Origin of the sequence: Bacteroides clarus, assembly GCF_015555825.1 — a bacterium.
Taxonomy (GTDB): domain Bacteria; phylum Bacteroidota; class Bacteroidia; order Bacteroidales; family Bacteroidaceae; genus Bacteroides; species Bacteroides clarus.
This window is the reverse complement of record NZ_JADNLF010000018.1, coordinates 1-43,260: the sequence shown is the minus strand read 5'-3', so window position 1 is coordinate 43,260 and position 43,260 is coordinate 1. Positions and strand designations below refer to the sequence as shown.

Annotated in this window: 40 protein-coding genes and 1 tRNA gene; 19 read left to right on the top strand and 22 right to left on the bottom strand. The window is 50.2% G+C overall.

The features are described 5' to 3' along the window. The 4 genes from I2F54_RS15650 to pgl form a co-directional block, all read left to right on the top strand. A partial coding sequence (locus tag I2F54_RS15650) for an N-acetylmuramoyl-L-alanine amidase (protein ID WP_195501793.1) occupies positions 1-375 on the top strand: 375 nt, incomplete at its 5' end. Between the two features lie 129 nt (positions 376-504). Beyond that, positions 505-1,980, top strand: coding sequence for a decarboxylating NADP(+)-dependent phosphogluconate dehydrogenase (gnd, locus tag I2F54_RS15645; protein WP_009120338.1), 1,476 nt, complete (start codon positions 505-507; stop codon positions 1,978-1,980). A 56-nt stretch (positions 1,981-2,036) separates the two neighbouring features. After that, positions 2,037-3,533 carry a glucose-6-phosphate dehydrogenase gene (gene zwf, locus I2F54_RS15640; protein WP_195501791.1) on the top strand — a complete coding sequence of 499 codons (1,497 nt, stop codon included), beginning with the start codon at positions 2,037-2,039 and terminating at the stop codon, positions 3,531-3,533. Next, positions 3,530-4,234 (top strand): 6-phosphogluconolactonase, encoded by a 705-nt coding sequence (pgl, locus tag I2F54_RS15635; protein WP_009120340.1) that lies wholly within the window; start codon positions 3,530-3,532, stop codon positions 4,232-4,234. The genes zwf and pgl overlap by 4 nt, the downstream gene beginning before the upstream one ends. Positions 4,235-4,238: 4 nt before the next feature. Here the strand turns inward: pgl and I2F54_RS15630 are convergent, their stop codons facing one another. Together I2F54_RS15630 and pdxH are read right to left on the bottom strand one after the other, a co-directional pair. Next, positions 4,239-5,285 (bottom strand): DUF2776 family protein, encoded by a 1,047-nt coding sequence (locus I2F54_RS15630; protein ID WP_195501789.1) that lies wholly within the window; start codon positions 5,283-5,285, stop codon positions 4,239-4,241. Between the two features lie 97 nt (positions 5,286-5,382). Further along, positions 5,383-6,036 carry a pyridoxamine 5'-phosphate oxidase gene (pdxH, locus tag I2F54_RS15625; protein ID WP_009120342.1) on the bottom strand — a complete coding sequence of 218 codons (654 nt, stop codon included), beginning with the start codon at positions 6,034-6,036 and terminating at the stop codon, positions 5,383-5,385. A gap of 175 nt (positions 6,037-6,211) precedes the next feature. Here pdxH and I2F54_RS15620 point away from each other — a divergent pair, with 175 nt between their 5' ends. From I2F54_RS15620 to I2F54_RS15600, 5 genes are all read left to right on the top strand, one after another. Then, a complete protein-coding gene (locus I2F54_RS15620) occupies positions 6,212-6,622 on the top strand; it encodes a Fur family transcriptional regulator (RefSeq protein WP_195501786.1) in 411 nt (136 codons plus the stop codon). A gap of 7 nt (positions 6,623-6,629) precedes the next feature. Beyond that, the gene (locus tag I2F54_RS15615; RefSeq protein ID WP_022219317.1) at positions 6,630-7,196 is read left to right on the top strand and encodes a 6-pyruvoyl trahydropterin synthase family protein; all 567 of its coding nucleotides are present in this window, start codon (positions 6,630-6,632) and stop codon (positions 7,194-7,196) included. Positions 7,197-7,579: 383 nt separating this feature from the next. Further along, complete coding sequence (locus I2F54_RS15610; protein WP_195501784.1) at positions 7,580-8,485, top strand: alkaline phosphatase; 906 nt, start codon at positions 7,580-7,582, stop codon at positions 8,483-8,485. A gap of 46 nt (positions 8,486-8,531) precedes the next feature. Continuing rightward, positions 8,532-9,440 carry a hypothetical protein gene (locus tag I2F54_RS15605; RefSeq protein ID WP_143270061.1) on the top strand — a complete coding sequence of 303 codons (909 nt, stop codon included), beginning with the start codon at positions 8,532-8,534 and terminating at the stop codon, positions 9,438-9,440. Between the two features lie 62 nt (positions 9,441-9,502). Continuing rightward, the gene (locus I2F54_RS15600) at positions 9,503-9,784 is read left to right on the top strand and encodes a hypothetical protein (RefSeq protein ID WP_087413556.1); all 282 of its coding nucleotides are present in this window, start codon (positions 9,503-9,505) and stop codon (positions 9,782-9,784) included. 125 nt (positions 9,785-9,909) lie between these two features. Here I2F54_RS15600 and I2F54_RS15595 read toward each other — a convergent pair whose 3' ends face one another. The 8 genes from I2F54_RS15595 to I2F54_RS15560 all read right to left on the bottom strand — a co-directional run bounded on the left by I2F54_RS15595 (position 9,910) and on the right by I2F54_RS15560 (position 17,783). Then, positions 9,910-10,368 carry a phage tail protein gene (locus I2F54_RS15595; protein ID WP_195501782.1) on the bottom strand — a complete coding sequence of 153 codons (459 nt, stop codon included), beginning with the start codon at positions 10,366-10,368 and terminating at the stop codon, positions 9,910-9,912. 23 nt (positions 10,369-10,391) lie between these two features. Then, positions 10,392-10,574, bottom strand: a complete 183-nt coding sequence (locus I2F54_RS15590; protein ID WP_195501780.1) for a hypothetical protein — start codon at positions 10,572-10,574, stop codon at positions 10,392-10,394. A 485-nt stretch (positions 10,575-11,059) separates the two neighbouring features. Then, positions 11,060-11,761: a LytR/AlgR family response regulator transcription factor gene (locus I2F54_RS15585; RefSeq protein WP_087413718.1), complete on the bottom strand. Its 702-nt coding sequence runs from the start codon at positions 11,759-11,761 to the stop codon at positions 11,060-11,062. 4 nt (positions 11,762-11,765) lie between these two features. Further along, on the bottom strand, positions 11,766-12,830 hold the full coding sequence (locus I2F54_RS15580) for a sensor histidine kinase (RefSeq protein WP_087427023.1): 1,065 nt from the start codon (positions 12,828-12,830) through the stop codon (positions 11,766-11,768). Positions 12,831-13,041: 211 nt separating this feature from the next. Then, complete coding sequence (locus I2F54_RS15575) at positions 13,042-14,262, bottom strand: ABC transporter permease (protein ID WP_009120414.1); 1,221 nt, start codon at positions 14,260-14,262, stop codon at positions 13,042-13,044. Positions 14,263-14,295: 33 nt separating this feature from the next. After that, positions 14,296-15,042: an ABC transporter ATP-binding protein gene (locus I2F54_RS15570; protein WP_087413716.1), complete on the bottom strand. Its 747-nt coding sequence runs from the start codon at positions 15,040-15,042 to the stop codon at positions 14,296-14,298. 20 nt (positions 15,043-15,062) lie between these two features. Beyond that, positions 15,063-16,292, bottom strand: a complete 1,230-nt coding sequence (locus I2F54_RS15565) for an efflux RND transporter periplasmic adaptor subunit (RefSeq protein WP_009120416.1) — start codon at positions 16,290-16,292, stop codon at positions 15,063-15,065. An 87-nt stretch (positions 16,293-16,379) separates the two neighbouring features. After that, positions 16,380-17,783: a TolC family protein gene (locus I2F54_RS15560; RefSeq protein WP_195501778.1), complete on the bottom strand. Its 1,404-nt coding sequence runs from the start codon at positions 17,781-17,783 to the stop codon at positions 16,380-16,382. A 188-nt stretch (positions 17,784-17,971) separates the two neighbouring features. On the opposite strand from I2F54_RS15560, the gene I2F54_RS15555 reads away from it, so the two are divergent. From I2F54_RS15555 to I2F54_RS15545, 3 genes are all read left to right on the top strand, one after another. Then, positions 17,972-18,199: a DUF4492 domain-containing protein gene (locus I2F54_RS15555; protein ID WP_009120418.1), complete on the top strand. Its 228-nt coding sequence runs from the start codon at positions 17,972-17,974 to the stop codon at positions 18,197-18,199. Between the two features lie 126 nt (positions 18,200-18,325). Further along, entirely contained in the window at positions 18,326-19,891 is a 1,566-nt protein-coding gene (locus I2F54_RS15550) for a cytochrome ubiquinol oxidase subunit I (RefSeq protein ID WP_087413713.1), read from the top strand. A gap of 36 nt (positions 19,892-19,927) precedes the next feature. Next, positions 19,928-21,079: a cytochrome d ubiquinol oxidase subunit II gene (locus tag I2F54_RS15545; RefSeq protein ID WP_009120420.1), complete on the top strand. Its 1,152-nt coding sequence runs from the start codon at positions 19,928-19,930 to the stop codon at positions 21,077-21,079. Between the two features lie 141 nt (positions 21,080-21,220). Here the strand turns inward: I2F54_RS15545 and I2F54_RS15540 are convergent, their stop codons facing one another. The 10 genes from I2F54_RS15540 to I2F54_RS15495 all read right to left on the bottom strand — a co-directional run bounded on the left by I2F54_RS15540 (position 21,221) and on the right by I2F54_RS15495 (position 30,932). Next, positions 21,221-21,676, bottom strand: coding sequence for a hypothetical protein (locus I2F54_RS15540; RefSeq protein ID WP_009120421.1), 456 nt, complete (start codon positions 21,674-21,676; stop codon positions 21,221-21,223). A gap of 127 nt (positions 21,677-21,803) precedes the next feature. Continuing rightward, entirely contained in the window at positions 21,804-22,052 is a 249-nt protein-coding gene (locus tag I2F54_RS15535) for a helix-turn-helix domain-containing protein (RefSeq protein ID WP_087413719.1), read from the bottom strand. A gap of 242 nt (positions 22,053-22,294) precedes the next feature. Continuing rightward, positions 22,295-23,011, bottom strand: a complete 717-nt coding sequence (gene mtgA, locus I2F54_RS15530) for a monofunctional biosynthetic peptidoglycan transglycosylase (protein ID WP_022219331.1) — start codon at positions 23,009-23,011, stop codon at positions 22,295-22,297. A gap of 21 nt (positions 23,012-23,032) precedes the next feature. Further along, complete coding sequence (locus tag I2F54_RS15525) at positions 23,033-23,707, bottom strand: OmpA family protein (RefSeq protein ID WP_009120424.1); 675 nt, start codon at positions 23,705-23,707, stop codon at positions 23,033-23,035. Between the two features lie 95 nt (positions 23,708-23,802). Beyond that, positions 23,803-25,131 carry an MATE family efflux transporter gene (locus I2F54_RS15520; RefSeq protein ID WP_009120425.1) on the bottom strand — a complete coding sequence of 443 codons (1,329 nt, stop codon included), beginning with the start codon at positions 25,129-25,131 and terminating at the stop codon, positions 23,803-23,805. Positions 25,132-25,175: 44 nt separating this feature from the next. Then, complete coding sequence (nagA, locus tag I2F54_RS15515; protein ID WP_022219333.1) at positions 25,176-26,342, bottom strand: N-acetylglucosamine-6-phosphate deacetylase; 1,167 nt, start codon at positions 26,340-26,342, stop codon at positions 25,176-25,178. 68 nt (positions 26,343-26,410) lie between these two features. Further along, a complete protein-coding gene (locus I2F54_RS15510) occupies positions 26,411-27,742 on the bottom strand; it encodes an ABC transporter substrate-binding protein (RefSeq protein WP_195501776.1) in 1,332 nt (443 codons plus the stop codon). Between the two features lie 196 nt (positions 27,743-27,938). Continuing rightward, positions 27,939-28,730, bottom strand: coding sequence for an ABC transporter permease (locus tag I2F54_RS15505; protein WP_009120428.1), 792 nt, complete (start codon positions 28,728-28,730; stop codon positions 27,939-27,941). Then, positions 28,727-29,527 (bottom strand): ABC transporter permease, encoded by an 801-nt coding sequence (locus I2F54_RS15500; protein ID WP_009120429.1) that lies wholly within the window; start codon positions 29,525-29,527, stop codon positions 28,727-28,729. The genes I2F54_RS15505 and I2F54_RS15500 overlap by 4 nt, the downstream gene beginning before the upstream one ends. A gap of 7 nt (positions 29,528-29,534) precedes the next feature. Beyond that, a complete protein-coding gene (locus I2F54_RS15495) occupies positions 29,535-30,932 on the bottom strand; it encodes a polyamine ABC transporter ATP-binding protein (RefSeq protein WP_009120430.1) in 1,398 nt (465 codons plus the stop codon). A gap of 192 nt (positions 30,933-31,124) precedes the next feature. On the opposite strand from I2F54_RS15495, the gene I2F54_RS15490 reads away from it, so the two are divergent. From I2F54_RS15490 to I2F54_RS15480, 3 genes are all read left to right on the top strand, one after another. Beyond that, positions 31,125-31,886 (top strand): SDR family oxidoreductase, encoded by a 762-nt coding sequence (locus I2F54_RS15490; protein ID WP_195501774.1) that lies wholly within the window; start codon positions 31,125-31,127, stop codon positions 31,884-31,886. Positions 31,887-32,232: 346 nt separating this feature from the next. Next, on the top strand, positions 32,233-33,060 hold the full coding sequence (locus I2F54_RS15485) for a carboxymuconolactone decarboxylase family protein (RefSeq protein ID WP_009120434.1): 828 nt from the start codon (positions 32,233-32,235) through the stop codon (positions 33,058-33,060). Positions 33,061-33,179: 119 nt separating this feature from the next. After that, entirely contained in the window at positions 33,180-33,752 is a 573-nt protein-coding gene (locus I2F54_RS15480; RefSeq protein ID WP_039950146.1) for a flavodoxin, read from the top strand. Positions 33,753-33,907: 155 nt separating this feature from the next. Here the strand turns inward: I2F54_RS15480 and I2F54_RS15475 are convergent. Continuing rightward, positions 33,908-33,983, bottom strand: a tRNA-Lys gene (locus tag I2F54_RS15475). Between the two features lie 164 nt (positions 33,984-34,147). Here I2F54_RS15475 and ettA point away from each other — a divergent pair. The 4 genes from ettA (at position 34,148) to I2F54_RS15455 (ending at position 42,834) form a co-directional block, all read left to right on the top strand. Beyond that, complete coding sequence (gene ettA, locus I2F54_RS15470; protein WP_009120438.1) at positions 34,148-35,845, top strand: energy-dependent translational throttle protein EttA; 1,698 nt, start codon at positions 34,148-34,150, stop codon at positions 35,843-35,845. A 224-nt stretch (positions 35,846-36,069) separates the two neighbouring features. Beyond that, on the top strand, positions 36,070-38,784 hold the full coding sequence (locus I2F54_RS15465) for a TonB-dependent receptor (protein ID WP_009120439.1): 2,715 nt from the start codon (positions 36,070-36,072) through the stop codon (positions 38,782-38,784). 24 nt (positions 38,785-38,808) lie between these two features. Then, a complete protein-coding gene (locus I2F54_RS15460; protein WP_195501772.1) occupies positions 38,809-41,460 on the top strand; it encodes a choice-of-anchor J domain-containing protein in 2,652 nt (883 codons plus the stop codon). Positions 41,461-41,544: 84 nt separating this feature from the next. Then, on the top strand, positions 41,545-42,834 hold the full coding sequence (locus tag I2F54_RS15455; protein ID WP_009120441.1) for a DNA/RNA non-specific endonuclease: 1,290 nt from the start codon (positions 41,545-41,547) through the stop codon (positions 42,832-42,834). 78 nt (positions 42,835-42,912) lie between these two features. Here I2F54_RS15455 and I2F54_RS15450 read toward each other — a convergent pair. Further along, on the bottom strand, positions 42,913-43,260 hold a 348-nt coding region (locus I2F54_RS15450; protein ID WP_195501770.1), incomplete at its 5' end, for an N-acetylmuramoyl-L-alanine amidase.

Here is a 43,260-nt window from a genome sequence, read left to right as displayed (position 1 = left end):
GGCTTCTCCGGCGCAGGTTATCATTTTTACATCCGTAAGAACGGTGATATAAAGACGCTCCGGCCTTTGGAACGTCCCGGCGCGCATGCCAGAGGCTACAATGCCCACAGCGTCGGCATCTGCTACGAGGGCGGGCTGAACGAGCGGGGACGGCCTGCCGATACCCGTACCGATTTTCAGAAACACTCCCTGAGAGCGCTCGTCCTGTTACTGTTGAAAGACTATCCCGGCAGCCGCCTTTGCGGGCACCGCGACCTCAGTCCCGACCTGAACGGCAACGGCGAGATAGAGCCCGAAGAATGGATAAAGGAGTGTCCCTGTTTCGACGCCGCTTCACTGCTTGACGAACCGCCCGTAAATCCGGGATATTTGTAATTGATTTTCCTTGAAACGAGCGGTTAATCAAAAGTTAAACAAAATATGGAATAATTTCAAACTTGACATGAACAAATAGCGGGCACATATTGTTTCAACTATAAAGATAAATTTTACAAGTATCAATATATGGAGAATTTAAATAAAACTGACATTGGACTAATAGGGCTGGCCGTAATGGGTGAAAATCTGGCGTTGAATATGGCGGATAAAGGCTGGCAGGTATCGGTTTACAACCGTACGGTTCCGGGGATTGAAGAAGGTGTGGTAGACCGTTTTATCAACGGCCGCGCACGTGGTAAGAGCATTCGCGGCTATACGGATATAGCCCGTTTTGTGGAGTCGGTGGCCGCGCCGCGTAAAATAATGATGATGGTTCGTGCAGGCAGTGCCGTGGACGAACTGATGGAACAACTGTTTCCGTTGCTCTCGCCGGGTGATATACTGATAGACGGCGGCAACTCCAACTACGAAGATACCAACCGCCGTGTGGCGTTGGCCGAAGAAAAAGGATTCCGTTTTGTGGGCGCAGGCGTGTCCGGCGGTGAAGAGGGTGCGCTGAACGGCGCTTCCATCATGCCGGGTGGTTCGGTGACCGCTTGGGACGAGGTGAAACCGATTCTGCAAAGCATCGCCGCCAAAGCGTCCGACGGCACGCCGTGCTGCCAGTGGGTGGGCCCGGCGGGTTCGGGACACTTTGTTAAGATGATTCACAACGGCATCGAATACGGCGACATGCAGCTCATCTCGGAAGCCTACTGGGTGATGAAGAACCTGCTGCAACTGAATAACGAGGAAATGTCTTCCGTCTTTTCGACTTGGAACGAGGGCAAGTTGCGCAGCTATCTCATTGAGATTACGGCCAACATCCTGCGGCACAAGGATAAGTCGGGCGGCTATCTGATAGATAAAATTCTGGATACCGCCGGACAGAAAGGTACCGGCAAGTGGTCGGTAATCAACGCGATGGAGCTGGGCATGCCGCTGGGACTGATTGCCACGGCGGTATTTGAACGCAGCCTGTCGGCGCAGAAAAGCCTGAGGGAATCGGCCGCCAAGCATTTTGTGTGCCAGCGCACGGACGTGGTGTACAACAAGCCCGAAATGGTGAAAGACATCTATTCGGCGCTGTACGCGTCCAAGCTGGTGTCCTATGCACAGGGCTTCGCCGTACTGCAACGCGCCTCGGACGCTTTCGGGTGGAACCTCGACCTGGCTTCCATAGCCCGTATGTGGCGTGGCGGCTGCATCATCCGCAGCATCTTCCTGAACGACATCGCCGCCGCTTTCGAGCAGGCAGGGAAACCGCAGCATCTTCTGCTCGCTCCCTATTTCAGCAACGAGATGAAGCAACTGCTTTCCGGCTGGAAACATCTGGTGGCGCAGGCCATGAAAGAGGAACTTCCGGTTCCCGCCTTCTCGTCGGCATTGAACTATTTCTACTCGCTCGTGTCGGCCAAGCTGCCGGCCAACATGATTCAGGCGCAGCGCGACTATTTCGGAGCGCACACCTTTGAGCGTGTGGACGAACTGCGAGGACAATTCTTCCACGAAAACTGGACGGGACACGGCGGAGATACGAAGTCGGGAACCTACAACGTGTAGCCCCCTCTCGGAGAAAGATTACTGAAATGCCCCCCAAAAAAAACAAACATAAAGCTATGAGTAAATTTGTGATGATAATTTTCGGCGCTTCCGGCGACCTGACGAAGCGAAAGCTGATGCCGGCACTGTATGCGCTGTACAAGGATAACCGCTTACCGGAAGATTTCGCTGTTTTAGGTATCGGACGTACCGAATATCAGGATGATACCTACCGTACCTATATACGGACGGAGATGGAGCGTTTTGTAACCCCGGAAGAGCATGCGGACAACCGCATGGCCGACTTCTGCGACCGTCTGCACTACCTCTCGCTCAATCCCGCCGAAGCCGCCGATTACGGCAGACTGGCCGCCCGCCTGCAGGAGCTGACGGGCGAGCAGGAGCCGGACGGCATGTTGTACTACCTGGCCACTCCGCCGTCGCTGTACGGCGTGATTCCTCTGCACCTGAAGGCTGCGGGACTGAACCGTCCCCATACGCGCATCATCGTGGAGAAGCCTTTCGGCTATGATTTGGACTCGGCGCGCGAGCTGAACCGTATCTATGCCTCGGTGTTCGAGGAGCACCAGATTTACCGTATCGACCACTTCCTGGGCAAGGAAACCGCGCAGAACATTCTGGCGTTCCGCTTCGCCAACGGTATTTTCGAGCCGCTTTGGAACCGTAACTACATCGACTACGTAGAGATAACGGCTGTGGAGAATCTGGGCATCGAGCAGCGCGGCGGCTTCTACGAGGGAGCCGGAGCATTGCGCGATATGGTGCAGAACCACCTTATTCAACTGGTGGCGCTCACTGCCATGGAACCGCCCGCGGTGTTCAATGCCGATAACTTCCGCAACGAGGTGGTGAAAGTGTACGAATCGCTCTCTCCGCTCACCGAGGAAGACCTGAACGAGCATATCGTGCGCGGGCAATATACCGCATCCGCCACCAAGCCCGGCTATCGCGAGGAGAAGAATGTGGCTCCCGACTCACGTACGGAAACGTACATCGCCATGAAGATTGGTATCGACAACTGGCGTTGGAGCGGCGTGCCTTTCTATATCCGTACCGGGAAGCAGATGCCGACGAAAGTGACCGAAATCGTGGTGCACTTCCGTGAGACGCCCCACCAGATGTTCCGTTGCGAGGGCGGCCACTGCCCGCGTGCCAACAAACTGATTCTGCGCCTGCAACCCAACGAAGGCATCGTGCTGAAATTCGGCATGAAGGTTCCGGGACCGGGTTTCGACGTGAAGCAGGTGATGATGGACTTCAGCTATTCCGACCTGGGCGGACTGCCCACCGGCGACGCGTATGCCCGCCTGATAGAGGACTGCATACAGGGCGACCAGACACTCTTTACGCGCAGCGATGCCGTGGACGCGTCATGGCGTTTCTTCGACCCCGTACTGAAATTCTGGCAGGAGCATCCCGAGGCGCCGCTGTACGGTTATCCCGTAGGAACCTGGGGTCCTCTGGAAAGTGAAGCGATGATGCGCGAGCACGGAGCCGAATGGACGAACCCGTGCAAGAATTTGACGAATACCGATGAATATTGCGAATTATGAAAAGTTATATATATCCTGCCGCGACTTCGACCTCACGGGCTCTTATCCGGTACATAATAGACATGATGAACCGGGAGCCGGAGCGAATCTTCCACATTGCTTTCAGTGGGGGAACGACGCCTTCCCTTATGTTTGACATTTGGGCGCATGAGTTCAAGAAAGAAACTCCGTGGATGCGGATGCGCATCTTCTGGGTGGACGAGCGTTGCGTACCCGTCAAAGACTCGGACAGCAACTACGGCACCATGCTGCGGCTGCTGCTGAGAGAAGTGGGTATGCCGGATGAGTTTGTGTTTCCCATCGACGGCGCTTGCCGCCATCCGGAGAAAGAGGCAAAGCGTTACTCAGACCTGGTGTTCGGTACGGTTCCTCTGCGGCGGGGCTTCCCGGCGTTCGACCTGGTACTGCTGGGAGCCGGAGATGACGGGCATACGTCGTCCATCTTCCCCGGACAGGAGTATCTGCTGTCTTCTTTCCATCCGTACGAGGCGAGTGTGAATCCGTATAACGGGCAGCCGCGCATCGCCATGACGGGGTGTCTGCTGTTCAACGCGAGGAAGATTGTATTCCTGATTACGGGCAAGAACAAGACGGACGTGGTGTACGACATCATGAAATCGGGCGATACGGGGCCGGCGGCCTACGTGGCGCATCACGCCGAGAGTGTGGACATCTTTACCGACGTAGAGATTGCGGGATAAGCGGTTACCCTTTTGAGGTACCGCTTTCCAGTATGCTGACTATGGAGAATAGCGTGAAACAAATGCCGCCCAAGCCTGCCAGTACGCGCGCGGGTACGAAGTAAGCCTCGTGCATGCCCGCCATCTCGAAGAGGAAAGCGGAGAGGAACAGGCAGGCCAAGGCGGTGAATACCGGTATCAGCGGGATGCGGTTGGCCAGCTTGAAGGTGTTGCGCCAGATGGCCGCAAGCAGTATGACTTTGCTCGAGATGCTGTAACAAACCAGTCCTAAACCTATCATGATATAACCGATGGATGATTTGGCGGGATTGTGTTCGGTCGTTACCAGCAAGCCCCAGAGGATGCCGAGAGTGCCCATCGCGAGTACCACGGCAGGCCACCATTTGCGTTCGGGGTGCGAGTAGCTGTTGCGTATCTGGCGTACGATGGTCGCCACCAACGCCACGAGACTGGTGCAGATGCAGGAGATGCCTGCCATGACGTGTCCGGCAATGTAGTAGGCGTTGTGAACGTCGCTCTTGGCAAGCAGCCAGATAGTCCATATCCAGGCGGTGAGTGCCAGCAGCGCTGCAACGGCGATGAGAATGTTGCCCTGTATGGCGCTGAAGGCCTGCGGGGGTGTGTCATGACCCGTAGCGCCGGAGTTGGCGGGGATAAGAGTGAAGCGGGTGGACGAAGTGGCGGTGGTGGCCACGCAAGCGGTGATGAAGGCTACGCCGCAGATGACGTGTCCGGCTACGAAATGTCCGGCGGTAGGGGCTTCGCTGAAGTATTCCCAGCCGTAGATGAACGTGAGCAGGGCGGCCAGATAGCCAAGAACGGGCAGGGCGTATTTGGCGACCGTGTTATACGTGTGGATTATCTGCCGGATAATGGTTGCCGCCGTCGCGAACAAGGCGATGCATATCATTCCCAATGACATCACTACCGGGCCGGCAACGTACCTGGCCGGGTCTGTTCCCATGCCGAGCACGAAAGCTCCGTAACCAAAACAAAACAAGGCCATCAACAGTGGGATGGCGCGAAAGAGAACACTGATTCCATAATTCATAACTATCTTCTTTTAAGTTTTCCCCTCTAACAGCAGCGTTATGAGTTTGTTTTTCATTTTAAGGTTTATTTGTAGGATATAAGAGCCGGATGCCCGGTCAGGGGGCAAGACGGAGTATTGTCCATGCGGGAACGGGAGCCGCCTCGCGGAGTGTGTATCGGAAGCGGTCGTGCAGTCTGCTTTCACGTCCCTGCCAGAACTCGAAGCGGGTGGGGGTGACGGCAAAGCCGCCCCAGTTGTCGGGACGCTGCACGGTTTGTCCGGCCAGTTTGGCGGCTTCTTTTACAAAGGCGCGGATGATTTCCATCCGGCTGCCGATAACGCGGCTTTGCGGGGATATTCTTGCGCCGATCCGGCTTTTGTAGGGACGGGTGGAGAAGTAGGCGTCCGATTCACGGGGAGCGCATCTCTCCGCTATACCCTCGATGTGCACCTGTCTCTCCAACTTATGCCAGACGAAAGAGAGGGAGATGTGCGGATTGGCCGCGAGCTGCCTTCCCTTGCGGCTTTCGTAGTTGGTGAAGAAGATGAATCGGCCGTTTTCCACGCCTTTCAGCAGGACGGTGCGGGTAGAGGGGCGGCCGTCGGGCGAGACGGTGGCCGCAATCATGGCCGTAGGTTCGTCCTCGCCGCAATGCAGGGCATCGTCGAGCCAGCGGGCGAATTGCTCGAAAGGGTTCTCCGAGATGGTGTTACGGGTGAGCTTGCCTTTCTTATATTCTTTTCGTATGTCCGAGAGTTGGGAGTCCATATAATTACCGTTTATCAGTATAACAATGAAAAGACGAAAGGGTTGAAACGAATGGGGAGAACTTGCCTGATTCTTTATATTTCCTTTGAATTTGAAATTTTATATGCTTTTTATTGCGAAAAATTTGCAATTGCAAAATATTCGCAATATATTTGTCGCAAAATAAGATGGATAAATGGAAGGAACAGATAAAATAAGAGAAGCCGGACTGAAACTGACTCCCCAGCGCAAAGCCGTATATGAAGCGATGACGGAGTTGCGCCACGCTCCGATTGAGGAGATTATCTCCTGTGTGCAATCGAAAGATAAGGAAATCACACTCTCTACGGTGTATCGTATTCTTGATTCGTTCTGTAAGGCGGGTTTGCTGTCGCTGGTATGCCACCCCGATACGGGAAAATGCTATTATGACATCACGGTTCATAGTCACCATCATCTGTTTAACGGACAGCAGATAATGGATTATGAAGACCCCGAACTGACACGGATGATACAACAGTATCTGGAAAACAAAAACCTTGTATCGGACGATATCGACAAGATACAGGTACAGATAACACTTAATAAATGTTTAACTAAAAAATGATTTGAAAATGAGAAGTATCACAACTTTCGATTTGCAGTATGCACACAGATTTTATGGTTTCCAAGGCGAAGCCCAGTATCTTCACGGCCATACAGGCGTATTGACCATTGAGGTGGAAGACACGGTGAATGAAGGAGTAAACATGGTGTATCCGTGTAACGAGATTCAGAAAGTGGCTTGGGACGTGCTGAAGAACTTCGACCATGCCCTCGTGCTGCGTGAAGATGACCCGTTGCTGCCGGCCATCCTCGATGTTTATGAAAAGCAGGGTATCAAGAACGGTCATCCTCAGAACAAGATGAAGGGTGAAGCGTTCAAAACTCCGCTCGCCACCGCGTATCCCGACTGCCGTTTGGTGGTGACCAAGGAAACCATGACTGTGGAAGGCATGATTAAAATCGTGTACGACCTGCTGAAAGAGAAACTGAACATTGCCAAGATTACCTTTACCAGCGGCGTGAATGCAGGTTCGGCCGAGTTCGATACGAAGAATGATATCGAACGTTGTCCTTTGTGCGGCATTTCGCTGAATGAGGAAGGGGTATGTCCTAAATGCGGATATAAGAAGCAATAAGCGTTTTTAATACGCCGGTGTAACGGCGTTTCAACGCGTTTGTGTAACGGAAGGGGGTATTCTGAAGGGGATATCCCCCTCTTGGGTAACGATATACCGGTATCGGCGATACGGCGGTTCCGAATAGTTTTTATATTATAAAGTACACTTAAATTATTATTGGATTATGAATACTGACAAGCACTTTTGAGAATTTCCGTACCACCCTGTGGACGGGTACAAACCGATTTATGCTCCCGTTGAGCACCCGCACGGCACAGTTCATAAGACCCAAGCCGAAGCAATGGAAGCTGAACATGCGCATGAGGCCGCGAAGTAGGTTTGTATATATTTGGTTATTCCATGCGTTGTTGCTATTTTTGTAAACCATAAAGAAAATATCTATGAAAAAAGTAATCGTTCCGCTGTTTTTACTCCTCATTGCAGCGTGTTTTCTTGCTATTCCGTGTTCGGCCAAGAGTAAAGCCAAGCATGTAGTGTTAATCGGGTTGGATGGCTGGGGGGCTTACAGTGTTCCCAAAGCTGACATTCCCCATATCAAACAGTTAATGGCAGAGGGTTCTTATACTTTGGAAAAACGTTCTGTATTACCCTCTTCCAGTGCTGTAAACTGGGCATCTATGTTTATGGGTGCCGGACCTGAATTGCACGGATATACGGAATGGGGTTCCAAAACTCCCGAATTGCCTTCGCGCATATTAAATGAACACGGTATATTTCCCACTATCTTCCGACAGTTGAGAGATGCCCGGCCGGAAGCCGAAATAGGTTGTTTGTATGAGTGGAACGGCATTAAATATCTTGTGGATACTCTATCGTTGAGCCATTATGCGAAAGCGCCGGATTATAATCAATATCCCGAAGTGTTGTGCAGTATGGCCGAGAACTATATTAAGGAGAAACAACCGACGCTGCTTGCCGTTTGTTTCGATAATCCGGATCATGTGGGGCATAAGGCAGGTCATGATACGCCCGAATATTATGCCAAGTTGAAGGAACTCGATAGTTATGTCGGACGCATCGTACAGGCGGTAAAGGATGCCGGCATGCTGAAGGAGACAATATTTATCGTTACCGCAGATCATGGGGGTATCAAGAAAGGACATGGCGGTAAGACAATGCAGGAGATGGAGACTCCCTTTATTATTTCCGGTAAAAACGTGAGGAAAAATGGGGTGTTCCACGAGAGCATGATGCAGTACGATGTGGCTTCTACCATAGCCTATATATTCGGATTGCGGCAGCCGCAAGTGTGGATAGGACGTCCGATGACTCAAGTCTTTAGATAGGCGGGCGGTTCGTGGGAAGAGGTTAATGGTGGATAAATCAATATTTATGGCAACACAAAATTGGATAAAAACTTATGTAATACAAATACTTCCTGTTTTAGCTCTGATTGTATATATTATAGGATTTGCATACTATATGGTGTATTATTATCAATTTGGTATTAATATAACCTCGTATATCACTCTGGCGGAAGTATTGGTTTCTACTTTAACTCCTATTCTTATAGTAGTTATGCTTTCTGTGGCTTTCTTTGGCTTACAATTTCTATCCCGGGTTCCTCAAAAGAGATTTCTTTATGAATTCAAAAAACTAAGGAATATCAAAATCCAAAATGCCTGCATAAATAAAGTATTATCTATTATACATCGTTGTAAACGTAAAAAGAGAGTTATAAATAAATACTATGACCAAAAAGATGCGAAAGAAAGTTTTTATAGAGATTTATTGTCTATACCTATAGTATTTGTTATTTCATCTATTATTATTCCTTTTAATATTTATATTGGAGCAATAGAAATTAAATATAAATACTTTTGGATTGTTGTCTTATTGATGCTTTGTTTTCCTTGCGCCGGTTTATATTTACGCTCATATAGAAAAGTCAGATTCCGGATAGTGAAAGTCTACCATAACTTGGTTGCTGCAATTATTTTGTTTATATCAATTCTTACCTGTATGGTCCTTTTAGGCGTATATAATGCGAATTTGGATAAGAAAAGCAATGAACAAAGATTCCATATCACAATGCAAAACAGTGTGGAATACACAGACCAGGATTATAATTATATAGGTGAATGCGGTTCTGCTATATTTTTATATAATAGGGAAAATGAAAGTACTGTTGTCTTGAATATGGCAAACTTAATGAGTATTGTTTATTATAATAAGAGGGATAATATTTATACCAGAACAGTAGAAGAGTTTATGAAAATGAGTCAGGAAAAAGGACATTGAGGAAATTAGTTTCTTTTTTGTTTGTATATATTTGTTCATGTTTAATATTTAAAAGAAAAACGATGGGTAAAATAATTAAAATGGGTAATGATGAGTTTATCCTCTACGTTAGAAAACAGAATTCTACATGTAAGTATGACACTAAGAAATTAGGAGAACTGATTTGTAAATGGCTGAAAGAACATGCGGGACTCGAGGATAAGAATATCGAATATGATCGTGAATGTTTATGGGGCGAACATGCAGACAATGTGTCTCCGGACAAGCTTCCTAAGACAGCAAGCCAATTTGAGTTCGACAGGGATAAGCTTCCCGCTTTATATGATTATTTGGATTCTTTATAATCATTGGAAAATTTGGGTATGGAACTACAAGTATAATGATTCTACCGGATAAAAGCACTTCCAACGTTCGCTTACGAAGGGAGTGCTTACGCAAAAACTAAGTTATATCGGCAATTGAATTTATTCTAATCCGGTGTTATACTTTCATGTGCCAGTACGATGTTTTCCATGGATACACCGCTTCCATCGGCTTTGAAGCCTCCCATAGTATACTTTTGGGGCCATGCGTTGGTTAGTTTCCAACTATGTACCGGAATGCCGCTTTCGTCTATCAGGGCAATGGTCACGCTTTCGCGCCGGATAATGTTCATCTTCACCTGATTTATCCAGTCCCAGAGTGTCTTGTCGTCTTTTAATATCGCCTTTTTCAGGGTCACGTCTCCGCCTTTGCGCAAGCCCGGCATCTTGCCCCTGGTGAAGCCCGGCATGTCACCGGGACGGTATTCTATCACATCGAACTTGACATCAAGTCCCGACACTTCCTTGCAGAAGATTTTTCCCACATTCGATATTTCCACGCTGAAATGAAATTCAGGCACAGGCCATGTCTGAATGCTCTGAGTTGTTCCGTTTTTGTCTGTCATACTATTCAAATATTACAGTGTTGTCAATTAAATATTATAATATCCGTCGTTATCGGCTTTCCTGCATCTGCTGCCAGAATGTAATCTCGATGAATTCTGCCGGGCGACTGATGGCTACCAATACGGTTCTTCATCGTATCGCCTATCGAATTTCCGAATGCGTTTTTCTCTTTGATGTAAATGCCGGGTGTTTTGTATTCGCCCATAGTCTCATGTGTTTTTTAGTTCGACCTGTAATTGACAATCACACTTTATTTGTTGAAATTATTATTGGTGTTTATTGTATAAGTTCCAAAGATATGGAAATAAAAATAGAGTATACAATAATAACTTGTAAAAAATCCCCGTAGCGGCTCAACTACGGGGATTGTGTCAAATAGCAGAGTATCTTCTCGCAATATAGCTTAGAGAGACAATTTTATCAATGTTCTGTAAACGCTCTGATACAAAGTTCAAGCGTTGCCGTATTTTAGTACTTGATAAGTCTATAAATAAAAGCACTTCCAACGTTCGCTTACGAAGGAAGTGCTTACACAAAAACTAAACTAGACTTAACTAAACTATTCTATTGGGGGGAGTTTCACAACTCCTATCTGTTCGCCGCAAAGGTAAAAAAACATCTTTTAATATGCAATAGGATATTATTAGAAATAGGCCGATTTCAATAAAATATAAACCTATGAGGGGCTTTTTAACTCCTTTTATTAAGAAAATCCTGGAATATTTGTTTGTAACTGTCACTGATGGGGATATAGTTCTTGCCAAAAACGATACGTCCGCGGTCGATGATACGTATCTTATCTTTTTGGACGATATAAGAACGATGCACGCGTATGAAGCGGGAAGCGGGCAGGAGCTCTTCCATGGACTTCATGCTCATGAGTGAGAGAATGGGCTTGGGGGAGTTCTCCTCATAGATTTTGATATAGTCTTTCAGGCCTTCGATGTAGAGGATGTTCCTGAGTTCCACTTGTACCAGCTTGTAATCACTTTTCACGAAGATACTTTCAATTTCCTCTTTGGGCTGTTGCAGCAGCTCGAACCATTGCACGGCTTTGTTGGCGGCTTGCAGAAAGTCTACGTACGAGATAGGTTTCAGCAGATAATCGAGGGCGTTGACTTTATACCCGTCTATGGCATATTGGTCGAAAGCGGTGGTGAAAACTATGCGCGTATGCGTATCTACCATTCTGGAGAACTCCAGTCCGTTGAGTTCGGGCATTTGTATGTCGAGGAAGAGAAGGTCGACATGCTTGTCCGGCAAATCGTTCATCGCTTGCACCGCACTGGAGTATTTGCCGGCAAGTTCCAGAAACGGGGTTTTGTTGACGTAGCTCTCCAACAGGTTCAGAGCCAGCGGTTCATCATCTACGATTGCACACTTCAGATTCATGTTGTCAGTGATTGATTACTAAAACCGATTTATATTCTTTTCCGTCCTCGCTTACGCCGTGCTGCCATGCGTACCGGCCGGGATAGGTCAGCTCCAGACGCTTGCGCACTTGCTCCAGTCCGATGCCGCTGCCGCTCTTATCGGCTTCGTTCTTGGGGTGGTAACTGTTGGCGATTTCGCAACGCACCTCATGCGCGCTTTCACTGAAATAGATACGGATATGGCTGGGCTCGGTGGGAGAGATGCCATGCTTGAAAGCATTCTCTATGAGAGAGATGAATATCAGCGGGGCAATCTCCGTAGGGCTGTCGGGACGGATGTCGAAACGTGTTTCAACGGTGACATTGGCCGAGAGGCGGATGCGCATCAACGCGATGTAGTTCTTTATGAAATCCATTTCCTTGCCCAAAGTCACGAAATTCTGCTGATTGTCGTAAAGGACATGGCGCAGCAGGCGGCTCAGTTCCTGTACGGCCGTTTGAGCCTTATCCGTATCAAAGGCGATGAGCGCGTAGATATTGTTCAGCGTATTGAGCAGGAAATGAGGGTTGAGCTGATTGCGCAGATTCTTCAGTTCCGCTTCCGTACGGCTTTTCTCGGCTTCACGGCGGGCGGCTTCCACCTGTACCCAACGTCCGCTGAGACGGATGGCCGCACTCAGTCCTACGGTAAGTATCATGGAAAAGAAATCGCGCATGATGAATATCCACTTCGGCGGGCCCATGTGCCGTCTGCCCTCGTCTTCCACTTTGGCATAGGCGTGGAATGCGTACTCCTGCCAGAAGTGTACGCCGGCGGTAACGCAAACTATCAGCAACACGTTCAGCAGCAGATACTGCCTGATGCGTCCCTCGAACAGATAGCGGGGGATGAGGAAGCAGTAATTGCCGTAGAACACGATAAGAAACGACAGCGGAACAACACTGCCATGACGCAGGTATTCCACCCACGTAATGGTGAATCCGCTGCGTGTCATCATCACAAAAGGAAAGGCAAATACTATTCCCCAGCCGATGATATGAATCAAGGCTTCGATGATGCGCGACCGTGAGTAGAGAAATTGTTTCATACAAATGCAAAGATAGTTTTTTTTAGGGATTAGTGATAAGCGATTAGTGATTAACTGTTAGGGATAAGTGATTAGTGATAAGTGATTAGTGATAAGTGATAAGTGATTAGTGATAAGTGATTAGCTATCAATAAAAACTAACCGTTTATCCCCAATCGCTAATCGTTTATCACTAATCCCTAATCGCTAATCCCTTATCCCTAATCCCTCATCACTCATATCGTATCGCTTCTATCGGGTCTAAGTCTGCCGCTTTTTTGGCGGGATACCAGCCGAAGAACACTCCCGTTACCGTGCAGACGGCAAAGCTGAGGAATACGCTCCAGGCTTGTATGTAAATAGGCCAATGGGCTGCGCTCTTTACTATCCAGCTTGCGCCGCAGCCGATGATAACGCCGATAAGTCCGCCGGTGATGCTGATGAGGATAGCCTCGATGAGGAATTGCGACAGAATATCCACTCCTCTGGCGCCCACACTCATGCGCAGACCGATTTCGCGGGTACGTTCCGTTACGGATACATACATGATGTTCATGATGCCGATACCGCCTACTACCAGTGATATGCCTGCGATACAGGCGAGGAGAGTGGTCATCAGGTCGGTGGTGGTGTTCAGCATCGAGCTGAGCTCCTGCTGGCTGCGTATGGTGAAATCGTCGTCGTCGCTGTCTTTCAGTTTATGGTTACGGCGCAGAATCCCGGTGATTTCCTCGGTGGCGTTGTCCGTCATGTCCTCGGTGAGGGCGGATGCGAAGATACCTTGCAGATAAGTCTGTGCAAGCAGACGCTTCATCACGGTGGTGTAGGGAGCGAGCACCACATCATCCTGGTCCATGCCCATGCTGTTGTAACCTTTGGCTTTCAGTACGCCCGTCACACGGAAAGGCACCTGGTTGAAGCGGATAATACGTCCTACGGGGTCTTCTCCGTCGGGGAAAAGATTGTCCTGTATCGTCTTGCCGATGACGCATACTTTGGCGGAAGTCTGTATGTCGGCTTCCGTAAACATCGTGCCGTTGTCCACTGTAAGCTGGCGGATTTCGAGGTAGTCCGTACCTACGCCGTTTACGGAAGAGGGGTAGTTGTTGTTGCCCGCGATGAGCTGTCCTGACGAGGATACGTTGGGGCTGACGGCAGACAGGAAGTTCGTTTCGTTGCGCAAGGCTTCGTAGTCGGTGAGCTTTAGCGTCTGCATGGCGCTGGGGTCTTGCCGTACGCCGCCGCGCATGTCCGCTCCCGGATGAATCATTATCATATTCGAGCCCATTTCGGAGATTTGCGCCTGGATGCTCTTCTTCGAACCCTGCCCGATGGCAAGCATCGTGATGACGGACGCCACGCCGATGATGATACCCAGCATCGTGAGGAAAGCCCGCAGCTTATTGTTGGCAAGCGCCCGGAGAGCTATTTTGAAAAGGTTGGTTCCGTTCATTGGTTTAGTGTTTTATGAATATTGTTTTCTGTATCAATCATCCTCTTGTTTGGGCAGCGCGGCCAATGTCTCGGCGGCGTTCAGGATGTCGGGATTGACTGTGTCGTCTTTCACCCGCCCGTCGCGCAATACGATGTTGCGGCTGCTGTATTGGGCTATCTCCGGATTGTGCGTAACGAAGATGATGGTACGCCCTTCGGCATGCAGCTTCTGGAAAAGCACCAGAATTTCAAACGAGGTGCGTGTATCCAGATTACCGGTGGCCTCGTCCGCCAGAATCACGGCGGGATTGTTTACCAGTGCGCGGGCGATGGCTACGCGTTGCATCTGTCCGCCGGACATCTGATTGGACTTGTGTTCCAGACGGTCGCCCAGTCCTACGGCTTTCAACGCTTCGACGGCGCGTTTCCGGCGTTCGGCGGCCGATACGGACGAGTTGTACATCAGTGGCAGCTCCACGTTCTCCACGGCTGTGGTCTTGGCCAGCAGGTTGTAGTTTTGGAATACGAAGCCTATTTTACGGTTGCGGAGTACGGCACGCTGTGACTTGCTCATGGTGCGCACGGAGATGCCGTCCAGCAGATACTCGCCTACGGTAGGCGTGTCCAGACAGCCGAGTATGTTCAACAGCGTCGATTTTCCCGAGCCGGACGTACCCATGATGGTCACGAACTCTCCCTCGCCGATGGAGAACGATACGCCGCGCAACGCATGCACCGTTTCGTCTCCCACCCGGAAGTTCCGCTTTATGTTTTGAAGTTCAATTACGGTTTTGCTCATGGTTAATGATGTATTATCATTTACTTTTTCTTCTTGTTGCTTCCCGGGGGGCCCGGCATGAACGGACTCTTCTCGCCGCTGGGTTCCTGCTGCGTATCCGCCGTCGCGCCTTCGCCCGGCATGCGGCCTATGGTGGCTTCGGTCACTACTACCGCACCTTCGCCGATGCCGCTTACGATTTCCGTATTCACACCGTTGGAGATACCCACCACTACGGGATGCGCGGTGAACGTATTGCCCTCGCGTGTCCAAAGCTTGTGTTCGCCTTCGCAATCTTTTACGATGTCATTGTCGCCGATGAGCGGCTTTTCGGGAGTGAAACGGAGCGCGCGCGCCGGAACGGAAAGCACGTCTTTGCGGTCGAGTGTATAAATCGTGACGTTGGCCGTGAGACGGGGCTTCAGTTTCAAGTCGGGATTGGGGGCGGAGATAACCACCTCGTAGGTGACAACCGTACTGGACGTGGTGCTGCTGCCGGAACTTGAGGAGCTGTCCTCGCCCAAGCGAATCTGCGTTACCACGCCTTCAAAGGTATCGTTAGGATAAGCGTCTACGGTAAAGGTAACGCGCTGCCCGTCTTCCACACCGCCTATGTCGGCTTCATCCACGTCGGCCACCACTTGCATCTGCGTAAGGTCGGCGGCGATGGTGAACAGGGTAGGGGTTTCGAAGCCGGATGCCACCGTCTGTCCTTCCTCTACCGCACGGTTGATGACCACACCGTCGATGGGCGAGGTGATGGTGGCGTACGACAGGTTACGTTCGGCCTTGGCCAGCGATGCCTGACTGCTTTCGTAGTTGCTTTTCGCTTTCTCGTAGTTGTAGACGGACTGCTCGTAGTCGGTGTCGCTGATGAGCTGTTTTTCGTGCAGTCCGCGGTTGCGTTCGTAGTTCTTCCGCTGATACTCGTATTCGGCTTTCGCACCGTTGTAGGCGGCACGTTGGGAAGCTACTTCGCTTTGCAGCGTCACGCGATCCATTTCAGCTATGAGCTGGCCTTTGGTGACTACGGAATTGTAATCGGCGTATATCTTGTCGATGATGCCGCTGACCTGCGTACCGACTTCCACTTCCGTCACCGGTTCGATGGTGCCGGTGGCGGTTACCGATTCCGATATCTCGCCTTTGGTGACGGCGGCTGTCTCGTAGGTCACTTTATGTTTGGCCTTAGAGCCGCCGAAGAGCCGGAAGCCTGCGCCGACCACTGCTACGACGATTACGGCGATAAGGATGATTTTCTTCTTGTTCATACTCTGTATCTTTATTAAATGTTGAATTTTAGTTTATACCGATAGTATCGGTTGATTAGGCATCTTTACTTATTTTGAGTTAGCCGGTTAAAGCGTAATCTTTTCTCCCTGATAGAATCTCAGCAGTTGCGTGTTCAGTATCGCCATGTATTTGGCTTGCAGAGTTTCCTGCTGCGCATTGAGCAGGTTGTTCTTCTCCGTCAGCAGTTCCACGGTGTTCTTCATGCCGAGGTTGAACTGCTCTTGGATGAGGTCGTAGCTGGTTTGTGTACTGCGCAGCTTCTCTGTGGCGGCAACGTAGCGTTGCTGTGCGCTGTTGGCGTCCAGCCATAGGCCTTCGATGGTTTTGTACAAGGCTTTCTGGCTGTCCAGCAAGTCCAGTTCGCTGCTCTGCTTCTGGATTTTGGCTTTCTGTACGGCGCTCTTGGTCTGGCGGTTGTTGAAGATGGGCACGCTTACGGTTACGCCCAGAGAGTTGTTCCAGTTCTGCTTGATTTGCTCGCCGAAGGTGAAGTCGTTGCCGTTGGTGTTCGTGCTCCCTATGCCTGCGCTGAGGCTGACGGTGGGGATGTAACCGGAACGGGCGATGTCGATGTCGAGCTCCGAGGCTTTGACATTCAGCCGGCTTGCCTCGATTTCCGGGCGCAGGGTGAGGGCGGAGCGGTAGACATCGGTCTTTGAGGGTAGCGGAGACAATACGTTCTCATCGCCGGGCGTGGGGATGTAGAGCGTCATTTCCTTTTCGCCGTCCAGTTCGAGGAGTTGTTTCAGTTGCAGTTTGTAATCTTGCAGGGTGGCTTGTGCGGTTACCAATTGATAGTTGTCGGTGCTGACTTGCGCTTCCAGTTGGGCAAGGTCGCTCTTGGCGATGCTTCCCGCCGCGAGCAGGGCGCGTGCCCGTTCGCATTCCGCCCGGCTGACGGCGAGGGTCGCTTCGTTTACTTTGACGGCTTCGGCGGCGTAGAGAATCTGTACGTAGATTTGCGTGATGCTCTCTTCGATGTTGTTCTCGCTCTCTGCCACGCTCAGTTCGGCGATGCGGTTGTTCATCCGTTGCTGTTTCAGGGTGTTCAGGCGTTTGCTGCCGTTGTAGAGCGTCCAGTTGGCATCGATGCCGTAGCTGCCGTTGTAGCTGGTCTTGCTCTGGCTGCTGGTGATGTTGTCGCCGTCGATAATCGTATTCGTCTCGCTGTTGGGGCGGTTTACGATACGCTGGCTTACGGATGCCGTGAGGCTGGGGAAGAGGGCTGCCTTGGCGGTCTTCACGTCCACTTCGGCGCTTTCGGCGTTGAGGCGGTTCTTGCGGATGGTGATATTCTGCCGCAAGGCGTAGTCGATGCACGTTTGCAAATCCCATTGTGCGGGAAGTGCCTGTACGCTGTCCCGTTGCTGTGCGCCGATGGCGACGTCTTGCGCTTGCAGCGTTACGTTGCCGGCGCAGGCGCTTGCCACACAGAGCGATATCACTGTCAATCTTCTTACGTTTATCATATTTCCTGATTTCTATGTTTTACCTTCACAAAAGTAGGCGGCGCTTCCGGAAACGGCAAAAACAATAGACGTTTGCCTGGATTGTATCGGCGGACTACTTTTTTCTGCCGACAATTAACTTTTCAGCCTTTTATTTGTTATTTATATAAAAGTATTTTATATTTGTAATGATTATAAATTGAGCTTCTATGAGAAACCTCGTGACCGGTATTTGGCAATTCTATGTTGAGGGCTTCCGGAGTATGACATTAGGACGTACTTTGTGGCTGATAATTGCAATCAAACTGTTTATCATGTTTTTTATCCTTCGCCTTTTCTTCTTCCCGAACTATCTGAACAAAGCCGCCGTAGGCAGCGATAAGGAAGAGTATGTCAGCCGCGAACTGATTCTGAGGGCGCAGGAGAACGGTGATTAGTGATTAGCGATTAGGGATTAGTGATTAGGGGGCGGGATGGCTCTTTTCACTATTCTTTATACTTGATATTATACTTGATATTTTATACTTAATACTTAATACTTTATACTTAATATTTTACCTCTCATGCTTGAAAACATTGACACTTCCCTGATTGACTGGTCGAGAGCGCAATTCGCTTTGACCGCTATCTATCATTGGATTTTCGTGCCGCTTACTTTAGGACTGGCGGTGATTATGGGCATCATGGAAACGGTGTACTACCGTACGGGTGACGAGTTTTGGAAACATACAGCCAAGTTCTGGATGAAGCTCTTCGGCATCAACTTCGCCATAGGTGTGGCTACGGGATTGATTCTGGAGTTTGAATTCGGCACGAACTGGAGCAATTACAGCTGGTTTGTGGGCGACATCTTCGGTGCGCCGCTGGCTATCGAAGGCATCCTGGCATTCTTTATGGAAGCCACGTTCATTGCGGTGATGTTCTTCGGTTGGGACAAGGTGAGCAAACGCTTCCACCTGGCCTCTACCTGGCTTACGGGTCTTGGCGCTACTATCTCCGCCTGGTGGATTCTGGTGGCAAACGCCTGGATGCAGAACCCGGTGGGCATGGAATTCAATCCCGATACCGCCCGCAACGAAATGGTGGACTTCTGGGCTGTGGCTACTTCGCCGATGGCAGTCAACAAGTTTTTCCACAGCGTATTGTCCGGCTGGGTGCTGGCCGCGGTGTTTGTGGTAGGCGTGAGTTGCTGGTATCTGTGGAAGAACCGTGAGAAGAAGTTTGCCTTGTCAAGCATAAAGATAGCCGCCTGGGTGGGACTGTGCGCCGCTGTGCTTTCCGCATGGACGGGTGACGGTTCCGGTTATCAGGTGGCGCAGAAACAGCCTATGAAGCTGGCTGCCATGGAAGGTTATTATCAGGGACAGGAAGGAGCCGGGCTGGTGGCTTTCGGTATTCTCAATCCCGAAAAGGAAACGGCCGGTGACGGAAAGGATGCTTTCCTTTTCCGCATGGAGATTCCCAAGTTCCTGTCGCTGCTTGCCGAGCGTGACTCAAAGGCTTTCGTGCCGGGCATCAACGACCTGCTGAAAGGCGGTTATCCCCTGAAAGATGGTACGACCGCGCTCTCCGCCCAAGAAAAGATTGAGAAGGGAAAGACGGCTATCGGCGCTTTCTCCGCCTATCGCGCCGCCAAGGCTGCGGGCAATGATGCCGATGCGCAGGTGGCTGCCAAAGTGCTGAAAGAGAATGTGGCGTATTTCGGTTATGGTTATATCAAGGATGTAAACGAGCTGGTTCCCAATGTGCCGCTCACTTTCTATATGTTCCGAATCATGGTGATATTGGGCGGGTATTTCATCCTTTTCTTTATCGTGGTTCTTGTGCTTGCCTATAAGAAAGACTTGTCGCGGATGCGCTGGATGCATTGGGTGGCCATGCTGACCATTCCGTTGGGCTATCTTGCCGGACAGGCCGGTTGGGTGGTTGCCGAGTGCGGACGTCAGCCGTGGGCCATTCAGGATATGTTGCCCACCAGTGCCGCTATTTCCAAACTGGATGTCGGCTCCGTGCAGACCACATTCTTTATTTTCCTCGTACTGTTCACCATTATGCTGATTGCCGAAGTGGGCATTATGCTGAAAGCGATACGGAAAGGTCCGGAAAACGAACTCCCCCATAACTCATAACTTATAACTCATAACTCATAACTCATAACTTTTCACATGAATACCTATCTATTTCTTCAACAATATTGGTGGTTTGTAGTGTCCCTGTTGGGGGCCTTACTTGTTTTCCTGCTGTTTGTGCAGGGGGGTAACTCGTTGATATTTTGTCTGGGCAAGACGGAAGAGCAGCGTAAGATGATAATCAACTCTACGGGGCGGAAGTGGGAGTTTACGTTTACTACGCTCGTGACGTTCGGCGGGGCGTTCTTTGCGTCGTTCCCGTTGTTTTACAGTACGAGTTTCGGCGGAGCCTACTGGCTGTGGATGATTATCCTGTTTACTTTCGTGTTGCAGGCCGTCAGCTATGAGTTCCAGTCGAAGGCGGGCAATCTGCTGGGTAAGACGACGTATCGCGCTTTTCTGGTGATAAACGGAGTGGTAGGGCCGGTGCTGTTGGGCGGTGCGGTGGCAACGTTCTTTACGGGGTCGGAGTTCTATATCGACAAAGGTAATATCGCCGATACGGTGATGCCGGTTATCAGCAGTTGGGCGAATGCGGGACATGGCCTGGATGCGTTGCTCAATCCCTGGAATGTAGTGCTGGGGCTGGCTGTGTTCTTCCTGGCACGTATTCTCGGTTCGCTTTATTTCATAAATAATATCAGTGATGCCGATTTGGTGAAACGTTGCCGCCGCGCGTTGTGGGGAAATACGGGGTTGTTCCTGGTGTTCTTCCTGGCGTTCGTTATCCGTACGCTGCTTGCCGAGGGATATGCGGTGAATCCGGAAACCGGAGAGGTCTTTATGGAGCCCTATAAGTATCTGACGAACTTCATCGAAATGCCTGTGGTGCTGATTGTATTCCTTGTGGGCGTGCTTGCGGTGCTTTGGGGAATTATCCGTACGGTGTGGAAACCTGCTTTCGATAAAGGAATATGGTTTGCCGGTGCGGGTACGGTGCTTACGGTGCTGGCGCTGCTGCTTGTGGCGGGTTATAACAATACTGCTTATTATCCCTCTACCGCCGACCTGCAAAGCTCGCTGACGCTGGCAAACAGTTGCTCCAGCCAGTTCACGTTGCGGGTAATGGCTTATGTGTCTGTTCTGGTTCCTTTTGTGCTTGCATACATTTTCTACGCATGGCGTAGCATCGACAAGAAGAAAATAGATGCGAAAGAGATGCGGGAAGAGGGGGGACATGCTTATTGATTGTTCCGGACACCGGGAGTTTGTGTCCTGATTGCCGGGGATTTCCCTTTAAAACTGCCGGAGATAATATAAAAACGCCTCGCGTTTGGATTACCAACGCGAGGCGTTTTTATTATTAATGAAAGGGTTTCAAGCCTTTATTTATTGCTTTTCAAGTACAAGTACCATAGCCTCTTCTTCACCGTCTTCGTCTTTTTCATAGAAAGACATGGTAGCCTTTTTAGCGTTCATCTGCTCAATGGTACATTCCATGCTGTAATGATCATATTTCAAAGTGAGCTTCTGAGCATTAATTTTCCAAGTGAAGTTTTCGGTGTAACCTGCCTGTTTTTCCGAACCGGTACCATCTTTTTTGAAGCTGAAGATTTCATTGATGTAGTCGCCGTCTTCCTTGCCGTATTCCTCTTTTACCCATTTGCCGGTTTCTTCGTCTTGATATTTGTACCAACCGTATTCGTCAACCACTTTCCAGTCACCGATAATCAGTTCGTTGGCATCTCCCTCGATACCTTCATCATCATCACCGCAAGATGTAAAACCAAGGCATAAAGCCATCATCATACAAGACAACCAAAATTTAAGTTCAAAGTTTTTCATTTTGTTCTTTTTTTTAAATTAATATTAAAACGATGCAAAGATAATTTCTATCGAATCGAAAAACTTTGTCTGTATGTAGTTTTTATTTATACAGAAGTGTAGGATAATATTCTACATGAGGTGCGCTTTATTCCGCCTCGTTTTCTTTGTTGTCTACGGGTGGAAAAGGGTGTTCTTGAAGCTCGCCGGAGTAGTACCGGAAGAAATCGCAGTTCAGTATGTAACAGATGCGCATTAGTAAATCTGTGTCTATGCTGTGTCGTTTGAAGATGGAATACACATTGGTGCGGTCGCAGTATAATTTCTTTGCGAACCAGCTTGCAGAGCGTTCCTGGCGGTGTAATTCCATTTCTATCAGTTTGCCGATGTTTATCATGGTATAGTGCATAAGCAAGTAAAAACGTTCATTCCCCCTCTTGTTTCCACAGGCTTTGAAACTCTGTTTCCCGAATAAGGAACAGGGTGGCCGGAGCGATTTCAACCTGTGCGCGGGTAGCGACGCTTTCCTTTCGCGTTTTATAAACTAAATTTATTTTTCAGTTTATCCTTTTTCGTTTCTTTTTTATTGCTTATTGCAAATGTATGAAAATTCTTATTTCTTCACAAGAGAATGTTTTATTATTTCTTTTTTTTCTTAGAGCCCGTCGGCTCTTCCGGTGGAAATTTCGGTACGAGTTTCATCAATCGCAGTATCTGTCCCTGCCTTTTCAGGATATAGCTTGAAGGGTGTGCGGAATCAAAGCGGATAGGGTTGGGCAGGGTTGCGGCAATCAGTGCGCATTGTCCGGCGGTGAGCTTGGCGGCGGTGGTATGGAACTTGTATCGGGCGGCCGCTTGCGCTCCGTAGATGCCTTTGCCCATTTCGATGGAGTTGAGGTAGACCGTCATTATCCGCTTTTTAGACCAGAACATCTCTATCATCCACGTAAAGTAAACTTCAAAGCCCTTGCGAATCCATGAGGACTGCGGCCACAGAAATACGTTCTTTGCCGTCTGCTGGCTGATGGTGCTCGCGCCGCGTTTCCGCTTGCGCTTCTCGTTCTCTTTCATGGCTTTCTGTATTTCGATGAAGTCGAAGCCGTTGTGTGTGGCAAAACGGTTGTCTTCCGACGCTATGACGGCCATAGGCAGGTGAGGGGAGAGCTTATCGAACGGCACCCATTCGTGATGCCATGCGGGGCTTTCCCCTTTAAATACCTGTTGCACGCTTCGGATAATCATCAGCGGCGTGACATATACCGGCATAAAACTATAAACCACTACCGTTACGGTAGTGGATATAAAGAAGAAGAGCAACAGATTGCGAATGATACGCAAGGGTTTGGAAAGCTTCATGGGAGATGATGGCCGGGACTATCATTTTCCCGCTTCCGCGTTCTTAATCATCTGCTCGCTGGCATACATAAAGATTACCACACGGCGATTCTGGGCGGCCGATAGGCTTTCGTCGTATTCATTGTACCCCACACCTTCCACTTGCTTGAATTGCGAGGGAGATACGCCGCAATCCTGCAAGTAATTCTCTACGGCATAAGCGCGGTTCTTGGAAACCTTCATGTTGGCTTCGTACGTGCCGACCTTGTCGGTATGCCCTATGATGGCGATGTCCGTGGTAGTATCTTCCTTCAGAATCTTGGCAAGGTCGCGCAAAGAAGCTTTCGCGTCGTTACTCAGCGTAGAGGAGTTGAAGGCAAACAGAATACCGGAGTCGAACGTCACCTTAACGGCATCCAGGTTGTTGGCGTCTTTCACCACTTCCACCTGCGCGCCTTCAATCTTGGCGGCTTCGGCGGCCTTTTTATCCATCTTATGGCCGATGGCCACACCTGCGCCCGTACCTACCGCAGCGCCTACCGCCGCACCGATGGCCGCGCCTTTACCTTTGCCGAACAGTCCGCCGATAATGGCTCCTGCCGCCGCTCCCGAGCCGCCGCCGATGATACCGCCCTTGGTCGTATTATTCATGGTGCCGCAGCTACCCAGTAGTATGGCACCGCTCAGCAGGAATGCTGTAATTTTCATCTTTTTCATACCTTTTATTTTTTTAATTGGTTCAAGTTTTACTAATGCAAATTTATGTATATAATACATCCGTTGGCATCAAAAAGTTTACCATTGTAGTTTTTTTAGAGAATTTTCCTTTTAATAAAGATAAACCAGCCCGTCAGGATTATTCCTTTGGCGATGGTGGTGCCGCTTACCGCCCACCAGATGGCATCCACGCCCATACCCGTTTGCACCAGCAGCAAGGCTGCCGGAATGCGCATGTAGTTGCACCCTATGCTGACGATAGCCGGCGGTACGGTGCGCCCTATGCCGTAGAATACGCCCTGCATGGTGATTTCCAGCATCATGAACAGTTGCGAGTAGCCGTCGATGCGCAGGAAGTTGCCGCCCGCGCGATAGGCCGCTTCCTCGGGCACGAAGACGGAGAACAGCTCGTTGCCGTAAAAGATGAACAGCAGCGAGCAAAGCGTGCCGAACACGGCCGTCATCCGGAGCGTCGTTTTCCATGCCTGCCATACGCGCGCTTTCTGTCCGGCGGCGTAGTTCTGGGCGATGAAAGTACTCAATCCGGTGGAGAAGCCCTGTGACGTATTCCAGGTGATGGCCTCTATTTGTCCGCCGGTGGTAAAGGCCATGAGCCCGATGTGGCCGCCCTGTTCCGCTGCCGTGCGCGACAGGAACATGTTGACGAAAGCGTACAGCGTATTCAGCGTGGCGACGGGCAGCCCCAGTTTGAAGATACGCCGGCTGTACTTCTTTTTCAGTCGGACGAAAAACGGGAATCCGCCGAGCAAGTCGTCTTTTCGCCGGAGCTTGTAGACGAAGATGAAGCATACGGAAGCCTCGGCCAGCCATGTGGCGAGCGCTGCGCCTACCGTTCCCCAGCCGAAGCCGAAGATAAAGAGAGGGTCGAGCAGGATATTCATCACAAGTCCCGTTCCGCTGATGTAGAACGGTGTCTTGCTGCGTCCAGAGGCGTTGTAGATACCCGTGAAGGCGGCGGAGAGGAAGACGAAAGGCAGTGCCGTCGATATGATGCGCAGATACGTTACGGCATTTTCGGTGATATGCGGTTCCAGCTCGAAAAGGCGCATGACGGGGCGGGCGAAAACAAACAGCAGTCCGCCCCAGCATACGGCGATAAGCAGTGCGATGCTGATGTTGTGCGAGGCGAAGGCACGTGCGTCTTCCCGGTTCTGCGCTCCGATGGACTGGCCTACGCTGACTTCCGACCCTACCTTGTTCAGCAGGGCGATAGAGCCTGACATCCACGTGAGAATACCCACCGCGCCTACCGCCGCAACCGCCTCGCTGCCCAGACGGCCTACCCACGCCATATCCGTCAGGCTGTACGCCATCTGGATGAAGGACGTAGCCATGATGGGCATCGCCAGGCCGAATAGCTGGCGGTTGATAGGGCCTTGGGTAAGATTTTTCGCTCCGTGCATGGTGTCGGGGGGATTATAAGGAACCGGTAAAAGGAAGAATCACGTTACTTATAATTCAGGAAACTTTCCTGAACCAGCTTGCCCGCCTGCCATACGGCGCGTATGTTCAGCTCCTTGTCCATGATGAGGATATCGGCGTCCTTATCCTTTTGCAGGGAACCTTTGCGGTCGTACACACCCATGATGCGTGCCGGGGTTTCGGAAGCCATGCGCAGGGCGTCGCCCAACGGGATGCCGGCTTTTGCCATGGTGCGCACCAGTACGTCCATGGTGGCGATGCTGCCTGCCAGAGAGGAGCGGTCGGCAAGTTTGCATACGCCGTCCTCGATGATGTAGCGCGGGTCGTTGATTTCCTTGCCTTCGGTGGCGGCGCAGGAGAGGGCGTCCGTTACGAGGCAGGTGTGCTCCACGCCTTTCAGTTTGTATGCCAGTTTCAGGATGGTGGACGGCAGGTGGATGCCGTCGGCGATGAGTTCGATGGTCATGCCGTCGGTCAGGTAGACGCTTTCCACAGTGCCCTCGTACTTGTATTCGCGGCGTTTGTGGAAGCCCGGCATGGCGTTGTAGAAGTGGGCGGCGTGGGTAAATCCGGCTTCGTAGGCGGCACGGATGCCGTCGTATTCGGCTTCGGTGTGCGATACGGCTGCCAGTATGCCTTTTTCGCGCAGGTAGCTTGCGAATTCCAGCGCTCCGGGCAGTTCGGGAGAGGCGTCCCAGCGGCGGATGCAACGGGTGCTTTCTACAAGCTCGCGGTACTCTTGTTCGTCAATCTCTTTCACCTGGTCGGCAAACTGCTCGCCTGCCATTTTCCTGTTGAGGTAGGGGCCTTCGATGTGAAGTCCCAGCACGGGGCTGTCCGGTTCTGCCATGAGCCGCTCGCACACTTTGGCGGCTTGATGCAGCTTGTCGAACGGAGACGAGGAAATGGTGGGGTAGAAGCTCGTTGCGCCATGAGCGAGGTGTGCGTCGATGATGCTGCGGAACGCTTCTTCGGTACATTCGTTGAAGTCGTGTCCGCCACCGCCATGCGCGTGCATGCAGACGAAGCCGGGCACGATGTACATGCCTTTGGCGTCGATGAGACGTGCGCCGATAAGGGCGAGGTCGCAGTTGGTCACTTCAAGGATTTTTCCGTCACGCATCAGGACGGAACCTTCATTCAGCCAGCCTTGCGGGGTGAATATGCGTCCATTGATAATTTGAGTTAACATGGAGGGAGGGGATTTAAGAGTTATAAGTTATGAGTTATGAGTTATTGGGGGTATGGGTTATGAGGGGGTTACCGTATTCTCCGTCTCCGGTGGTGGCGCTGTTTCTGCCGGTACTTGCGTATCTTGCCGTACACCAGCCATACGAACAGCACGCCGAATACGGAGAATATCAGCAGTACGATGCCGGTGTTGAGGTTGTCGCCTTTCACGCGGCTCCACATTTCGAGTACGAGTTCGGTGCGGTCGCCGAAGTCACGTATCATGGCGCAGCGCTCCACGACTTTCCTGTCGGGATATTGTACGGGATTGATTTGCAGGCTGTCCGCACCTACGCCTTCACCGAAGAAGTAGCTGAGGTCGGAACGCGTCGCGATGGCGGTGTCCCGTTTGGCTTCCATGATTTCGGGGGTGGCAACGGCGCTGACGTAACCTATGGCGTCCATATTGCGCAGGGCGATGCCGGGTTGGCAGAGATAGTTGATGAAGTAGGCGGCAGCCTTGGGGTTACGCGCGTATTTGGGGATTACCCAGCCGTCGTACCAGATGTTGCTGCCCTCGCGCGGCACTTCGTAGGCAAGGTCTACGCCTACCGCTTCGGCTTCCTCGATGGCCCATACGGCATCGCCGCTCCAGGTGAGGTTGAGCCAGGTCTTGTTCTTGGTCATCATCTCCTTGCCGAAATCGGCTTCCCAACCGGAGATATTGGGCTTCATGGCTTTCAGATACTCCTCGGCCAGGGCTATGGCTTCGGGGGAGTTGTCGTTCATCAGTTGCTCCACGGTGACGGTGCCGTCGGCAAGCTGGCGGGCGTGGGCGTAGATGATGGCGGTTCCGTAGGCGTCGCGATAGCTGTCTTTCATCAGGATTTTACCCTTGTTCTTGGAGTTCCAGAGGCAGTGCCAGCTGCCGGCTTCGTCGGGGGTGATGAAGTTGCGGTTGTACAGGATGCCGGCCGTGCCCCACATGTATGGTACGGCATAGTCGGTGGTGGTGCGTCCCGGCTGACTGGTCTTGTTCAGCTCCCGGCGGATGTAGGGGGAGATGTTGGGCAGGTAGTCCGGGGTCTTGCCGAAGTCGCGGTCGATGGGCAGGAGAAGGTTCTTCTTCAGCATCCGTTCGATGATGTATTCCGAGGGGCACACCACGTCGAAGTCTTCGTGGCCGCGCTCTATCTTGGTGAGCATGATTTCGTTGATGTCGAACACCTGGTAGATAAGGCGGATGTCCTGCCCCGTCTGTTGCTTGTACCAGGCGGGGAACTCGGCAAGTACGTCTTCGTCGATGTAGTCCGCCCAGTTGTAGACTTTCAGTACGTGGCTGCGCTCTTCGCCGGAGTCCTTGCACGAGGCGGCTGCGAAGACGAGGCAAAGGAGAAGGAGTATGTGTGTTAATCTTTTCATTTTTTTTGTTCAGCAGGTTTATCTTGACTATACTTTCATTTTTCGGCTTGCGGGATGAATCTTTCCGTCCTGCGGGATGAGAAAATTCGTCTCACGAAGCGGGTGTATCCCGTCTTGCGGGGCGGATGATTTCATCTCACGGGAGCAGTCACCTTAGCCCGTGAGCAATCACCTCGCCCTGTGAGATGGGGCGGGTTTAATTTTTCCGTGCACGCTCCGCACGCTTGTTGATGACAATCAGCAGCACCAGCACCGTAACGAATATAATGGTGGAGAGGGGACGCAGCTCCGGTGTCAGTCCGCCTTTGCGCGCATCGGCGTAGATGTAGGTGGAGAGCGTTTCCAGTCCTTCGTTTCCAATGGTGAATATGGTTACTGCGAAATCGTCGATGGAGAGCGTGAAGGCAAGGATGAAGCCGCTTATCATGCCCGGAAATATCTCCGGCAGAATCACCTTGCGCAATGCCTGGAAAGGAGTGGCTCCGAGGTCGAGGGCGGCTTCGTACACGTTCTGGTTCATCTTCTTCAAACGGGGCATCACGCTCAGCACTACGTAGGGGGTGCAGAACGTGATGTGCGCCAGTACCACCGTCGCGAATCCCTGCGAGATGCCGAAGCTGACGAACAGCAGGAACAGCGACACACCCGTGATGATGTCCGCGTTCATCATCGGAATGGCGTTGGCGAAGTTCATCACCTGACGCGTGCGTGTGCGCAGGTTGAAGATGCCGATGGCCGCGATGCTGCCCAACGCCGTACTGGCGGTGGCTGCCAGCATGGCAATGGCGAATGTGTTCCAGATGGCGTTCATCAGCGAGTGGTGCATGCCGCCCGTGAAGAGGGAGCTGTACAGCTTGGTGGAGAATCCCGTCCAGTTGCCCAGCACTTTGGCCTCGGTGAACGAGAATATCATTATGATGAGGATAGGCGAGTAGAGCAGCGCAAGCAGCAGCCACAGGTAGCCTTTGGCAAGAATACGTGTCATCATATCACACCTCCGCTTTCATTGGATGCGCTGTCCTCTTCGTTCGTAAAGAGGATGGTGACGCCTATCAGCAACAGCATGATGAGCGACAAGGCCGCACCGTAGTTCCACATTCCGTTGTATATATTCTCCTGCACGGTCGTTCCGAAGAGCTTGATGTTGTTCATCGTCAGCAGTTCGGCAATGGCGAAGGTGCTTACCGTAGGCATGAACACCATTACGATGCCGCTCATGATGCCCGGCATGGAGAGGGGCAGTATCACTTTGCCGAATACCTGCAAGGGGTTGGCTCCGAGGTCTTGGGCGGCTTCAATGAGGTTGTGGTCCATCTTCTGCAAGGTGTTGTAGATGGGGTATATCATGAACGGCAGGAAGTTGTACACCATACCGAACACGAGCGCGCCTTCGCCCAACGGCAGGTTGAGGAAGTCGAACAGCGCCACTGTGGCGAGCGTGCGTATCAGTATGTTCACCCACATGGGCAGGATAAACAGCACCACCATCGTCTGCGAGGTGTTGAACTGCCGCTGGCTGAGGATGTAAGCCGCCGGATAACCCAGCAACAGGCACGCCAGCGTCGTGATGATGGCTATGCCGATGGAATATACGAACGTGTTCATCGCTTCCGGGTGCATCATGAACTTGCGGAAATTGGCGAAGGTAAACGCTCCGTCGGCATCCGTAAAGGCGTACAGCACAATCAGCAGTAGCGGCACTATCACAAATATCAGCAGGAACAGCGCGTAGGGAACCGTCCAGTTGCGCCGCCGCATGAAGAAAGAAGATAACTTGTTTAACATCGCCTTATCACTTTATCGCCTTGTCATTTACTGTTACCCGTATGTTTTCCGGCGCAATCCGTATGCCCACTCTGTCGCCGTCGTCCCATACGTCGTTGGTGTCTACGAAGATGTCTTCGTCCCAGTCGGTAAATACGGTGAGGTGGTAGTGGTTTCCTTTGTAGAGGATGAATTTCACTTCGCCCGTCAGTCGTCCGTCTTCTTCGTTGTCCTCGAGGATGACGTTCCGGAAGTCCACTTCCACCGTTACGGGCGTTTCGGGCTCGATGCCCTGCACCGGACTGCATTCAAAGCTGCAACCCAGGAATTCCACGTGCGTCTCGTCCAGGAGCTTGCCTTCGAAGGTGTTGCAGGTGCGCTCTTTCTTCATCACGTGGATGTCGAAGGGTTTTACCAGCAGACCCACTTTGCGGCCTGCCTCGAAGCAGTGGTAGTCCTGTACCATCAGTTCGTAGCCCTCGTCGGTCTGTACCAGCATTTCGTAGTGCACGCCTTTGAAGATGGAGCTTGTTACGGTTCCCGTCAGTTGCGCCGCGTCCGAGGGCTCGAAGATGTAGATGTCTTCCGGACGGATTACGACGTCCACCTGCGTCTGTTCGCCGAAACCGGTGTCCACGCAGTCGAATTCCTGTCCGCAGAAACGGACGAGCTGGTCGTGCACCATGACGCCGTTCAGGATGTTGCTCTCGCCGATGAAGTCGGCCACGAAGGAGTTGATAGGCTCGTTGTAGATGTCTATCGGGGTGCCGGTTTGCTGTATCTTGCCTTCGCTCATGACGACGATGGTGTCGCTCAGGGTGAGGGCTTCTTCCTGGTCGTGGGTGACGTATACGAAGGTGATGCCCAGCTTTTGGTGCATCTCTTTGAGCTCCATCTGCATGTCCTTGCGCATCTTCAGGTCGAGAGCGGCAAGGGGCTCGTCAAGGAGCAGCACTTCGGGCTCGTTGACGATGGCGCGGGCTATGGCAACGCGCTGTTGCTGTCCGCCGGAGAGGGAGTCTACGTCGCGGTCTTCATAGTCGGTCATGCCCACCATGCGGAGCGCCTGCTTCACTTTTTTCTCGATTGTGGCGGCGGGCAGCTTCTTCAGCTTGAGGCCGAAAGCAATGTTGTTGAATACGTTGAGGTGGGGGAACAGGGCGTATTTCTGGAACACCGTGTTCACCGGACGCCGGTGGGGCGGTGTCTGCGTGATGTCCTTCCCTGCAATGGTAATCACTCCTTCCGAAGCAGTCTGGAAGCCTGCAATCAGACGCAGCAACGTCGTCTTTCCGCAACCGGACGGTCCCAATATCGTTACAAACTCGCCCTTACGGACAGACAAATTCACATCATTCAGTACGGCTTTATCTCCGAAGAACTTCGATACGTGCTCTACGCTGATGATGCAGTCGGACTTTTGCATAAGCGTTTCTTACTTTATCCAAACTAATTAAACAAATCTCTACCTGATACAGTCAGTCATAAAAAAGTGGCGCAAAGGTACATATTTTCTTGAAAACTTTAAGGGTTATGAGTTATAAGTTATGAGTAATTTACCGATGCTCGCAAATAAGTCCTAACTTTGCGGCCTGTAACATTAAATTCCTTATAAGAAATGGAAAAGAAAATCGTACTCATCACGGGCGCCTCTTCGGGCATAGGAGAGGGCTGCGCACGCAAGTTTGCCATGAATGGCTACCGCCTGATTCTCAACGGACGGAATATGGAGAAGCTGACCGCCGTAAAGCGCGAGCTGGAAACGGAATACCGCGCGGACGTCTGCCTGCTGCCTTTCGACGTACGTGACCGCGGGGCTGCGAAAGCCGCTCTCGACTCGCTTCCCGAAGAATGGAAGGCGATAGATATTCTCGTTAATAACGCCGGACTGGTAATCGGCGTGGATAAGGAACACGAAGGCAATCTCGACGAATGGGACATCGTGCTCGACACCAATATCAAGTCGTTGCTTGCCATGACCCGCCTTGTTGTCCCCGGAATGGTGGAACGCGGCCGCGGTCATGTCATCAATATGGGCTCCATTGCGGGCGATTACGCCTATCCGGGCGGCAGTGTGTACTGTGCCAGCAAGGCTGCCGTAAAGGCGTTGTCTGACGGATTGCGCATCGACCTCGTGGATACTCCCGTGCGGGTGACCAACATCAAGCCCGGTTTGGTGGAGACGAATTTCTCCGTAGTGCGCTTCCGTGGAGACAAGTCGGCTGCCGATAATGTGTACAAGGGTATCCGTCCGCTTACGGGCGACGATATTGCCGAGGTGGTGTACTTTGCCGCCGCCGTACCCGAACACATACAGGTGGCCGAGGTGCTGGTAATGCCCGCCAATCAGGCGACGGGTACAATCGTCAGCCGGAAATAGAGGCTCTTCCGTGATAGTTAAGAGTAAAGTCTGCCATGGGCGATAAGTACGAAGAGCCTGGGCACGGAGCTGATAGGGATTGCTGTATGGACGCTCGCCGTTACGGTATTCCGCAACTTTAATCCTGTTTACTGTTTCCTTTCGCTTTTTTGAGGTATCAGCGCATTCCGGTGTTGTTGACGGTTGTTTTTTTGTTTTGCATTACATGCATCCCTAATCGCAAAATCAATGATTCGGGTATAAATATCCGTAAATCATATACAAACCGGTTTGCGTAACCGCGGTAAATTTGCAATCGTAAAACAACCGGTAATAGTAATAACCTCATACGATAAATGAAACGACCATGAACAAGATTCTTTTAATTTCAGTATTCAGTATTTTAACTTTCAATGTTATGGCACAAGAGAAAATAGTACAGACAGCCGGGCGTACCCAATTAGGGGAGTTCGCTCCTAAATTCGCAGAACTCAACGATGATGTTCTTTTTGGAGAAGTGTGGAGCCGTACCGACAAACTCGGTTTGCGCGACCGCAGTTTGGTAACCGTTACCTCGCTCATCAGTCAGGGCATCACGGACAATTCGCTCGTATTCCATCTTCAGTCGGCAAAGAAGAACGGCATTACCCGTACCGAGATTGCCGAAATCATAACTCACATCGGTTTCTATGCAGGTTGGCCGAAAGCATGGGCGGCATTCAATCTGGCAAAAGGCGTATGGGCGGAAGATGCTGCCGGTGAGGATGCCAAAGCCGCTTTCCAGCGCGAAATGATTTTTCCTATCGGTGAGCCGAATACGGCATACGCAAAGTATTTCATCGGTAACAGTTATCTCGCCCCCGTTTCGCGCGAGCAGGTGGGCGTTTCCAATGTCACGTTCGAGCCTCGCTGCCGTAACAACTGGCATATCCATCGTGCAACAAGTGGTGGCGGACAAATGTTGATCGGTGTAGCCGGACGCGGCTGGTATCAGGAAGAGGGCAAGCCTGCTGTGGAAATTCTGCCGGGTACGGTTATCCATATCCCGGCAAACGTCAAACATTGGCATGGAGCTGCTGCCGACGGTTGGTTCGCTCATTTGGCTTTCGAGGTTCCCGGTGAAAATACTTCCAATGAATGGCTCGAACCGGTGACGGACGAAGAGTATGATAAGCTCGAATCGGATAAGCGATAATCTCGGCCGGGCTTCCCGGCGAACATATATTAAATAATGTATGATGGGTATAATAAGATGCTTAGGCTGTCCATCATGGCAAGTAACAAGTAATCGGAAACATTCAAAATCAGAATAAAATGAAACAAATTATATTGATAATTATGAGTTTACTAACTTTCAGCTGCTCATCGAAAGCGCAAAAACAGACAACGGATGCCGATACGCAATCCGATAAGAAAATCCTCGTGGCCTATTTCTCCTGTACCGGAACTACGGAGAGAGTTGCCGATGCCATTGCCCAAGCTGTTAGCGGTAAGCTGTACCGGATTACTCCGGCTGCGGCCTACACCTCGGCAGACCTTAATTGGAATAATAAGGCAAGCCGCAGTTCTGTGGAAATGGCGGATGAAACCTCACGCCCCGCGTTGGGCGGAGAAACGCTCAATCTGCAAGATTACGATGTGGTATTCCTCGGCTATCCGATATGGTGGGACTTGTGTCCGCGTCCGGTCAATACATTTCTTGAGAAATATGATTTCTCCGGTAAGACAATCATTCCGTTTGCCACTTCCGGCGGCAGTTCTATTACAGGCAGCGTAAAGCAACTCAGGAAGCTATATCCTAAAATCGAATGGCAGGCAGGCCGGCTGTGTAATGGAAGCGCAAAGCAGGCCGGAGATTGGGCAAAACAGGTTGCCAATGCCGAATAGAATCCCCTTGTTACGGGAAAACCCACTAAACAGAGTGCCCGTAGCAGGCAGGTTGGTAATGACGCCTGCGATATAGTCGGAGATAAAAGAAAAAGTCCTGTAATATCAATGTATTACAGGACTTATCTCTTTTTGCCGATTTCGGCTTTGTTTTCTGGTGATCCGCTTGGGGCTCGAACCCAAGACCCCAACATTAAAAGTGTTGTGCTCTACCTGCTGAGCTAGCGAATCAATCCTTTATTGCTGTTAAGCGGGTGCAAAGATAGAGACTTTTTTGGAAGTTGCAAAAGATTTTCGCTTTTTTTCTTATCTTTGTACCGGAATTTCGTGTGTAAGAGTCTTATATCACATCTCGGACATTATATTTTATATTTCATACTTTATACTTAAATTACATGGCAACAGTAGACGATAAGAAAATTATCTTTTCTATGGTAGGGCTGAACAAGACCATTCAGCAGAACAACAAGCAGGTGTTGAAGAACATCTACCTCTCGTTCTTCTATGGAGCGAAAATCGGTATCATCGGTCTGAACGGTTCGGGTAAATCGACCTTGCTGAAGATTATCGCCGGCTTGGATAAATCCTATCAGGGCGAAGTGGTGTTCTCGCCCGGATATTCGGTGGGATACTTGGCGCAGGAGCCTTACCTCGATCCCACAAAGACAGTAAAAGAAGTGGTAATGGAAGGCGTACAGCCCATTGTGGACGCATTGGCGGAGTACGAGGAAATCAATCAGAAGTTCGGCCTGCCCGAATACTACGAAGACCAGGACAAGATGGACAAGCTCTTCACCCGTCAGGCAGAGTTGCAGGACATCATCGACGCTACCGATGCATGGAACCTCGACAGCAAGTTGGAGCGCGCCATGGATGCACTCCGCTGTCCGCCCGAAGACCAGTCGGTAGAACACCTTTCCGGTGGTGAACGCCGTCGTGTGGCACTCTGTCGCCTGTTGCTCCAGAAGCCCGACGTATTGCTCCTTGACGAGCCTACCAACCACCTCGACGCCGAATCCATCGACTGGCTGGAACAGCACTTGCAGCAGTACGAAGGTACGGTAATCGCCGTTACCCACGACCGTTACTTCCTCGACCATGTGGCAGGCTGGATTCTCGAGCTCGACCGTGGTGAAGGCATCCCCTGGAAGGGCAACTACTCCAGCTGGCTCGACCAGAAGACCAAGCGTATGGAGCAGGAAGAAAAGACCGCCAGCAAACGCCGCAAGACGCTGGAGCGCGAGCTGGAATGGGTGCGTATGGCTCCCAAAGCCCGTCAGGCAAAGGGAAAAGCCCGTTTGAACTCCTACGACAAACTGCTGAACGAGGATGTGAAGGAGAAAGAGGAAAAGCTCGAAATCTTCATCCCCAACGGTCCCCGTCTGGGCAACAAGGTTATCGAAGCCAAGCACGTGGCAAAAGCGTTTGGCGACAAGCTCCTGTTCGACGACCTCAACTTCATGCTGCCGCCTAACGGTATCGTGGGTATCATCGGCCCCAACGGTGCGGGTAAAACCACTCTCTTCCGCCTTATCATGGGCTTGGAAACTCCCGACAGCGGCGAATTCGAAGTAGGAGAGACCGTAAAAGTGGCCTACGTAGACCAGCAGCATAAGGACATCGACCCCAACAAGAGCGTCTATCAGGTAATCTCCGGCGGCAACGATCTCATCCGTATGGGCGGACGCGACATCAACGCACGTGCCTACCTGTCGCGCTTCAACTTCTCCGGAGCCGACCAGGAAAAGCTTTGCGGCGTGCTCTCCGGTGGTGAGCGCAACCGTCTTCACCTGGCTCTCTGCCTTAAGGAAGAAGGCAATGTGCTGCTCCTCGACGAACCTACCAATGACATCGACGTCAATACGCTGCGCGCTCTCGAAGAGGGTCTTGAGGACTTTGCCGGATGCGCTGTGGTCATCAGCCACGACCGTTGGTTCCTCGACCGTATCTGTACGCACATCCTCGCGTTTGAAGGCGACTCCAATGTGTTCTTCTTCGAAGGCTCTTATTCGGAGTATGAAGAAAACAAATTGAAACGTTTGGGCAGAGAAGAGCCTACTCGCGTGCGATATAGAAAATTAATGAATGATTGATATTAGATTTTAATCTGAAAGCATATGCGTCACATTTGTGACAAAAAGAAAGCTCCGCGGGAAACTTGCGGAGCTTTTTTATTTAAGATGTTTTCAAAAAAGTTTAGCAGCCTTAAAAAATGTAGCATAATAGTAATGTATATATAGCTAAATAATATTATATTTGCAATTCATGAATGTTTTTAAATATTAATTAACACTATCTATTAACTAAAAGCGGAATTATGAGAAAACATCTAATTCAATTCCTGTTGGTGGCTGTGCTGTCGGCTTGTAGTGCCGTTGCATGGTCTCAAACTACAGTAAGAGGTCAGCTTGTCGATGCTGAAACAGGCGAGCCTTTGGTCGGTGCTGCCGTTATGGTAGAGGGCACTACTCAGGGGTCGGTGACCGACATTGACGGTTATTTCAAGCAAGGCGTTGCTTCGAATGCTACATTATTGTTTAAATACATGGGTTATAAAGACCTGAAGAAGAAAGTTACGCAGAAGGGCGCTTCTGTAAATTTGGGTATTATCCAAATGAAACCCGATGCTGTGATGCTGAAAGATGTGGTGATTACTTCATCCGTAGCGGTAGCGCGTAAAACACCGGTCGCTTTATCCACGGTAGATCCGGTATTTATTGAAGAGAAATTGGGAACTCAGGAGTTTCCGGAATTATTGAAATCCACTCCGGGCGTGCATGCCAACAAACAAGGCGGTGGTTTTGGAGATTCCGAAATTTATATGCGCGGTTTTGATAATAGTAACATCGCTATGATGGTAAATGGCGTACCTATGAACGATATGGAGTGGGGCGGCGTTTACTGGTCTAACTGGGCGGGACTTAGTGACGTAGCCCGCAGCATACAGACGCAGCGCGGTTTGGGTGCAAGTAAAGTGTCGGCTCCTTCTGTGGGCGGTACCATTAATATCGTAACCCGCAATTTGGATGCAAAGAAAGGCGGCTTTCTTTCTTACGGAATGGGAAATGACGGAATGAATAAAATTCTATTTTCGGTTTCTTCCGGAATAACCAAGAACGGTTGGGCATTCACCCTTATGGGGGGTAAGAACTGGGGTAACGGCTATATCCAGGGTACGGCGTTCGAAGGTTACAACTGGTTTGCCAGCATTTCCAAACGCATCAATGAAGAGCATCAACTTACGCTTACCGCATTCGGTGCTCCGCAGTGGCATGACCAACGTAATTCCTCTTACGGCGGTTTGACTATTGCCGACTGGAAAATGGTAGAGACTGTTTATGGTGTGAAAGACCATAAATATAATCCTACCTTCGGTTATCGTTCTAACGGTGAGTCATATAACTCTTATCGCAACTCTTATCACAAGCCACTCATCAGTTTAAATCACCAATGGCAAATTAACTCCAAATCTTCGCTCAGTACTTCGCTTTACGTGTCATTGGGTCGCGGTTCCGGTTTCTCCGGCCAAGGAAATACAGAGTTCTCCCCTTATTCATACACTTCATGGAGAGGAGCTTATAAAGGTACGTTGTACGATACTTTCCGCCGCAGTGACGGAACATTCGACTATGCTGCCATCGAAGAGATTAACCGTACGAGTGAATACGGTTCCGCATTGATTGCCGCACGTTCCAATAACAGTCACGACTGGTACGGACTGCTCTCTACTTACACCACTAAGATAGGACAATATTTGGACTTCTATGGCGGTATAGACTATCGTTTTTATAAAGGTGTGCACCGTAACGAGATTTCAGACCTTTTTGGTGGTACATATTATCTTGATTCTGAGCGTGGCAACGTAGATGTCAAGAACAATATTCACGCGGCCGACCCTAATTGGCGCTATCAGAAATTAGGTGTCGGTGACGTTGTTTTCCGCGATTATGACGGATTTGTAATGCAGGAAGGCGGCTTCTTCCAATTGGAATACAATAAAGACCGTTTGGCTGCTTTCGTCGCAGGGTCGCTTTCAAACACCGGTTACTGGCGTTACGACCGTTTTTACTACGATAAGGAACACGCCAAGTCCAAAACGGTAAACTTCTTGGGCTTCACCGCTAAAGGTGGCGCCAATTACAACATTACGGACAACCACAATGTGTTTGCCAATGTAGGTTATATCAGTCGTGCTCCCAAGTACTCATACGGTGCATTTATGACATCGGACAAGAGTAATATCCTGAACAAGGAAGCCGTGAATGAAAAAGTATTCTCGGCAGAGTTGGGTTATGGTTTCCGTAACACGTGGCTGACAGCTAATCTGAATCTCTATTACACTCGTTGGATGGACAAAACCATGACAAAGAGTGTGACGCTGGATAATCAGCAGAATGGCAATATCAATATGTCCGGCCTTGCCGCTTTGCATAAAGGCGCTGAGTTGGATATTAAAATCAGACCTTTCCGGTGGCTGGAACTTACCGGTATGGTTTCTTTAGGCGATTGGAAGTGGGATAGCGATGCTACGGGATACGTATACGACGAGTTGGGTAATGCCATGACGCAAGCCGGAAAGGTTACCACTCCGGGAGCCGAGGATCATGCCAAGGCGCACATCAAGATGAATGGTATCCGTGTAGGCGGTTCGGCGCAGACTACGGCAGCCGTAGGCGCCAATGTAAACATTACCAAAGATCTGCGTGTAGGTGCCGACTGGACTTACTACGGACGTAACTATTCTTACTATGCCGTAGACGGTACAATCCTGACGGTTGGTAAAGAAACTGCGGTAGCGGAACCGTGGAAGATTCCTGCTGCCAGTCAGTTGGATATGAACGCTTCGTACCGCTTCAAGTTCGGTAAGCTGAATGCGATTCTGTCCGGTAATGTAAACAATCTGTTGAACTACCAGTATATTTCCAAGGCTTGGAACCCCAGTGGCGCAAGTACGGCGGCTACGGCCGATAACGTATATGTATTCTATTCTTTTGGACGTACATATAGCATAAGATTGAAAGTTAATTTCTAAACCGAAAACAAAGACATTCACAATATGAAGAAGAAAATATTCGTTTCAATAGCGTTGCTGGCTCTGTTAGCAGCTTGTGACGACCATTACGATGACCAGTTCAACATCAAACCCGATATCACGGATGTGAAGGACATCGCCATGACGTTGGAAACAGCCGATTACGGTACTATCTCCAAATTGAGCGCCAACCAAGAGCTGGCACTTTCCAAAGACCCCGAAGGAAAGACGTATGTAGAGGCATTGGCGGAAGTCGGTACTAACCATTATTTTACGGAAGAAGCGCCCGCTGAGGATTATCTTCCGGCCTATCTGAAATCCAAATATCCCAATGCAGACGAAGGCTCGCGATTTGTGGTTACTTACAAACTTTTCAGTCCGTCCGAGTATATGGGTGATTTTAAGAACCTGTCTGCCTATGACTTGACGGAAGATGACTATAAAACAGTATGGGGTGATAAAGTGAAAGCTTCTTTCCTTTCTCCTTCCACTGTATCTAAGATTCCGGGATTGCTGAAAGCTACTGTCAATAATCCGGCGGCAGGAGATATGAAAGTCGTGAATTATGCTTATTCCCAAACAGAGCCCAGTATCGGCGGTGGGGGTGATGGCGGTGATGAACCTGCGCCCTCTTACACAAGTGTTGCTGATTTGTTAAAACTTACGTCAAAAGGAGAATATACTTCTAAGGGTGAAGTAGTGGCGGTTAATGCTAAAAGCTTTATACTTAAGGATGAAACGGGGCTTATTCGTGTTTATCAAGGAAAGCTTGTAACGTGTTCCGTTGGCGATGTGGTAGAGGTATCTGGTGAGGTAGAGCTGGCAAAGCAGGGCATGAACCGCTTTAGTTCGAAATCTGTTTTCAAAGTTCTTGAACGCAAGGAAGCATTTACGTATCCTGCTCCGCAAACAATGGAGACTGCTGATTTGGTGACTTATGCAAATGCTGCTGTTCCTGCTATACAATACGTCACTTATGAGGGAACTTTAACGAAAAACTCAAATAATATAAATATTGTTTTAGATGGGGACAATTCAGTTCAAGGCTCTATTACCGATGCGTTGTTGGTAGATGATTCTTGGATTAATCAAACAGTTGTCGTAACCGGTTATCTTGCTGGAGTCAGTGGCAGTTCAGCTAAATATATCAATACATTCGCTACTTCGATTGTTGTGAAAGGCACAGCTAACCAAGTTACTCCGATAGGGCTGATAGCATACTCTCCGATAGGGAATTACACAGTGAAAGGACTGGTTACCGCCGTTCATACGAAAGGGTTTGTAATGACGGATGGAACAGGTGATATTTTGGTATACAAGAATGCCTTGCCTGACGAGAAAGTGGGAGACATGGTACAAGTGGTTGGTACAACGGAAGCCAGAAATGGTCTGATTCAATTTACGAGTACCGGACTTGCGGTAACAAGTATATCTGAAGGCAGTACCATTCCGAACGATATGGTTCCGCAAGTGCTGAGTGCCGCAGAGTTGAATGCTTATGCTGCCGCGCCGCGCTTTGCCTATGCCTCTGTTGAAGGTACGTTGACAATTAAAGACAGTGAAAAGGGATATAATTATTATAATCTGGCAGTGGAAGGGGTTGAAAAAGACCTCTCGTTATCTTATGTTGATGATTCCGATGTTGCGGCAAGCCTGAATGGGAAGAAAGTTGTCATGAATGGTTATTTGTTAGGGGCAAATAAAGGCGGATATATTCAGGTAATGTTGGTTTCTATAAAAGAAGCTGCTGCCGTTGCAGGTCTTCGTTCTCTTGCCTCTACCCGTGCTTCTTCCGTTTCTCCTACCACTTCCGCTTTGTATGTGTACGACGGCGATAACAATGCATGGAAAGAATATACGACTGAAGAAGCCAAGGTGGCCGTAGTAGAGCCGGGCGTTTACGAATCATTGGGTACGGATATGATTGAAGAGCCTGAAACGGTACTGCCTGCTTACTTAAAGCAGAAATATCCGTATGCGGCGGCAGAATCGGTAGTTGCGGTAATTTACAATGAGAAGGCGAATACGCCTGTGGTTGCAGAGTATACTTTGGGAGAAAATTGGATAGAAACGACTTCCAGCAGGCTGGTTACTACTACCTTTACGCAAGATACCGAAGGCATCAGTGCCGAGGCAAGCATGTACGTAAACGAAACATTCAAGAAAGACTTGGGCAGTTTCACTATTCAGGACGTATTTATGGATGGAGTGAGCTGGGTATGGAAACAAGACTCATACGGTTATATGAAAGCGTCCGCTTACATCAAAGCTACCGGTAATCATCAGGCGGAGAGTTGGCTTGTATCGCCTGTTATGAACTTTAAGAAGTCGAAAGAACCTGAACTGTTGTTTGAGCACGCCTGTCGTTTCCGTGCCGAGAATCCGGCCGACCATCTGAACGTGATGGTATCCGTAGACTATTCGGGTGATGTGAAGACCGCCACATGGACGGCTTTGACAGTCGAGAACTGGTCGGATGCTACCGACTGGACATTCGTAAGCAACAAAATAGACCTGAGCGCTTACAACGGACAGCAAGTTACCATCGCTTTCAAATATGCCAGCACCAATGAGGTTGCGCCTACTTGGGAAGTAAAGAATGTGGTAGTTCGTGAAAAGGTAGAAGGAGAAAGCGAAGGAGAAGAAGGCGGTGACGCCGAAACTCCGGCCGAATAGGTAAATGATGCGTTTGGGCGGGGTTTTACCCCGCTAAAGCGCCGTTTATCAAACAACAACATCCAATAAAGTAAAAAAAGAACAATGAAAAAACTTAGCAATATCTTAGGGTTGTGGCTGTTGATGCTGGGAATGGTTGCATGCGAAAGCTCCGACGCCCCCTATAACGGTTATATTGAAACAACGCAGGAAGGTGCCGCTACGCTTGTACTGAAAGGTTATGAGAATCCTCAGAGCGGATTTACGGTATTCGAACCGGAAGGTTTTCAGACTCCGTTCTATATTCAGGACAAGGCATTCTACGGCAAGCAATACACTTTTGTGAAAAGTTCTTCCACCCGTCTGGACGAAATGAAAACACGTCCGGCTGATGATGCCTGGCAGACGGAAGTTCCCGTGATAGATGGTGCCGCTTACTGGGCGCGTACCGCGACGTTGGCGGCAGACCAATACGTTAAATTCCGTATATGCGGTATCGACGGTAACAACGTTACGATAGAGTATGCGGTAGAGCAGGATGTAAGACCTAATGCCAATGCCAACGTAAAGGACGAAAGCGGCTATTCGCTCAATCTTGAGATTCCCCGCCTGAACGAAGCCAATGTTTTTGTAGCGCATTCGCTGAAAGTGAACGGTACGGAGATGCTGAACTACGCTTTGGAGTGGGACGACACGAAGAAACATTCCTCATGGGTGGCATTCTCTTTTGATGCGACAACACGTGTTGCCGGTGACGGTGTGGGACGTAAGGATAAGTTTATCGTCGACCCTCTTCTTCCCGAAGCGATGCAGGTTACCGATGCGCACCACAAGAGCGACGGCTTTGACCGCGGGCATATCTGCGGTTCTGCCGACCGTCTTTTCACTCAGGAAGCCAACGACCAGACATTCTATTTCAGTAATATGTCGCCGATGATACACTCTTTCAATAGTCCTTATTGGGCTGAGTTCGAGGAGCAAGTACGCAAATGGGGCGGAGCCGAGAGGGGTGTCACCACTACTTACAGTAAATTGTATGTGGTCAAAGGCGGCGCGTTGAACGAGCTTCTTGTAAATTATACAGGTACGAAGAAAGGCGGTGATCAAATAATACCTACTACCGACGAAAATGGTTTTACCATACATGGACTGGCTTGTCCGAAATATTACTTTATGGCTGTTTTATCCGAAACGGACGGTGTATATCATGCCATCGGTTTCTTGGCGGAACATAAGGAATACAGTAAGGCTCCTACTGCGGACGAAGTGAAAGCCCGTGCTGTCAGCATCGACGATTTGGAAGAGAAAACAGGAATAGATTTCTTCTGTAATCTGCCGGATGATTTGGAAAACACGGTAGAAAGCGATATGAATTTGGACGATTGGGCATGGTAATTATTCTGCCGGTTGTCTTATAGCGAGAAAGCGTTATCATTTACTTTGATAGCGCTTTCTTTTTTATGTTTTCTTTTTTCACCATTTCTCCTTTTTCACCTCAAAGCACGGGCATTGCTTCGTCCACTCCATGGGTTCCACTTCGCCGTTGCCGTTCAGGTCGGGGCTCAAGTCGCGGTGTCCGGCCACCCGGGCGTCGGGGTAGTCCAGCAGTAAAGTCCTTACGAGTACGCGGAGCGAATGACGTTGCCATTCGGTACGGGTGTCTTCGGGCATTCCGTAGTGATTGAGCCCGCCCTCGTAGCAGATGCCGATGCTGTGGGCGTTGTAGCCTCTGGCATGCGCACCAGGACGTTCCAAAGGCCGGAGCGTCTTTATATCACCGTTCTTACGGATGTAAAAATGATAACCTGCGCCGGAGAAGCC

Excerpts from the sequence above, each read along its gene's own strand:
- gnd (WP_009120338.1), top strand. The coding sequence starts at position 505 with ATGGAGAATTTAAATAAAACTGACATTGGACTAATAGGGCTGGCCGTA.
- zwf (WP_195501791.1), top strand. The coding sequence starts at position 2,037 with ATGAGTAAATTTGTGATGATAATTTTCGGCGCTTCCGGCGACCTGACG.
- pgl (WP_009120340.1), top strand. The coding sequence starts at position 3,530 with ATGAAAAGTTATATATATCCTGCCGCGACTTCGACCTCACGGGCTCTT.
- I2F54_RS15630 (WP_195501789.1), bottom strand. The coding sequence starts at position 5,285 with ATGAATTATGGAATCAGTGTTCTCTTTCGCGCCATCCCACTGTTGATG.
- pdxH (WP_009120342.1), bottom strand. The coding sequence starts at position 6,036 with ATGGACTCCCAACTCTCGGACATACGAAAAGAATATAAGAAAGGCAAG.
- I2F54_RS15620 (WP_195501786.1), top strand. The coding sequence starts at position 6,212 with ATGGAAGGAACAGATAAAATAAGAGAAGCCGGACTGAAACTGACTCCC.
- I2F54_RS15615 (WP_022219317.1), top strand. The coding sequence starts at position 6,630 with ATGAGAAGTATCACAACTTTCGATTTGCAGTATGCACACAGATTTTAT.
- I2F54_RS15610 (WP_195501784.1), top strand. The coding sequence starts at position 7,580 with ATGAAAAAAGTAATCGTTCCGCTGTTTTTACTCCTCATTGCAGCGTGT.
- I2F54_RS15605 (WP_143270061.1), top strand. The coding sequence starts at position 8,532 with ATGGCAACACAAAATTGGATAAAAACTTATGTAATACAAATACTTCCT.
- I2F54_RS15600 (WP_087413556.1), top strand. The coding sequence starts at position 9,503 with ATGGGTAAAATAATTAAAATGGGTAATGATGAGTTTATCCTCTACGTT.
- I2F54_RS15595 (WP_195501782.1), bottom strand. The coding sequence starts at position 10,368 with ATGACAGACAAAAACGGAACAACTCAGAGCATTCAGACATGGCCTGTG.
- I2F54_RS15590 (WP_195501780.1), bottom strand. The coding sequence starts at position 10,574 with ATGGGCGAATACAAAACACCCGGCATTTACATCAAAGAGAAAAACGCA.
- I2F54_RS15585 (WP_087413718.1), bottom strand. The coding sequence starts at position 11,761 with ATGAATCTGAAGTGTGCAATCGTAGATGATGAACCGCTGGCTCTGAAC.
- I2F54_RS15580 (WP_087427023.1), bottom strand. The coding sequence starts at position 12,830 with ATGAAACAATTTCTCTACTCACGGTCGCGCATCATCGAAGCCTTGATT.
- I2F54_RS15575 (WP_009120414.1), bottom strand. The coding sequence starts at position 14,262 with ATGAACGGAACCAACCTTTTCAAAATAGCTCTCCGGGCGCTTGCCAAC.
- I2F54_RS15570 (WP_087413716.1), bottom strand. The coding sequence starts at position 15,042 with ATGAGCAAAACCGTAATTGAACTTCAAAACATAAAGCGGAACTTCCGG.
- I2F54_RS15565 (WP_009120416.1), bottom strand. The coding sequence starts at position 16,292 with ATGAACAAGAAGAAAATCATCCTTATCGCCGTAATCGTCGTAGCAGTG.
- I2F54_RS15560 (WP_195501778.1), bottom strand. The coding sequence starts at position 17,783 with ATGATAAACGTAAGAAGATTGACAGTGATATCGCTCTGTGTGGCAAGC.
- I2F54_RS15555 (WP_009120418.1), top strand. The coding sequence starts at position 17,972 with ATGAGAAACCTCGTGACCGGTATTTGGCAATTCTATGTTGAGGGCTTC.
- I2F54_RS15550 (WP_087413713.1), top strand. The coding sequence starts at position 18,326 with ATGCTTGAAAACATTGACACTTCCCTGATTGACTGGTCGAGAGCGCAA.
- I2F54_RS15545 (WP_009120420.1), top strand. The coding sequence starts at position 19,928 with ATGAATACCTATCTATTTCTTCAACAATATTGGTGGTTTGTAGTGTCC.
- I2F54_RS15540 (WP_009120421.1), bottom strand. The coding sequence starts at position 21,676 with ATGAAAAACTTTGAACTTAAATTTTGGTTGTCTTGTATGATGATGGCT.
- I2F54_RS15535 (WP_087413719.1), bottom strand. The coding sequence starts at position 22,052 with ATGATAAACATCGGCAAACTGATAGAAATGGAATTACACCGCCAGGAA.
- mtgA (WP_022219331.1), bottom strand. The coding sequence starts at position 23,011 with ATGAAGCTTTCCAAACCCTTGCGTATCATTCGCAATCTGTTGCTCTTC.
- I2F54_RS15525 (WP_009120424.1), bottom strand. The coding sequence starts at position 23,707 with ATGAAAAAGATGAAAATTACAGCATTCCTGCTGAGCGGTGCCATACTA.
- I2F54_RS15520 (WP_009120425.1), bottom strand. The coding sequence starts at position 25,131 with ATGCACGGAGCGAAAAATCTTACCCAAGGCCCTATCAACCGCCAGCTA.
- nagA (WP_022219333.1), bottom strand. The coding sequence starts at position 26,342 with ATGTTAACTCAAATTATCAATGGACGCATATTCACCCCGCAAGGCTGG.
- I2F54_RS15510 (WP_195501776.1), bottom strand. The coding sequence starts at position 27,742 with ATGAAAAGATTAACACACATACTCCTTCTCCTTTGCCTCGTCTTCGCA.
- I2F54_RS15505 (WP_009120428.1), bottom strand. The coding sequence starts at position 28,730 with ATGATGACACGTATTCTTGCCAAAGGCTACCTGTGGCTGCTGCTTGCG.
- I2F54_RS15500 (WP_009120429.1), bottom strand. The coding sequence starts at position 29,527 with ATGTTAAACAAGTTATCTTCTTTCTTCATGCGGCGGCGCAACTGGACG.
- I2F54_RS15495 (WP_009120430.1), bottom strand. The coding sequence starts at position 30,932 with ATGCAAAAGTCCGACTGCATCATCAGCGTAGAGCACGTATCGAAGTTC.
- I2F54_RS15490 (WP_195501774.1), top strand. The coding sequence starts at position 31,125 with ATGGAAAAGAAAATCGTACTCATCACGGGCGCCTCTTCGGGCATAGGA.
- I2F54_RS15485 (WP_009120434.1), top strand. The coding sequence starts at position 32,233 with ATGAACAAGATTCTTTTAATTTCAGTATTCAGTATTTTAACTTTCAAT.
- I2F54_RS15480 (WP_039950146.1), top strand. The coding sequence starts at position 33,180 with ATGAAACAAATTATATTGATAATTATGAGTTTACTAACTTTCAGCTGC.
- ettA (WP_009120438.1), top strand. The coding sequence starts at position 34,148 with ATGGCAACAGTAGACGATAAGAAAATTATCTTTTCTATGGTAGGGCTG.
- I2F54_RS15465 (WP_009120439.1), top strand. The coding sequence starts at position 36,070 with ATGAGAAAACATCTAATTCAATTCCTGTTGGTGGCTGTGCTGTCGGCT.
- I2F54_RS15460 (WP_195501772.1), top strand. The coding sequence starts at position 38,809 with ATGAAGAAGAAAATATTCGTTTCAATAGCGTTGCTGGCTCTGTTAGCA.
- I2F54_RS15455 (WP_009120441.1), top strand. The coding sequence starts at position 41,545 with ATGAAAAAACTTAGCAATATCTTAGGGTTGTGGCTGTTGATGCTGGGA.